The sequence below is a fragment of the Shewanella amazonensis SB2B genome, from assembly GCF_000015245.1.
Taxonomy (GTDB): Bacteria; Pseudomonadota; Gammaproteobacteria; order Enterobacterales; family Shewanellaceae; genus Shewanella; species Shewanella amazonensis.
Genome location: NC_008700.1, coordinates 175,344 through 222,500 on the forward strand (window position 1 = coordinate 175,344; position 47,157 = coordinate 222,500).

Genomic DNA, 47,157 nt, shown 5'->3' on the forward strand with positions numbered 1-47,157 from the left:
GCTCGCTGCCATTGTACGCCAAGTCACTGAACGTGGCGGCAGGTGGTGCCGAAGGCATTATCATCCAGAATCAATCGCCCTTTCTGGATAACTCCGTCACTCCCGATGTACCCCATGCTATCCCGGGGATCCACATCAGCTTTGCCAATGGTCAGAAACTCAACACCTGGCTGAGCACGGGCTCCGGACATTTCGGCACCATCACGGGTACAGAAATGGCATTGACCCCTGTCGAAAAAGAAACCATGGCGGGCTTCTCATCACGCGGTCCTTCTTACTTTGGCATCGATACCATGGTGGTGGACATCGCAGCGCCGGGTGTAGACATCTTTGCCCCGTCCTCTGACGATCAACCCTTTACCAAAAACCCAAGATCAGGCCTTTGGACTACCATGAGCGGTACCTCGATGGCCAGTCCCCATGTAGCGGGTGCTGCGACCCTGTTGCGTCAGTCACATCCAGACTGGTCGCCTATGCAGGTGCAGTCTGCGCTGATGATGACCGCCACCAATCAGCTGGAAAACGGTTCAATCATTAATCCTTACACCAGCTATCAGGAGTTATCCGGTTACCAGGATATGGGTGCCGGCCGCATGAACGTAAACATGGCCGACAAGGTCGATTTGACACTGCATGAGGACATGGAAGCCCTGGCGATGGCCAACCCAGGCAATGGCGGCGATGTGAAAAAGCTTAACACCGCCTACATGGTCGATACGGATTGCGGTGACAGCTGCAGCTTTATGCGTACCTTTACCGCCGAGCGAGATGGTCATTGGACGCTGAGCACCGAAGCCTTTTTGGATGGTTTCGACATCAAGGTGCAACCAGAGAGCTTCTCCCTCAAGGCCGGTGAGACTCAGTCCATCGTGGTGTCTGTGGTAAACAAGCAGACCACAAGTGCCGTGGACTTGGTGTCTTTGTCAGGCAATCAGGGCCAGGTGTTGGTGACCTCCTCCAACCCGGATGCCCCAGTGTTGGAATTGCCAGTATGGACCTGGGTAGGGGCCAAAGGTATTCCGAGCCATGTGATGGTGGATGCCCACCGTACATCAGGCCAAATGGAAGTGGGACCTTTCGATACGGCTGAGGTAAATGATCTCACGACCCGCAGTTATGGTCTGGTCAAAGCCGCTCAGCACAGTGCGCACATGTTTACCGACACCACGGGAGGCGATCCCTTTGATTTGGATGCCGAGGGTAAACTCAATAACCACATGACACTGACCAATGTGCCCGACAATTCGCAGGCCTTGTTCAGCCGTGTGGTGGGTGATGACCACTCGAGAGTGCTGGTGTTTATGGGTGAAGACAGCAACCAGAACGGCTTGCCGGATCCCGAAGAAATGCTGTGTATGTCCACCTCCTATACAGAGGCAAACTACTGCAGCATCCAGCAACCCAATGCCGGTACTTATTGGACTGTTTACATGAGTCTGGCCACTGTGGGTTATGGCAAGGAAGATTTGGGACGCGAAATTACCGTTGCCGAAGCCGTGGTGCCTGCCCTGGATAACGGTAACCTGACCGTATCCGGCGAAAGCAGCATTCCGGGCTATCGCAGCTACCCGCTGAATTTGAGCTACCGCATCCCAGAATTGCAGGTTGGCGATGTGTATTTTGGCGGCTTTGATCTGGGCAGTGACGGCAATAATCCCGGAAACCTGGGGTATGTGCCTGTCACGCTTATCCAGCGCGATGAAGATGTCAGCCTGACCGCCAGCCATACCCATGCCAAGCCTGGAGACCTGGTGGATTTTACACTTTCTGTCATAGCCAACAATGATGCAGCAGCCAAGGACTTTGTCTTCAATGCCAATTTCCCTGCTGGTCTGCAAATTGTTCCCGAATCGGTGAAGGCGTCACACGCGACACCGGGCACGCCGATGGTAGAAGACAACAGCCTCCATCTGGCCGGTGTACAGGAAAGCACCCGTGATGTGCAGCGTAACTACAAGATCACCTCCAATCAGGACGATCCACTCTGTAGTCTGACTGCGGCCAATTCACCTGAGCCCGGTTATCTGGACCTGCGTCAGCTGGGATGGAGAACACTCGAGGGACTCGAAGGTAACTACCGAAATAGCAAGGAATATCTGTTGTCTGATCTGATGGCGACCGACCAGAAGGTGACCTTCCCCTTCTTTGGCAACAAGTCGTACGACAGTATCAAGATAAGCCCTGCCGGTGTGATTTATTTTGGTGCGCGAAACCTGCCCTATGCCCACATGAAAATGCCTGACGGCTTCACTGGCTTGCCAGCACCGGAAGACATGATTGCGCCTCTGTGGATTGGTGATAACCAGGTTGCCCGATATGACGGCGGTTATGGTCAGTACGAGCTCAATGCCGGTGTTACGCCAACGTACACATACAGCCGTGAGTGGTTGGTACTGGAGTTTGACAATATCACCCGCTCCTCAGCGCCTGAGCAGCTGGCCGATTTTGAAATCTTCATGCGCATGCTGATTGACCATGAACCCGGTGAGTACGAGATGCTGATTGCCTACGACAATCTGAATCTCACCAGCGGTGATGGCAGTATCGGCTTCAAGAGCTTTGTCGGGCGTATGCTGGTGGATGGTGATATTCCCGTCGACATCTCCCACGGCGCAGGCTTCGCATTTAACGATCTCGATGAAAAGCTGAGCGACAAGCTGGTGCTCTGTCTGGACTATCAGGGGCCTGAGCAATCGAAGTTTGAAGTGAATTTCCAGGCCTATGTCAGCGAGCGGGCGGCCAACTCCGTGCAAAAAGTGGTGCTGGAAAATGGCATGGAAGGGGCAGATACCGAAAGCCTGTCAGTTGAGGTGGCGGTAAGCGGTAACCTGCAGATGGCACAGCTGCCGAACATGCAGGTGGATGAAAACAGCAGCATCAGCTTCGACGTGACCTATGCCGACAGCAATAAGGTGAGCAACGAAATCAGCCTGGTGGGTGACCACTTCAGCTATGAGCTGAGTGGCCACGGTTCTGGCGCTACTGTGACCCTGACGCCGGATGCAGATTTTCACGGTGAAACAGAAGTGACGGTCATGGTGCGTGATACTGCCAACATGGCTGATTCAGTAAGCAGCAGCTTCCTGCTCAGCGTGATGTCAGACGGTGTTGAAAAAGGCTGTACCGACAGTGGTGCAACCAACTTCGACCCGAATGCCAATCAGGATGACGGCAGCTGTAAGTTCCCACCCAAGCCCGAAGTTGAAGAAAAAACAGAGACTTCATCGGGTGGTGCCCTGGGTTGGTCCATGTTGTTCTTGGCACTCTTTGGCGCTCTGCGTCAGCAAAGACGGCGGGTAGCTGCTTAACCTGGCCATTAAGCCCGGCAACGCCGGGCTTAATTTTACCGTACGAATGTGGCAGAATCGCCAGCGAGGTAGTAATGTGCGAAAAATAAACATTCTCAAAAATCCATTCTGTCACGTTCGTATTGCCCACGGCATCAATATCTGCCGGGCAATACTCCTGGGTCTTGGCTTGCTGTTTTGTTCTGTTATTGATGCAGGAGAGCTGGCCGAAGACATCTATACCGAAGACGAAGGCTGGCACCTGGGCGTGGCCATAGGCTATGGCACTGTGACCAATCCTTTGTACAACAAGCGCAATATTCCCCTCTATCTGGTGCCCAAAGTTGAATATTTTAATGGCGATTTTGCCTGGACCAACACCCAGCTGAGTTGGACACCAATACAAAGCGCCTGGGGTAATCTCGCCCTTATCAGCCAATTCAATGAAGACGGGTTGTATTTTTTTGATAACAGGTACAATGCCGGGATGTTGCTGCCGCTGGCCAGGCCGCCCCAATCTCCCAATACCGGTGGTGTTGTGCCCGTCGATACCAGCGTCCGCCGGGGAGACATTTCGCAAATTGCCGACCGCAAGCTGTCTTACATGGCCGGTGCCAGCTGGACCCTGAATCTCGAAAGCTGGCATTTTTCCTTCCTGGCCGTTACAGATGTGACCGGCGTGCATGAGGGATTTGAGGCCTTTGGCCGCGGGGAATACCTGCTTCAGTGGGGTAGCCACCAGTTTGCGCTGGGGGGCGAACTGCAATACCAAAACGACCAACTGGTGGACTATTACTATGGCACCCGGTTACAGGATCGCATCAAGGGGTTCAGTCGCTACGAGACCGACTACAGCCTCAACAGCGCCCTCAAGCTGCGCTATCAATATCATTGGACAGACAGCCTAAGGTTGATAAGTGACTTTCGCTATCAGTGGCTTGGCAGCAGCATCAGCGATAGCCCTTTGGTGGAAGACAAGGCAGTAGTCTCTGCATTTATTGGCGTTGCCTGGGGCTTCTGAACATGCAGCACCGCAAAGTAGTCTCAGCTCTGTTACTTTGTGCAATAGCCACAGTCGCACCACCTGCATGGGCAATAGCACTGTTTGAGCTCACTCCAAGCCAATGTGCTGTTGACGAGGGCGATTGTAGCGTCAGGGTTACTCTGGCCTGGCAGGCCGAAGTGCAGCAAAGCGTCTGCATTGAGGTGCTTGGCGAGAGTGAGGCGCTTTACTGCGATCTTCCCGCCAGCCACACTGCCTGGTCACTGGATATCAGCAGTAGCAGCGATGTGGAGTTTCGCCTGCTCGGTCAGGATAACTTGCCCCTTGCCAGCGTCAGTCTCCGGGTGCTGCATATCCCTAAACGAAAACCCCGACAAAGAGCGGCCTGGAGCCTGTTTTGATGCAAGCCAAAATCCTCTACATCGAAGATGACCATAAACTTGCCGGGTTGGTAAAGAACTTTCTGCAGTCCCATGGTTTTGAGGTGACACACCTGCCGTCGGCCGAGGGGGCATTGGAGCAGCTCTACTACGGCAGTTTCGATTTGCTGCTCTTGGACATAGGCCTGCCAACGGAAGATGGCATCAGTCTGTGCCGACAAATCCGCGACCGTTTTACTGGGCAAATTCTGTTTATGACGGCGAGGCGATCTGCCGTGGATGAGGTGGAAGGCTTGATGGCAGGCGCCGATGATTACCTCACCAAGCCGGTGGCGCCTGAAATCCTGCTGGCGCGTATCCAAACCCGCTTAAAGCGCCGCGAGCCGCAAGAGATGGTAGAGGTTGATACTGCCAAACCCCAATCTGAGATGCACTTTGGTCGCCTTTGCATTCGTCTTGCGGCCCGGCAGGCGTTTTGGGATGAAGAATCACTGCGTCTGACCACAGCCGAGTTCGATATTCTGGCGCAGCTGGCCAAACACGCAGGTCAGATAGTCTGCCGTGAAGACCTGTTCAAGTACACCACAGGTGCACCCTACGATGGGCTCAATCGCACCATGGACAACAGGATCAGCCGCCTCAGACGCAAGCTGGGGGATAACATGGACGATCCCTTTAAAATCAAAACTATCTGGGGTAAGGGTTACCTGTTTGTCCCGGATATTTGGGGCTAGGCATGTTGAAGCTTTACAGTGGTCTGCTATTGGCAGTCGTGAGTTCGCTACTGTTGTTCTCGCGGATTTACGATATCAGCACCCAGCAGCCACACCTGCTCTATCCCCAGGAAGAGGCCTTTTTAAACCAGCTGTTTGCCCTGACCGAAGGCAGTATGGATTTGTCGCAGCTGCCGGTCGCCAGCCTGCCCCTGGAGCAGCTGGCCATTCCCGATGAGACCCGGGCTCTGCTGCTGCAGGGTGGCACAGCAGTGCTGCAGGATAAGGCGCAGGCGTTTTATTTTTACCGGCAGAACCCCGCCGACCCCAGCCAGGTGACCATTGTTGGTCCTATCGATTACCCTGAAAGCCCTCTTGACCGGCAACCCGTGCTCTGGCAACTGCTGCCCTATGCTTTGCTTGCATTGGCGCTACTGTTGATTTGCTGGCCACTGTATTTGGATATCAAGAAGTTGAAGGCATTTTGCGCCCAGGTCAGCCGGGTTGATTTTGGGGCCACTGCGTCCATCACCCGACTAACCATGTTGGGAGCCATCGGCAATACCATGGCAGACATGGCGCAAAAGCTCGCCTTTCACCGCAGTCAACAGCGGGACTTTATCAATGCCGTCTCCCATGATTTTCTGACTCCCCTGGCCAGAATGAAATTTACCCTGGTAATGGGGCGTAGCGCCCATAGTCAGGCAGTCTCTGATACTTTCGAGAGTCTCGATGAAGATTTGGCTGAGCTTGAGCAACTTATTGACGAGTTTTTAAGCCATGCCGAGTTGTCTCAGTATCGGCCGAGCGAGCAGCAACAAAGCTTCTCTGGCAGACAGCTGGTCGCCGACTGCTTTGCCAAGTTTGAACCGCTGGTGAGTGTGACTCTGGAAATAGCGGGAGAGGCCGATGTGATAGTGCAGGATAAGGCCGGATTTGAGCGCATCATGCAAAACCTCATCAGCAATGCCTCCCGCTATGCCAGTTCTCGGGTGAGGGTCAGCCTGAACTGGGATAAGGAGCTGGTGGTGCAGGTGGAAGATGACGGCCCTGGCTTCACCGAAAATACAGATTCGCTGCTTGCTGCCTTTTATCAGGACGAACTTTCTACGCATCGACTCTATCAGGGCGTGGGCCTGGGCTTGTCGACAGTCGCTCTGCTTTGCCGCCATCTGTCTGTTGAAGTGACCCTGGGACGCAGTCAGGCACTGGGTGGTGCCTGCGTTACCCTGAAATGCCCCTCAGCCCCCTGAATTCGAGCGCCTTGTACTTTACGTTGATTTTCATCGCGCCAGCATCAGGCCCTCATTCGTGACGAGCAAGGTGTGTTAATTAAGTTTTTGAATTTAGGTTGTTATTAAATGATTTCTAACCTTATTTTTATTGTGGCATATCATTGTTAAAACGGTTTCGAAAGATTTCAAAAGTGTTGAAAACTTTCGATTAAGCTGTTCTTATAGTCAGATGACTGAAAAGATGACCACAGTTACTGCTGTCCTTTGGCGTGTTTGCCAGGGTGCCATCAGCCACTGAAAGTCACAGAGCCGTTTGACGATAAGGATAATTATGGCAAGCCTCTCTCCCTCATTTTCTCCATGGCGCTCCCGTGCCAGACTAAGCCCCCTGGCGCTGGCCGTGGCCTTGGTCATTGCTCCCATCGGATTTACTGCCAACGCCGCCCCAGTGGGTAAGTTGGATACCCTCAGGCAGGAGGGTGCCAGCGTTGATATTCGCACCGATAGTGGCGCTTTGGTGCAAGTGAGCGTGCTTAAGCCTTCGCTTATCCGCATTCAGGCGGGAGCCAATGGCAAACTCACCGCTGAAGGCAGCAAGGCCGCAGCCATAGTTATCAAAGATGATTACCCGGCCGTGGCCTATACCCTCAGTGATGAAGGTGACTATCGGCTGCTGAAAACCGAGGCGCTGGCACTGCGCATTTATGAAGCGCCACTGCGCTTTGCCCTCTATCAGGCCGACAACCAAACGCTTATCACCGAAGAGTTGCAAAGCCTGGAGTTGGGTGAATCCAGCACGGTACAGACTCTCAGTACAGATGTCGACGAGCGCTTCTTCGGTGGCGGCCAGCAAAACGGCGCCTTCGAGTTCAAGGGCAAGAGCTTGGAAATCTCTTACTCTGGTGGCTGGGAAGAGGGCGACAGACCAAGCCCGGCGCCTTTCTATCTGTCGAGCAAGGGCTATGGTGTGCTGCGCAACACCTGGGCCAACGGCAGTTATGACTTCAGAAGCAGCGACGCTCTGCGTCTCGGCCACGATGAAGCCCGCTTCGATGCTTTCTTCTTTGCCCCCGGCAGTATTCAACAGGTGCTGGCTGACTACACAGAACTCACCGGCCGCGCCAGACTTATACCGCGCTGGGCCTTTGAATATGGCGATGCCGATTGCTACAACGACGGCGACAACGTCAAAAAGCCCGGCACAGTGCCCGATGGCTGGAGTGATGGTCCAACGGGTACCACGCCAGATGTGATTGATTCAGTAGCTAAAAAGTATCGCGAACACGATATGCCCGGCGGCTGGATTTTGCCCAACGACGGCTATGGCTGCGGCTATACCGACTTGCCGAAAGTGGTTGAAGGGCTCGCCAAATACGGTTTCAGAACCGGGCTTTGGACCGAAGATGGGGTAGATAAAATCGCCTGGGAAGTGGGCAAGGCGGGCACCCGCGCCCAAAAGCTCGATGTGGCCTGGACCGGTGAGGGCTATCAACATGCGCTGGATGCCAACAAGGCTGCTGCCGATGGCATTCTGGATAACTCAGACTCGCGTCCCTTCCTGTGGACCGTGATGGGCTGGGCAGGCATGCAGCGCTATGCGGTGACCTGGACCGGCGATCAGTCCGGCAGCTGGGATTACATCCGTTGGCATATCCCCACTTTGATTGGCTCTGGTCTGTCCGGCCAGGCCTATGCTACCGGCGATGTGGACGCAATTTTTGGTGGCAGCCCGGAAACCTTCACCCGCGACTTGCAGTGGAAGGCGTTTACACCGGTGCTGATGGGGATGTCCGGCTGGTCCAAGGCGGCGCGCAAACACCCCTGGTGGTTCGACGAGCCCTATCGCAGCATCAACCGCGACTATCTGAAGCTGAAAATGCGCCTCACCCCTTACATGTACACCACCGCCTTTGAAACGGAGCAAACCGGCGCCCCCATAGTTCGCGGGCTGATGTGGGATTACAACGATGATCCCAATGCCAACACAGAAGCGCACAAGTATCAGTTTTTGCTTGGCAAAGACATGCTGGTAGCACCCGTGTACCGCTCTCAGACGGCCAGCAAGGGTTGGCGTGAAGATGTGTACCTGCCCAAGGGCCAGTGGATTGATTACTGGGATGGCAGGGTGGTTGATGCCCCCGAAGGCGGTGCCAGCATCGACTATCAGGTGGACTTGAATACCATTCCGGTGTTTGTGCGCGCCGGTGCCATTATCCCCATGTACCCGGAAGCCCTGTATGACGGCCACAAGCCCAAGGATGTGCTGACCCTGGATATCTACCCCTACGGTGAGTCTGAATACCTGATGTACGAGGACGATGGCAACACCCGCCGCTATCAGCAGGGCGAGTTTGCCCGTCAGCTCTTTGCGGTGAAGGCGCACGAGGGCAAGGCTGGCGACATTGAAGTCAGCATTGGCGCTGCCGAGGGTAAGTTCGATGGCCAGGACGAAGAACGTGTCTACGAGCTGTGGCTGCATACCCGCACCAAGCCAGATTCTGTGCTGCTAAATGGTAAAAAACTGAAAGCCCTCAAGGATGAGGCAGCATTGGCCAAGGCCAAAAGTGGCTGGACCTATTCGGATACCAAGTACGGTACAGTGCTGGTGAAAGTCGCCAAGACTTCAGTGCGGGAGGCGCTGGAGATCAAGCTGGAAATTGATGACGCCAAGGTGCTGGCGGCTACCGCCGGTTATAGCGTGGCGCCCGAGCTTGGCAATGAAATTCCCGCCGACAGCCTGTTGGTACTGGGTCGTCCTGCCGAAGAATCCGGGCATCCGCTGGAAAATGCCTTCGATGGCAATCCGGATACCTGGTTCCGGACCAAGCGCGATCAGGCACAAAAAACGGGTGCCCACGAGTTTACCCTGGCACTGGGCGAGCGACGTTTTATTGCGGGTTTTGAGATTGCCCCCCGTAACGATAAGCACTGGGAGTATGGTCAGGTAGCCGACTATGAGGTGTATCTGGGCGAAAACAACGGTGAGTGGGGCGAGCCGGTGGCCAAGGGCAGGTTGGAGAAATCACAAACCATGCAGAAGGTTGAGTTTGCACCCAAGCCCGGCAGCTTGCTGCGTTTCAGGATACTCAGTACCCAGAATGAGCTTGGCAGCGACCCCATGGTGACCGCTGCCAAGGGGCAGGGTGGTGCCTTCAATGCGCTGCTGCCAAAGAGTGTCACGCCTATTACCATCAGCGAGTTCAAGGTGCTGACTGCGCCTGAGCCCAAAGCGCCTAAAACCCAGCTGTTTCTCGCTGAGATGACGCCGCAAAAGCTGGATAAATCCGCAGGCAGTCGTGTGGCCCTGAACAGTGCCATCGGCGGTAAACCCATGAGCATGAACGGCCTTAAGTTCAGCAAGGGGCTGGGGATGGCGGCAAACGGTCGGGTCGACTATCGCCTTGAAGGTAACTGGCAGCTGCTGCGGGCCGATCTCGGTATCGATGACAGCTGTAAAACCAAGGGCGGTTTGCACTTTAAGATCTTCGGTGACGGCAAGTTGATGTACGACTCTGGCCTGATTGAAGCGCCAGCTGTGGTGAAGCCCGAGCTGGACATACGCGGCGTTGAAATCTTGAGCCTGCAAACCGAAGGCACTGCCAAGGGCGTTTGTGGCAACTGGGCCAATGCCTCTGTGGTGGGCTGGCCCAAGGGCTGAACCCTGTCAGTGACATAAAGCAGACCCGGGATTTCCGGGTCTGCTTTTTTGCGGTGAACATTGGCGCGCATCGCCAACCGTAATTACAGCTGTTGATGACCCAAGTACACCTTCAACTGCCTGTGTCTGTCACTCAGGGCCTTTAACGTCAACAGACTAGTGCGGTTTTGTCGCTGATCCCGGGTGAAATCACCGGGTTCAACCCCCTGCTGCCATCCCCAGGTCGTATGGCAGGTATCGCCAACAATCAACACCGGCCCATTAAGGGTATTGAGCACATAGGCAGTGCTGCCTTCGGTATGCCCCGGGGTGGGCAATGCGAATACGCTGGCGTCACCAAATACATCTATCGCTTCGCCTTTATCGAAACCCCATTCATTCAATGGCGGCCTGCCAGACAAGAGGGCATCTGTTGCTGCCTGGGTCATGTGATTCTGAGGGTTCAGGCTCACATGTTCGTTGCGACCAACATAGAGGGGAATATCGGCGGCCAGATCGGGCAGGCCGCTGATATGATCCAGATGCAGGTGGGTCAGAAAGATACCGCTCAGGGGCTTGCCGCTTGATGCAATTTCACCGCTGCTTTGCAACAGTTGGATTTTCCCGAGGCCAAATGTCTGGAAGAGTTCAGCTTGTACGCCATGTTTTGCGGGCGACTCAAGTAAGCCCCGCGCCACCCCGGTATCGATAAAAAAGCGGCCATGCAGCGGGTGCGTAAACTCATACAGATAGACCTGAATAGGCTCATCAGCATCTTTTTTTCCGGCCGCCCTGGCGGCCGGAGCCTCAAGATTGAGCAAGCCCCTCAGAGGCACCTGCCAATTGGCGCTGGCATGGGCGCTGAAGTTCAGGGGACCGGTTTTGGCGAGGCTCTCTTCCATCAGGGCCAGACTCACGGGCTTACCCAGCAATGCAGCCTGACTGGCATGACTGGTTTGCGGCGCGTCGATTCCGGCCGTCACCAGCGGGCTTGCTGTCATCAGTCCCAGCAGTATTGCGGCAGTTAGGTATCGGGTATTCATATTCCATCCTTGCGGTGTTTTGGCTACTTTTATCTTGTGGTCATGTTTTCATGGATGGACAGTCGTCTCAATTGGCGAATATCGTATGTAGGTATTCGTTTTTGAATGGGTTTTGAAATGAGACAGGGTCTGAACTGGGAAGACATTCGTTTGTTTGTGGCGGTTGCCGAGCTTGGCAGCTTCAGCGCTGCGGCGCGGCAGTTGGGCTTGGGACAACCTACCCTGAGCAGGCGTATCGCAGAGCTTGAGGGGCAGTTGGGTGAGCCCTTGTTCATCCGCCGATCCCAGGGCTGTGATTTGGCGCCGGCGGGACTGCGGCTGTTACCTGCCGCTGCTCAAATGGCCCAATGGGCCCACGATGCTGAGGTGAGCCTGGCCAGACCCGAGGAGCGTATTGCGGGTAAGGTGCGTATTACTGCGCCGCCGGGACTTGCGCTGACTCTGCTGACTCAAGTTGCACAGGGGCTGAGGGCACGATTTCCGGCGTTGACCCTGGAAGCATTGTCGTCCACACATCTGCTCGATTTGTCCAGGGGGGAAGCAGACATTGCCCTTCGCACCCAGGAGGTGGCTGAGCCTGGGCTCATAACGGTTGGCAAGATACTGAGCAAACCCCAATTTTATGGCAGCCGGGAATATGCAGCGTCTCTGCCACCGGGGGCGACACTCTCGGATCTTGCACTTATCTGTTGGAGCGAGGATCAGGGGCATTTCAGGGTAAACCGTGAATTGCATCGCCTGCTGCCGGGGTTTAAGCCCGCCTTTGCCAGCGACGACTTCAATGTGCAGTTGGGTGCCTGTGTGCAGGGACTGGGCGCCATGGTGCTCTACGGTGCCCTGATGTCCCACCCAATGCTCAGCTCTCTGGTGCGCTTGCCGGTGTCCTTTGACAGTGAGTATCGCGGCGAAATCTTTATTCAGGTGCACAAGCGACTGTACGGATTACCGAGGATCATGGCGGTACTGGATGAACTCGATAGCTTTGGACGTGGTATCGCAGAGTATCAGGGGCCGGGCGAGGCGTGAGTTTGTGCTCGCAGGCGAGAATTGGCTTGATTCGGACATCGACTTGCGCTTTTTGTACCTCTGGGTATGATGTCGTCTGGGTCTGCAGTTCACCCAGACATCGCCGCGGCGTAAGCCGAGCTAAACCTGCCTTACACCTGAATCCGGTACCGTACATTCGCGTGCCCCGTTGGAAGTCGGCGATCACTGACACCCCAGGGCGGGCGCGCCTGTGTGAGGTACAGTCATGAAACAACCCATTCCGTTTGTGGCCGCCGACATCTCGGCATTGGCCAAGTCCCTTCGCAAGCAATTGATGGCCTGCGAGCAATTCCCGACCCATGTAGAAATGCTGAACCTGCTTGCCAAGGCCAGCGGGTATCAAAACTTTCAGCAGTTTAAGGCGCAGCAGGTGCCAGTGGGCGCGGATGCGTCAGGTGTTGACTCTTTGGCCGTGGATATTCCGGCCAAGCTGAAACCCTTTATGGACCAAGATTATGTGCTCAGGCAATGGCCCGGCCGTTTTGCGTTGCAGCAACAAAGTCTGTGGTTTTTCTGGTGCCGTTTCCGCTATGGGGTAGAGTACAGCGAGGCCGAGGTGAATGCCTTGCTCAAACCCTTTATCGGATTTGGGGATCATCCCCTTATCCGGCGGGAACTGGTCAACAAGGCCCTGCTGGGACGCACCGACGATGGTGGTCGTTATTGGCGCCAAAGCGCCATTCCACCTGCCGGATTTGAGCGCTTGGCCGAAGTCTGGTGAGGTAAGTTAAGCCCCGAAGTGTGTTCGGGGCTTTTTTGTTGCTGCGCCAGCAAGTAGCATGATTTTACAATCAATGATGCCGTTTCGGTGAGACAGGACGTTTCGGCAGTGCGCCGGCATGCTCAAGGAATAGAACTATGACACTCATGCAAAAGCTGTATTGGCTGATGGCCACTGTGGGCAATGGCCTGGCAATCTGGCTGTGTAGCCACCATCCCGGTCTGGGCTCGTGGCTGTTGCTGGCCTTTACCCTGGGCTACACCCTGATTGGCGCCTACGATCTATTCCTTTCCCGCCATAGCCTCAACAGACTCTATCCCGTGGTGGCCTATATCCGGTATGGGCTTGAGTCGTTTCGGGTAGAGATCCAGCAGTATTTCATTGCCAGCGACACCGAAGAAAAGCCCTTTAACCGCGAAGAGCGCTCTTTGGTGTATCAGCGTTCCAAGAGTGTGCGCGACACCATCGCCTTTGGTACTCAGCGCGATCTATTGGCTGATAACTACTTGAGTTTGTGGCATTCACTAAGTCCTTGCGAGGTAAAAGAAGACAGCAAACGGGTGCGCTTTGGTGGCGATGAATGTGTAAAGCCTTACAGTGCTTCACGGCTGAATATCTCGGCCATGAGCTTTGGGTCTCTCTCGTCCAACGCCATTCAGGCGCTGAATCTCGGGGCAAAAAAAGGCGGTTTTTATCATAACACCGGCGAGGGTGGGATAAGCGATCATCACCTCGAGCATGGTGGCGATCTGGTGTGGCAAATTGGCTCGGGCCTATTTGGTTGCCGAACTCACGAGGGGGCGTTCGACCCTGAGGCATTCCGCCGTCAGGCCTGCCTGCCCCAGGTGAAGATGATTGAAATCAAGCTGTCTCAGGGGGCAAAGCCCGGTCATGGCGGGGTTCTGCCCAAGGCCAAGATTACTGAGGAAATTGCCCGTATCCGTCTTATCCCCACCGACAGGGACTGCGTATCGCCTGCGGTGCATCCCATGTGTGCCACGCCCAAGGCGCTGCTCGGCTTTATCCGTGAGCTGCGGACATTATCCGGCGGTAAACCCGTTGGTTTTAAGCTGTGTATTGGCAATCCGGCGGAGTTTTTGGCCATCGGCAAGGCGATGTTGGAAACCGGTATTTACCCTGACTTTATTACGGTTGATGGCGCAGAAGGTGGCACGGGCGCCGCGCCGGTGGAGTTTACCAATCGCATGGGCATGGTATGTCTGGAGGGCGTTTACTTTGTTCACAATGCCTTGATTGGATTGGGGCTCAGAGACAAGGTGCGCATCATTGCCTCAGGCAAAACCGCTTCGGCCTTTGATTTGCTTTCAAAGCTTGCCCTGGGCGCCGATACCGTGAATGCGGCCCGCACCATGATGCTGGCGCTTGGATGCATTCAGTCCCGCCACTGCAACACCAACAATTGCCCCACGGGCATTGCCACCCAGGATCCGGTGCGTGGCAAGGCGGTGGACGTAGAGGTGAAAAGTGACCGGGTGAAAAATTTCCACCACAACACCCTGCATGCCTTTTATGAACTGCTGGGTGGCATGGGGCTCGACAGTCCCGCCAAGTTGTTGCCGCAAATGATAAAACGGCGTACCCCTTATGGTTTGCCGATGTCGGCCAGCAGTATGGTAAAGCAGCTTTCCCACGGTGAGCTTGCCGAAGGCAGAGCCACCGGCGTGTGGCAATCCTGGTGGCAGGGTGCCAGCAGTGACAGTTTCTTTGTTTATGACGACCTTATCCTAACGCCAATCGAGCTCAGGCAGGGGCATCCGGGATAGCTGTGATGATTCAGAAAACTAAAAAGCCGGGCAAGCCCGGCTTTTTGACGTCAGAAGCTGCGATAAACAGGGTACTTGAGGTATTCCTGGTCGTAATAATGGCTCTTTTCGTAGAACCAACGCAGGCGGGCGTTTGGATCGGCGGCAAAGTCCGGATCCTTGAGAGCATCGTCAAAAGCCTTTTTCAGCTCAGGATCTTCGGCCAACATCCGCGCCGCCATGGGTTCTACCGCATACTGCTCCATGTATTCGGTGCGGGTGAAGATGGGATTGAACAGGCCCCATTGCAGCAATGAGTCCGGGGACTGGGGTTCCAGCAGCAAAATGGCAAGGTCGCCCAGTGCCTGCTCTGTGCTGATTTTGATGGTGCCAACAGGTAATGTGGTTTCAACCTTGTTCAGGCTGACGTCGGCACTGACCCGCTGGCGGCCTTCATAGTCTTTGGCGCCAAATTGGGGGTTGCTGAAACTGTACTGACCCAGTGTCAGTTGCTGTGGTTGCTGCAGTCGCTCATAGCGGATACCGTGGGTTTCCAGCTTGGCTATGACTTCCTGCCATTGGGGCAACACATAATAGGCCTCGGGGCGGCTGACGCTGATATCGGGCACTGTATTGCCGATAACCGGCAGCTGTTCGTACAGCACGGGCTCGCCCGTCCAGCGCACCACATCGGCACCGGAAATGGGGCTTTTTTCCACCCGATAACCTATGCCTTTGAAGTCCCACCCCTTTGGCTGAAGTGCTTCTTTCCAGGTCAGGGTGACTTGCTCAGGGAAGGCAAAGCTGTCGGCCATGATGGCGGCCTTGAGCGCGGTTGCCTGCTCGCCCACCGTCTTCAGGGTTTGTTCCAGCATCACGTACGTGCCCAGTACCCTCTGTTTGAAGGGCTTGAGGCTGTGGTTTTCTATCAATATGGTCGGCAGGTGGCGGGCATCACCATAGCCATTGGAGTAGCGGGGCGATGCACTCCACAGCGACATGCCCCTGGTCATATCGCTGTTATCCAGGGCAAACACCAGAGGACCGGGAATATGACCTGCGCGGGTCAACGCCGATTCTATGTCCGGGCGATATTCACCGTCGAGCCAGGCAAACGCGGCCGGACTCAATCCCTGGCTCAGGTTGTAACCGAAGGTCACATCGTACTGGTAGTCTATGCCATCGGTGACGTGCACATCGATATAGAGGCTGGGGTTCCAGTCGTTGATGGCGGTCAGCATCAACTGCATCTCTTTGGTATCGGCCTTGGCGTAGTCACGGTTGAGGTTAAGGTTGCGCGCATTGGTGCGCCATCCCATGGTGACGGGGCCGCGCTGGTTTACCCGGTTATATTCGCTGGCGCGCTCGTGGGCATCCACACTGAAGATGGGCACAAACAACAGATTTACCTTGTCCAGCAGGGCACTCTTGCCCCCCATTTCGATATCCCGCAGCAGCATCATGCCCGCGTCTTTACCGTCGATTTCACCGGAATGGATGCCAGCCTGCACCAGCACACTGGGCTTGCCTTGTTTTTCCAGCTTGCCCGGGGTATCAGCCCCCTCTTTGCTGGCAACAATCATCCAGATGTCACGCCCCTGAGGGCTCTTGCCCAGACTCACCTTTGACAGATATTTGCTGCGTTTAACCAACTTGTCGAGCCAGGCCATGGTGGCTTCGTAGTCGGGACTCTTGAGGCCGCCACTCTGCTCAAAAGGAGTCGCCCATTTACTGTCGCGCGCCAGCATCAGGGCTTCACTGGCACCTTGCCAGGTTTCAATCGGGGGCAACACGGCATCGTTAACGAATTGATTGGCAACAACGGGGGCAGACCAAGCGGGCGCAGCGCTCAGCAAGGCAAAAGAAAGTAAGGTGAGGGACGATTTTATGGGGAAGAATGGCATGGACCAGGCCTATGATGGCAGTAAAAATCAAAGGCCTATCTTTTCGTAATTGGCTGGTCTTAGCAAGAGGCATTACAACCGTTTTTGCGTGAATAAACAGCAAATTCTGTTTAGGGGAACTGACAGGGGATTAAATGTAATTATGCGCTTTTTGTTGGTTGTGCCTGCTCTGGAATCCTGTTGACTGCTTAAGGAGGTGGTATGTCCCTACTCAGGCAAAGAAGCTTTGGAAGCGCTACAGCAAGGTTAAGGCGGTGAATGGGGTCAGCACGGGTATTTGAACGCGGGATCTGCATGTACGAAACGGAGCTCTGTTGCAGCAGCGCTGTTTAACCGGCACTGATTTGACAGTTAAAAATGGCTCCTGCGGGAGCCATTTTTTTGCTGGACCAGTGGCAAGGAGGCCTTTATTCATCCGTTTGGGTCACTGAAATTTTGCGAACGCCAGCGGCCTTTACTTTATCCATAACCCCCACCACTGTGCCATGCAGGGTTTCGCCGTCGGCCTGGATAAGTACGGCAGCCCCCGGGGTTTCGGCCAGTTTGCGCTCAATGTTGGCAGTGACCCTCTCCATGTCCACCTGGCGCCCCTCCATGGTTATCAGCCCGGTTTTACTGACGGTGATCAGCACGTTGTCCCCCTTGGCGCGGGACTTTTGCGCCGATTCAGGCTTGTCGTAGTCAATCCCCATGGGCTTGACGAATGAGGTGGTGACAATGAAAAAAATCAACATGATGAAAATGATATCCAGCATGGGGGTCATATCGACCTTGGCTTCCTCATGCTCGGCAGCGTATTTTTTAAATGCCATATCAATTCCCCCTATTGCGCGGTCACTTTTACTGCACAGCTGGAGCAGTTATTGCTATCGGTTTGCGTGGAAAAGAAGCTGATAATTTATACATCGCATTGTCCTAATGGAATGTCCATCGCTTTTCACTCATATCAGTGAGTGAATGCTAAATCAGTGACGAGGCTCACTTTTATGGGGGATTTGTGCGCGGACAAAAGGGCTGGCAGAGGGTTGGATTCAGTCAGCGCCAGTCTGAATTGTGTCGCCGGGAACCAAGGCTAGGGTATGCCCCTGTCCTTGGTATTCCAGCCATAGCACACAGGATGGATTAACCCTTACTTGCGTGAAGGCTCAAACGCCGCGTAGCGGGGGAGCTCGGCATCAGGGTCGTCCCAGTTGGCCTTTGAGGTAATAAAATTATGGGATAGGGGGCGCTCGATAATGTCGGAGTCGAGGGAGCCGATTCGCAGGCGATAACGGCCCGGGTATTTGGCGTTGGCGCTGTAAATCGGCGAGGCGCAAACCTGACAAAAATATTTCCGCTTGCCCGGCTCGCTTTCGTAGAAGGTCAGCTTATTGTCAGCATCACTGAGGTGCAGATCGCTTGCTGCGATAAAACCGTTGGTGGCATAAGCGCTGCCGGTGGATTTGCGGCACAGGGAACAGTGACAATGAATAATGTCGCTGATGGCCCCGTTAAGGGTGTAATGGATAGCGCCGCACAAACAACTCCCTTTGTACATAAGGTCCTCTGCAATCTGATAAGTATGAGCCAGGGTGGCTCATTATCTTAACCTTGTATCAGGATTGCCTAAAGCAGATAAACCGTCGGATGGCTTGCGCTGGCGTGTTCATGGAAGATGTCGTCCAAGTAGGTGGTCAATTCTTCGGGTTCCAATGCGGCGGGGAGGATGACGTCATAAACCGGGCCCGTGCCGGACAGCAAAAATAAACGCCATTCTCCATTGTCACGGTGTGATGATATGGGTTTACCAAATACATCAAAGAGTGCGGGGTATTTGAGCGTAAATCACAGGATTTGCCTGTTGCGGACAATAAAAAACGGCCCCCGCAGGAGCCGTTTTAATGCTTTTTACATCAAGATGCTATCAGGCCTTGGGGCCGGCGTTCTTGATGGAGTCAGGTACCTGATACTTGGCAAAGTTGGCCTGGAACTCTTCAGCCAGCTTCTGCGCGTATTCCTGGTACTTGGCCTTGTCGGCCCAGGTGTTTACCGGATTCAGCAGGGCTGTTTCAACACCTGGAACGGCCACAGGCACTTCCAGATTCAGCTTCTCCAGGTGAACGGTTTCAACACTGGCCAGTTCGCCGCTGACGATGGCATCAACGATGGCACGGGTGGTTGGGATGTCGAAACGCTTACCCACGCCATAAGGACCGCCGGTCCAGCCGGTGTTCACCAGATAAACCTGGCTGCCGAATTCTTCGATACGCTTCATCAGCAGTTCGGCGTAAACACCGGCTGGGCGTGGGAAGAATGGGGCACCGAAACAGGTAGAGAAGGTTGACTGGATGGCGGCGGTTGAGCCCATCTCAGTAGAACCTACTTTGGCGGTATAGCCAGACAGGAAGTGGTATGCGGCCTGTTCCTTGGTCAGCTTGGACACTGGAGGCAGCACACCGGATACGTCACAGGTCAGGAACACCACGGCGCGTGGCTCACCGCCACGGTTTTCTTCCTGGCGCTGGGCAATGTGTTCCAGTGGGTAGGCGGCGCGGGTGTTTTCGGTCAGGCTGGCGTTTTTGTAATCAGGTACGCGCTTGTCGTCCAGTACCACGTTTTCCAGCACAGTGCCGAAACGGATGGCATCCCAAATTACCGGCTCATTCTTCTGGCTCAGGTCGATACACTTGGCGTAGCAGCCGCCTTCGATATTGAACACGCTGCCGGGTGCCCAGCCGTGCTCGTCGTCACCGATGAGGAAACGCTTGGGATCGGCGGACAGGGTGGTCTTACCGGTACCGGACAGGCCGAAGAACAGGGTGGTGTCGCCGTCTTTGCCTACGTTGGCGGAGCAGTGCATTGGCAGCACGCCCTTGGCAGGCAGCAGGAAGTTCTGCACGGAGAACATGGATTTTTTCATCTCACCGGCGTACTTGAGACCGGCGAGCAGCACTTTGCGCTCGGCAAAGTTGATGATAACTGTGGCTTCTGAGGCTGTGCCATCGCGTTCTGGCTCACACACGAAGCCAGGGGCGTTCATGATTTGCCAGGTGGGCTTGCCGGCCTGATTGAAGTGTTCAGGGATAATAAACAGGTTGCGGGCAAACAGCTGATGCCACGCATATTCGGTGGTCACTGTCACTGGCAGGTAGTGCTCTGGATCGGCACCGACTTCCAGATCGGACACGAACACTTCTTTGTCGGCCAGGTAAGCGGCTACGCGATCCCACAGGGCATTGAAGGCCTCTGGAGCGAAGGGCTTGTTGACGTTGCCCCATTCGATATCGGCTTCAGAACCGGCTTCTTTGACGATGAAGCGGTCATTGGGAGAACGGCCTGTACGGGCTCCGGTTTTGGCAACCAGGGCGCCATTGGCGGTTAATTCTCCTTCACCTCTTCTCAGCGCCAGTTCTACCAGCTCGGCCGTTGAGGGATTACGGTGTACGCGGTTAATTCCTTCCGCCATAGGTAAGGTCTCCAAATATCAAGAGGTTTTATTTTATGGGTACCGATCTGTGTTGCCGGTTTGTGGTGCGCCTTGATTTATCGGGTCGGGCGCCCGCGGCGATTGTAACTTAAGCGGCCTTGAATGTGTGAGCCGGATCTGAAAAAACGTCAAAAAAAACGGACGCCCCCGGGCGTCCGTTATCAGTCGGTGATCTGGCTCACTGTTTGGTGGCCTGTTCATCTGACAGGGGCACATTGGCATAGAGGGCTTCTATGTCGATGGCATCAAATCGGTAGAAGGTATTACAGTATTCACAGCCCAATTCCACCTGACCCTGCTCCGCCAGTAAGGACAGGATTTCTTCCTTGTCTATGCTGCGGATGGCACTGGCGCTGCGCTCGCGGGAACAGGTGCACTTGAAGCTGATGTCGATGGGGTCAAACAGACGTACCTGCTCTTCGTGGTAGAGACGATGCAGCACTTCTTCGGCTGGCAGTTCCAGCAACTCTTCCTGCTTGATGGTGGCCGTGAGGGTTGTCAGGTGTTCGTACTCGGCGTTGTGATCGTCTTCGCTTGGCAATACCTGCAGGAAGATACCAGCGGCGCGTTCGCCATCGGCGAACAGCCAAATGCCTGTTGGCAGCTGCTCGGATTGCAGGAAGTACTCCTGAATGCATTCGGCCAGAGTGGGTTTGTCCAGCGCGACTACGCCCTGGTAACGCTCGCCGTCGTCCGGTGTCAGTGTGATAACGATATAGCCGTCACCGAACAGGTCCTTCAGGCTGGCGTCATCGGCCAGAGTGCCTTCCCAACGCGCCACACCGCGCAGTTGCTGGTGATTATTGCCATTGATCACGGCCAGTGACACAGGACCATTGCCCTGCACCTGCACGGCGATATCGCCACTGAACTTGAGGGTGGCCGTCAGCAGTGAGGTTGCGGCCATCAGTTCGCCAAGGAAGCGGCGCAGCACGGCGGGATACTCATGGGCATTCACCACGGATTGGTAAGCATCGGCCAGTTGCACCAGTTCGCCGCGCACGTCGGCATTTTCAAACAAATAGCGGTATAAAGTGTCTTTGTTCATCACGTTAATCTTCATGCGCCAGGCGCTGGGTTAATAATCGCCGGACTTGGCCCTCAGCAACTCACGGCGCTGTTTCTTATCAGGCTTGGTGTCCGGTGACGGATTGTTCAATATATTCAGGCGTCGAGCCTCGGCATTGGCGGACCGTTTTTGTATGCTCTGCGCCGTTTCTTCATACAGGGTTTGCGCCAGAGTGGCATTTTGTCGCTGTTCCGACAATTTTTTAATGACCACCTCTTTTTCGTCATATCCCTGACGTATCTTAAGCACAGCACCCACTTCCGCATTCTTGCTGGATTTGGTGCGGGCCCCGTTGTAATGTACTTTACCGCCGTTAATCATTTCCTTGGCCAGTGCTCGGGTCTTGTAAAAACGAGCGGCCCAGAGCCATTTATCGAGGCGGACGGATTGCAGTATTGGATTCCCGGATTCCATAAATGCCTCCACTTTTGCAAACATTTGCTACATATAGATAGTGGCCGGATCACGTTGTGCAGGTTCATGCGCTTGATCCCTACGCAGAATTGCCATTTTAGCGGCCTGCCTCACACCCTTTTTGGGCGCGCAAAGTTAGCATAAATGGCGAAAAATCGCCACAGCCTGCGCTGTTATGGGGTTGTTGCCATCAAGTGGCTGAGTTAGCATGTTGCAGGTTTTCCTAAATTATTCTAATCAGAACAGAGACCTGTAAGAGGGTCCATAAATTATGGATTTATTGGATAAAGTTATCGCCCGGGCAGGAAGCATCCCGCACAAGCCTCTGAGTCGGCTGGTCTTTTGGCTGGCTTTCGCGGCTTGTTGCTATCTGGCAGCTCAGATCAGCTGGCGCTTGGTACCTGCCCAGACTGAATCAGCGGCCTGGCGTCCCAATCCCCCTTCCTCCGGTACCAACGGCAACAGCGGTATCGATGTCGATGGTCTTAAGTCTCTGTCTCTCTTTGGTAAAGCTGACACCAGTAAACCCAAAGAGCAGCCGGTGCAGGAGGTGATTACCGATGCACCCAAAACCTCGTTGTCGATTGTGCTGACCGGTATCGTGGCCTCCACCGCCGAACAAAAAGGCTTGGCTATCATCGAGTCGGGTGGCAGTCAGGAAACTTACGAGCTGGGTGAAAAAATCAAGGGCACTTCGGCTTCACTCAAGGAAGTGTATGCAGACCGGGTGATTATCACCAACGCGGGACGCTACGAAACCCTGATGCTGGACGGTGTGCCATACACCAGCGGCGCCAGTACACCCACGATAAACAACACTCGCCAGCGCGGCTTTGAAGATGAGGTACGCCGCATCGACAAGCGCCGTGATGAAGATGTCGCGGCAGAGCTTTCATCCTCACGGGACGAACTGCTCGCCGACCCAAGCAAGATAACCGATTACATTTCGATTTCGCCGGTTACCCAGGGCGAAGAGCTGGTGGGTTACCGCTTGCAGCCCGGTAAAGATCCCGGACTCTTTTCCCAGGCAGGTCTCAAACCAGGAGATCTGGCCAAATCCATTAACGGCTATGATTTGACTGTCAGCACCCAGGCTCTGGAGCTGATGGGCCAGCTGACTGAACTGACCGAAATCTCCGTCATGGTAGAAAGGGAAGGTCAGCTGATTGAAATCATGTTCAGTTTGCCGCAATAAGCGAAGTTTTAGGGGACAATAATTAGATGAACAATCAAGGATTCCGACGCAAACTGATCGCCAGCCTGGTCGCTGGTACAGTGCTCCTTTCGCCTGCGATTGCCTGGTCTGCTTCCAACGAGCAGCTGGCGCCAAGTTTCAAAAATGCCGAAATTCAGGAATTTATTAATACTGTTGGTAAACGACTGAACAAGACCATCATTGTCGATCCGACCATCCGCGGCAAAATCAACGTCAGAAGTTACGATAACCTCACCGAGGACCAATACTTCCAGTTTTTCCTGAACGTGCTCCAGGTGTATGGCTATGCTGTGGTGGAAATGGAAAATGGCGTCCTTAAGGTCATTAAAGACAAGGATGCCAAGACCTCCAACATCCGTGTAGCAGATGACAGTGCCCCGGGCTTGGGAGATGAATTGGTCACCCGCATCGTGCCCCTGTACAACTCCGAAGCCAAGCAGCTGGCACCGCTTTTGCGTCAGCTTAACGACAACGCCGGTGGCGGTAACGTGGTTAACTACGACCCGTCCAACGTACTGATGCTCACCGGCCGTGCTGCCGTGGTGAACAAGTTGGTGGAAATCGTTAAACGTGTAGATAAACAGGGCGATACCGAAGTTCTGGTCGTGCCTTTGCAGCACGCCTCCGCTTCTGAAATGGTGCGGATTATCGATACCCTCTACCGCGCTTCCGCCAACCAGGCACAGCTGCCCGGTCAGGCCCCCAAGGTGGTGGCTGATGAGCGTATTAACGCCGTGGTGATCAGTGGCGATGAAAAGAGTCGCCAGCGTGTAGTGGAATTGGTGAAACGTCTGGACGCCGAGCAGGCCAGCACAGGCAACACCAAGGTGCGTTACCTGCGTTATGCCAAGGCCGAAGATTTGGTTGAAGTGCTGACCGGCTTTGCCCAAAAACTGGAAGAAAGCAAAGACAACGGCGCACAGCAAGCTTCGGGCAAGCGTCGCAGCCAAATCAATATCATGGCGCACACAGACACCAATGCTCTGGTCATCAGCGCCGAGCCTGACCAGATGCGTACCCTAGAAAGCGTCATCAATCAGCTCGATATCCGCCGTGCTCAGGTGCTGGTGGAAGCCATCATTGTGGAAGTGGCAGAAGGTGACGATGTGGGCTTTGGTGTGCAGTGGGCCACTGAGTCCGGTGGCGGCACCCAATTCAATAATCTGGGCCCTACCATTGGTGAAATTGGCGCCGGTATCTGGCAGGCCCGGGGCGAAGAAGCCTCCGAAGTGACCACCATTGACGGCAACGGTAACCCAATCGTTTCCAAGAACCCTGAAAAACGTGGTGATATCACCTTGCTGGCACAGGCGCTGGGCAAGGTGAATGGCATGGCGTGGGGTGTGGCCATGGGCGACTTTGGTGCCCTGATTCAGGCCGTGTCCTCCGATACCAACTCAAACGTGCTGGCTACGCCTTCCATCACCACTCTGGATAACCAGGAAGCTGCCTTTATCGTGGGTGATGAGGTGCCGGTACTGACAGGGGCGCAAAACTCCAGCAACGGTAACTCCAACCCCTTCCAGACGGTTGAACGTAAGGAAGTGGGTGTGAAGCTGAAAGTGACGCCACAAATCAACGAAGGCAATGCAGTGAAGCTGGCCATTGAGCAGGAAGTGTCTGGTATCAATGGCAAGACGGGCGTAGACGTGACCTTCGCTACCCGCCGTTTGACCACCACAGTTATGGCTGACTCCGGCCAAATCGTGGTGCTGGGTGGGTTGATCAACGAAGAGGTGCAGGAGAGCGTGCAGAAGGTGCCTATCCTGGGCGATATTCCGCTGCTTGGCCATCTGTTCAAGTCGTCTTCCAGCGGTAAGAAAAAGAAAAACCTGATGGTGTTTATCAAACCCACCATCATTCGTGATGGCATTACCATGGAAGGCATCGCCGGTCGCAAATACAACTATTTCCGTGCCCTGCAGCTCGAGCAACAGGAACGTGGCGTTAATCTGATGCCCAATACCAGTGTGCCCGTGCTTGAAGAGTGGGATCAGTCGCAGCATCTGCCACCGGAAGTGAATGACATCCTTGACCGCTACAAAGAAGGCAAGGGGTTGGACACCGACATGCGTGAAAAGGACGCCGCACTGAATTACATCAACGAGAACAAGTAACGGGCGGCCTATGAGTGACATCAATCAGGGCGAAGTGCTGGAACGCCTGTCCGATGAACTTGGCGTAGAGGCCGAGACCCAGGTAGACGAGGCGTTTCGCTCCAATAGCCGCGAGCGACTGCCCTTTGCCTTTGCCCACCGTTTTGGCTTGGTGCTCGCCAAAGACGAACAGGGTGTGCTGGGGCTGTATTACACAGACAAAACACCGCTGGCCGCCTTGTTGGAAGTGCGCCGCTACGCCGGTGAAGCCGTGCCATTGCAACGACTGGAAGCTTCGGCCTTCGAGGCCAGACTGACCCAGGCGTATCAGGCCAATTCTTCTGAAGCGCAGCAGCTGATGGAAGATATTGGCAATGAGATGGACCTCTTCACCCTGGCCGAAGAGCTGCCTCAGACCGAAGATCTGCTGGAAGGCGACGATGATGCGCCCATTATCCGGCTTATCAACGCGCTCCTGTCGGAAGCCATTAAAGAAGAGGCGTCGGACATCCACATCGAGACTTACGAGAAGCAGCTCGTGGTGCGTTTCCGGGTGGATGGGGTGCTCAAAGAAGTGCTCAAACCCAACCGTAAGCTTTCGTCACTGCTGGTCAGCCGTATCAAGGTAATGGCTCGTCTGGACATCGCAGAAAAACGCGTGCCACAGGATGGCCGTATCTCATTGCGTATCGGTGGCCGAGCCGTGGATGTGCGGGTGTCGACCATGCCATCGAGCCACGGTGAACGGGTGGTACTGCGTCTGCTCGATAAAAATGCCGGTAATCTGGATTTGGCTCAGCTTGGGATGACTGAAACCATTCGCGAGCAATTCGATGAGCTTATCCGCAAGCCCCACGGTATCCTGCTGGTGACTGGTCCTACAGGTTCGGGTAAGAGTACGACTCTCTACGCGGGCCTCACCGAAATCAATTCCCGTGACACCAACATTCTCACGGTGGAAGACCCCATCGAATATGAGCTCGAAGGTATAGGTCAAACCCAGGTCAACACCAAGGTCGACATGACTTTTGCCCGCGGCCTGCGTGCCATTTTGCGTCAGGACCCTGATGTGGTGATGATTGGGGAAATCCGGGACCTGGAAACGGCTCAAATCGCGGTGCAGGCGTCCCTTACGGGTCACCTGGTGATTTCTACTCTGCACACCAACACTGCATCCGGTGCTATTACTCGATTGCAGGATATGGGGGTTGAGCCCTTCCTGGTGTCGTCCAGTTTGCTCGGTGTATTGGCCCAGCGACTGGTACGGACCCTGTGCCCAAGCTGTAAGGCGCCCCATGTGCCCGATGAGCGAGAGCGTGAACTGCTGGGTATTGGCGGTGGTGATGCGGTTATCTACCGCGCCACCGGCTGTAAGGCCTGTGGCCATAATGGTTATCGCGGTCGTACCGGTATCCACGAGCTGCTGTTGGTGGATGACACTGTGCGTGAACTTATCCATGGTGGCAGGGGCGAGCTGGCGATTGAGAAATACATTCGTCAATCGGTTCCCAGCATTCGCCACGATGGTATGCAAAAGGTCCTGGCGGGCATTACCACCCTCGAAGAAGTACTGCGGGTGACCCGCGAGGAGTAAGGCATGCCGGCTTTTGAATACAAGGCGCTCGATGGCAAGGGCAAACAGCAAAAAGGGGTGATTGAGGCAGACAGTGCCCGTCATGCCCGCAGTCAGCTGCGCGATATGCGTCTGATGCCGCTGGAAATCGAACCTGTTGTCGAAAAGGAAACCAAGGCCAAATCCGTTGGCTTCAGCCCCTTCAAGCGGGGGATCAGTGTGGCCGAGCTGGCATTGATCACCCGTCAGATTGCCACCCTGGTGGCCTCTGGCTTACCGGTGGAAGAAGCCCTCAAGGCAGTGGGCCAGCAGTGTGAAAAAGACCGTCTCGCTTCCATGGTGATGGCGGTGCGCTCTCGGGTGGTGGAAGGCTATTCTCTTGCCGACTCCATGGCCGAATTCCCTCATATTTTTGATGATTTGTATCGCTCTATGGTGGCCTCGGGTGAAAAATCCGGTCATCTGGAAGTGGTGCTCAATCGTCTGGCCGATTACACCGAGCGGCGTCAGCAGCTCAAGTCCAAACTGACCCAAGCCATGATTTACCCTGTGATGCTGACCTTGGTGGCCATTGGCGTGGTCGCCGTGTTGCTTGCGGCCGTGGTACCCAAGGTGGTGTCTCAGTTTGAACATCTGGGGCAGGAGTTGCCTGCGACCACTAAGGCCCTGATGGCATCGTCAGCCTTTGTGCAGGACTATGGCTTGTTAATTATGGTCTTGGTCGTGGTCGCCTTTGTGGTGTTTCAGCGTTTGCTCGCCAACGACAACTTCAAGATGAAGTACCATCAGTTTCTGCTGCGTCTGCCGGTGGTTGGCCGGGTCAGTCGCAGCATCAACACGGCCCGCTTTGCCCGCACCCTGAGTATTCTCAGTGCCAGTGCCGTGCCGCTGCTGGATGGGATGCGTATCGCCGGAGAGGTGATGCAGAACTTAAGGGTGCGCGAAGCGGTCGAAGAAGCAACGGCCCGAGTGCGCGAGGGGACCAGCCTGGGGGCGGCCCTGACCAACACCAAGCTGTTTCCGCCCATGATGCTCTATATGATTGCCTCGGGCGAAAAGAGCGGTCAGCTCGAAAACATGCTCGAGCGTGCTGCGGATAATCAGGACAGGGAATTTGAGGCCAATGTGAATCTGGCGCTGGGGGTATTTCAACCGGCGCTGGTGATCAGCATGGCTGCGGTGGTGCTCTTTATCGTACTCGCCATCCTGCAACCTATTCTGGAAATGAACAATTTGATTGGTGGCTAAGTACCACCTCAGCGGTTTTTACAAGGAGAAAGCGTCAATGCAAAAGCGCAAGCAACAAGGTTTTACCCTGCTGGAAATCATGGTGGTTATCGTGATCTTGGGCCTTCTGGCCGCCATGGTGTTGCCAAACGTGTTGGGTAACAAAGAGTCTGCCGACATCAAGAAAGCGGTAGCCGATATCGTCGCTCTGGAAAATGCTCTGGACATGTACAAGCTGGATAACAGCGTCTACCCCACCACTGAGCAGGGGCTGGATGCTTTAGTACAAAAGCCAATCATGTCCCCTGAGCCGCGTAACTACCGTGACGGTGGCTATGTGAAGCGTCTGCCTCAGGATCCATGGCGCAGTGATTACATGCTGCTGAGCCCTGGTGAAAACGGCAAAATTGATATCTTCAGTGCCGGCCCAGATATGCAGCCAGGAACCGAGGATGATATCGGTAACTGGAACCTGCAAAAGTACCAATAATGCGGGTGTGATGTGAGACAACGCGGTTTTACCCTGATAGAAGTCTTGCTGGTGGTGCTACTGATGGGCATCGCCGCGGCTTCGATTACCCTGAGTTTGCCGGGCTCCGGGGTAAAACCTGTGCTGGATAAGGCTGCGAGTCAATTTCTCGTGGCCACTGATTTGATTCGGGATGAGGCCGTGCTCAGCGGCCAGTTTCTTGGGGTGGTTGTCGATGAGGATAACTACCAGTATGTGGTGTATCACGAAGGCAAGTGGCACAAGCTCGAGAATGACAGGTTACTGGCTGCCAAAGCCATGGAACCCGGTATTCGTATGAGCCTGGTGGTGGAAGGCTTACCGCTGGATCAGGAAGAGGAAGACGAATCCTGGTTTGATGAACCTTTTATCGATGAACCCACGGCCGAGCAAAAAGCCAAAAACCCCGAGCCGCAGATACTGGTATTCCCCAGCGGCGAGATGTCCGCCTTTGAATTGACCTTCCTTGGCAGAGACGATGTGGGCCAGGAAGTCGACGTGCTGATAAGCGGTGATGCTCTGGGTCGACTCAAGCTGGGGAGGGGTGACGATGAAACGCCTTAACTCGCAACCTCAGACTGGGAAGATGAAATCGCGGGGGATGACGCTGCTGGAAGTCATGATGGCACTGGTCATCTTTTCCATCGCTGCCATCTCGCTGACCAAGAGTATGAGTGAGATGATGGGCAATCTGCCCATTCTCGAAGAGCGTACCCTGGCACAATGGGTCGCTGACAATCAGATGGTGGATGCCAAACTGGAAAAAGGCTTCCCCTCCATTGGTAAAAAAGACGGCGAAGTGGAATTGGCTGGACGTACCTGGTACTGGCGCAAAGAAGTGGTAAAGACCACAGATGATAATTTTCGCATGATCCGCATTAAGGTCAGCGACGATGACAGATATTCACGGACTCTGGCCGAGATAAGCACTTATGTCTTTAAGAGAGAATAAGCCTCAGCGGGGTTTTACCCTGATTGAGATGCTGCTGGCCATTGCCATCTTTGCCTTGTTGGGGCTGGCGGCAAATGCGGTGCTGGGGACTGTGCTGAAAAATGATGAAGTGACTCAGGATTTCAGCAACCGATTGCGTTACCTGCAGCAGGGATTTGGTGCCATTGAGCGTGATTTGGGGCAAATGGTGGCCCGCACACCGAGACTGCTGGAAGGCGGCCGTGGCACAACAGTGCTTCAGTCGGGCAGCGATATGCTGGATAGCGAGAGTGAGGCCTTGTCCTTTTTTCGCATCGGTTGGCTCAATCCCGATGGCAAGTTGCCCAGAGGCAGTTTGCAGTCCGTGGCGTATGTGGTTATTGCGGGCAAGTTGGAGCGTTGGTACTACCCGTATCCGGAACCTGAGTTTGGGGCACAGCCGCTGAAAACCGTGCTCTTTGATAAGGTGTTGTCGGTGGAGTACGCCTTCTTTGTGGGTGATAAGTGGGAAAAGCGTATCGAGGCGACCACCCTGCCGGAGGCCATTGCCATGGAAGTCGAACTTGAGGGCATAGGCAAAATCCAGCGTAAGTTTTTGCTGCCCAAAGGCAGTATGCCCAAGTCAGATGATGACGAGGGTAAAGACAAGGGTGACGACAGTTCAGGTGACGGCACCGAAAATGGCAGTGGCAACAGCCCGGGTAACGGCTCCGGAGCAGGCAAGGGCAATCCCGATGAGTCAGAGGACGATAACGGTCCCCGTGGCAGGGAGGACATCTGATGCGTAAACAGCGTGGTGTCGCTCTCATCGTGGTTTTACTGATTATCGCCATCGTGGCTGTGATAGCCACCAACGTGACGGCACGTAACCAAATCAGTATGCGCCGCACCATGAATCTGGCCCAGTACGATCAGGGTTACTGGTACGCACTCTCTGCCGAGGAGTTGGCCCGCAAGGTGCTTAAACAGGACTTGGATGACAGCGAAGGCAAGGTGCATCTGCAGCAGTACTGGGCACTCGCCAACGTGGTGTTTCCGGTACAGGGCGGGGAAATCGCCGGCAAGATTTCTGATATGCGGGCCTGTTTTAATCTCAACGCCCTGTCAGTGGAATCAAAAGAGGTCGAAAACGGGCAACCCCAGTTGCCGCTGGCGGCCAAGCAGTTCAAAGCCTTGCTGGTGGCTTTGGGTGTGGATGATTTTGGCGCCGAGCGCCTGACCCATACCCTGAAAGATTATTTGGATGAAGACACTGTCACCAGCCCCTTTGGTGCAGAGGATGCGGAGTACGAGTCCAGGCCTGCGCCTTACCGCGCGGCCAATACTCTGATGAATCACAAGAGTGAACTCAGGGCCGTGATTGGATTTACCGAAGAGGTGTACCGCAATCTGTCACCTTATGTGTGTGCCATACCGGGCAATGACAGACAGTTGCTGAACATCAACACCCTCAAGGTAGAGCAGGCTGCACTTCTGGTGGGTATGCTGGACGGGCAGCTCAGTGTGGGTGAGGCCGAAAGCATTATCAATCAGCGGCCATCGGAAGGGTTCGACAATCTGGATGAGTTTTGGCAACTGACCAGCGTAAAACCGGACGATAAGCTCAAGTCCAGCATAGTGCTCGACAGCAAGTTCTTTCTGCTGGAGGCGGGCTCGAAATTGGATGACCGGATTTTCAGGCTCGACAGCGTGCTGGCCCGAACGAGTGGTAACCATATGGACACCCTGACACGCCAATACGGCGGCCAGCAATAGCGCATGGTGATACAGAATAACAATACAGCCTCCCCAAAGCGGGGGCCGGAGAATGACAGTGAGTGAAAGGCTATTTATCCGCCTGGGCACCAAGGCTCAGGACAGCTGTTCCTGGCTGATTTGGTCTGAGCAGGAGCAGGAGATTATCGCCTCGGGAGAATTACCGGGCGCCGAGTCTCTCGCCAGCCTGACGGAAAGGGCGGGCAACCGTCCGGTAGACATTCTGGTGCCTGCGTCCAGCATGACCCTGACAGAAATACATTTGCCTGAAAAAGGCCAGCGTCAGGCGCTCAAGGCTTTGCCATTCATGCTGGAAGAAAACATCGCCCAGGACGTGGATGATATGCATTTTGTGGTGGGGAGCCGCGATGGTGAGCGCCTGTCCGTGGCCGCTGTTGCCCACGAGCAGATGCAAACCTGGCTTGGCTGGCTGGCCGACGCTGGTCTGAAGGCGCGCAGGCTGGTACCTGACTGTCTGGCTCTGCCACTGGAAAGCTGTGAATGGGCGGCCATGTTGATGGGGCAGGAGCTCCTGGTGCGTACCGGTAAAGGCTCGGGCCTTAATCTGCCACAGGACTGGTTGCCGGTGGCCTTGCCCATGATGCTTGCCGATAAAGATACGGCGCCTTCAGTGGCCACTTACAACGACATGAATATCCCCGGCGCCGATGTCAAACCGCAAACCCTGGACCTGCCCATGCTGGTGCTGGCCCGTGGCGTATTGCAGGCGCCGATGAATCTGCTGACCGGCAGCTATAAACCAAAGCGTGAGCTCAGCAAACATCTGTTGCAGTGGAAGAGTGCCCTCATCGTCGTGGCGGTAGCGCTCTTGTTGTCGCTGGTGAACAAGGGACTGACCATCTACCAGGTTGGCACTCAGGCGGAGGTGCTCAAGGCCGAGAGTGAGGCAATCTACCGTCAGGTTGTGCCCGGTTCGAGTCGTATCGTTAACCTGCGTTCTCAGTTGGACAATGAAGTACGCAAGTTATCCGGTAGCGGCAGCGGTGCTGAATTTTTCAGCATGCTGCAACGTTTGAAAACGTCTTTTGCGGCCGTGCCTGAATTGAAACCCAACAGCCTGCGTTTTGACAGTGCCCGCAGTGAAATTCGCATGCAGGTGACCGCAAAGGACTATGCCCAAATAGAAAAATTCAAAGAACTGGTGGGCAAAGATTTTGAGCTGGAAGCCGGTGCCATGAACAGCAGTGACGAGGCAGTCACCAGCACCCTGACCTTGAGGAGTCGCTAAGATGGATAAGCTGAAAGCCTGGTGGGATGGCTTGGCAACCCGGGAGCAGCAACTGGTTGGAGCCGGTGGATTTATGCTCGTTATCGCCGTGTTTTATTTCGGCATCTGGAGCCCGATCTCGAATGCTGAAGAGGCGGCGCTGGGGCGGCTCAAAGCGCAGCAGCAAACCCTGAGCTATGTAAAAGACACTGCCAACCGCCTTGCCGGTTTACGCCAAAGTGGCAGTCGTCCGTCACTGACCGGCAGCATGACCAACGTGGTGAACCAAACCGCCAGCCGTTATGGGCTGACCATAACCCGCATGCAACCTCAGGGAAATAAAATCCAGCTATGGATGGATGATGTTCCCTTCGATGCCTTGCTCGGTTATCTGGGCGATCTGGTGCAGCAAAAAGGTCTGTCGCTGGAGTTGCTGGATGTGGGTGAAACCGATACCCCCGGAATGGTGAAAGTTCGTCGTATTCAATTGGCCCAATAAGGGCAAAAGGGTTTAGCGAGTGTTTAAAAAGATTGTCATTGGCATACTCCTGTATGTGGTATTTCTGATTGTGCTGCTGCCGGCCTCTCTGGTGGTGGCGCTTGCACCTCTGCCGCAGGGCATCAGCATTGGCGGTGTAACAGGTACCTTGTGGCAGGGTGAAGCGGCCACCGTTCAAATTAAAGACAGGCAACTTGAGCAGGTTAAATGGGATATACATGCCCTTAAGTTGCTCACAGGTGCCTTGGCAGCGGATGTGCAGATCGGTGGCAGGACTTCGGCGCTGCAGATGAAAGGCGAGCTTGGCTGGTCATTCTCTGGCGTTCATGTTGCCAATCTTAAGCTAGACACAGGGCACGGTTTTTTACTGGCTAACACCAGGCTGCCGTTTGGCGCGAAGGTGCAGGGCGATGTCAGCCTGATGTTAACCGAATATCGTCAGGGGCAGCCTTTATGCGACAGCCTTGCTGGCAAGGTATTTATTCAAAACGCCAATCTTACCAACCAATTTGGTGAGTATCCCCTGGGCAGCGTTGAGTTGAATCTCGCCTGCGATGCCGGACAGGTGCAGCTGCTCGCCATGGAAGATAAAAACCAGCTGGGTCTGACGGGGACTGTGCTGCTGGCTGACGCGGGTAAGCTGGTGGTGAAGGCTAAAATCCGTGAAACCGATTTTCAGACAGAAGATATGAAAAAGGCACTGGCGTTCCTTGGCCGCAAAGATGCCGAGGGTTACTACCCGCTGGTTTGGCAGGGCAAGGTGCCCGGGCTCTGATTGAGTCAGCAATAAAAAAGGCGCTTGTGGCGCCTTTTTTATTAATCAGAACTATCTCTGTCGGAGACAAAAGTGCCAGCATGGATAAACACTATGTACTTGGCCTTGCCTGGCTCTTTTTCGCTTTCCATCATGGCGTTGAAATCCACGTTCCTGAGTAACTGGGTCCTGGCTTGGCGCAGGCTCTCAACGTTGTTGTAGGCGATTGTGACTGCGCATAGCCTCGAATCGCAGACGATGGGCTCGACATTGATATCAGGGAACTGCTGATAGACAGTGTCCTGATTGCGTTCGAGTTGGTGTTGCACGCTCATGGATCGCTCGTTTTTATCGCCTTTACCCAACCACGTAACGAACACGTCAAAATTATTGGCACTGAGCAGGGCGCTGACCTCGTCAATATACACATGGCCGTTGTGATTCAGCAGGAGCGGACCGAAGTCTGTCACCCCACTGAGTTCACAGTGGCTTTCAGAATACGCGGCTTCACATACTCGAGCCTTGGCGGCAAGTTGCTGCTGATGATCGACTGTCGCGGTTGTCGTCCCTGCCTCGTTAGTTTCCGTTGAGTGTGAGAAGTCGTGGGGTGCTTTGATTGCTGCTGCAACTGTGTCCGTTTGCCCGCTTACTGAATGTAGGGGGGCCGTTGCGGCAGCAGATGCAGGCACGGGCGATACAAGGTCGTTAGCCGACTGGTCTTGGTCGTTCAGCAGAAGACCGATTGCGATGCCTGCAATCAAGACGAGAAGTAGTGGAAGGGCTTTTCTCATATTCACTTCATCTATTCATTGCGTCATATAGGGTGTCTCGTCTTGGCTAGAGTCTTTTTTATCAGTCACTTGAACTTACATGATTTGATTTGACCACTATGCCTCTGTTGGTTTTGAAGGCGATGTATCTGCGCTGCCCATCTACCGTTGCCGAGACGAAGATGTTTTTCAGGCCTGATTTGCGAAAGAGCAGGTCTTTCGCTTTGTCCCACTCAGAGTCAGACGAGTAGCGGACCGTGAGGGTACAGATGCTGTCGGAGCAGATCGGCTTATCCACATTAAGACTTGGCAGTATTTCAGTCATCTCGGCCAGGTTATTGTTGAGGGCTTCTTCAAATTGCGAAGCCTGCTCACCACGATTCGCATATCCAAGCCATTCACTGAACACCTCAAAGTTGTCGGCATCCAGCAAGATGCTGACTGCATCAACATTGACGCTGTCATTCTTATTGAGCAACAGTGCCCCAAAGTCGGTTGCCGTACTGAGTTCGCAGTAATCCTCGGTTACCTGTATTTCACACAGCTGTTCGCGTAAATCCATGGACTGCGTATAACCCTGGACTGACGAGGCTGGCTCGCCTTGTTGCACTCCTGCAATCTCGGAGGTGGGATCAACATCGGCTTCTGCGGCTTTGGGGTTTAACGAGGTTGAATCTAAGCTGGCATCTGGCGTTGGTGCAGGGTGTGCCGACGCCTCAGTTGTCGCCGTAATTACTTGGGCTGACCCGGTGGGTAAAGGCAGTGGGGGCTCTGATGTTGAATCTTGGGGGAACAGGATGGCTCCGGCTACCAAGCCGATTGCCAGTGCTGCAAGGCTTGCAATCAGGGTTTTCATTCGATGTCCTTATCGTTTTTTATGAAACCCCGAAGTTACAGCAAACTCTTGTTTTTCACAAACCGGGAGGTTGGGTTACTCGTTGAGCAGAAGCCGGTAATCATGGATGGCTGGGAAGTCATGGAACACTTTGTTGGGTTGTTGGCTGTCGGGATTGCTGATCCCAAGCTGAAACCCGACACCGGCATGCTTTGCTGCCAGCAGAATCGCCTCACTGTCGTCGATAAAGAGACAGCGCCTGGGGTTGAGTTCGAAGCGGGCAAATACCGCCTGCCAGAATAACGGTGACTCTTTAGGATGACCGGTCTGATGGCTCGAGAGCATCTCATCCAAACCTGAAGCCAGTTCGGTATGTTCGAGCTTCAGAGCGAGGCTGTTCGGGTGGGCATTGGTGAGCAAGATGCGGCGTTTTCCGGCATCGGCGAGAGCCGTCAAAAAGGGCATGCTGTCCTGCCTGAGCTGTATTCTGTCAACCAGGGTTCGGTGCAGCGCCATGATATCCAAACCGAGTTCCCGTTCCCAATAATCGAGGCAGTACCATTCCAGTGTGCCCGCCACCTTGTCGTATGCCGCTCTGACATGGGAGGTGGCGGCCTCGGCGCTGATGCCATGCATTCGGCTCAGCGTGCCGGGAACCAGTGACAACCAAAAGTGGTTATCAAAGTGCAGGTCCAGCAGGGTGCCATCCATGTCGAGCAGTACTGTGTCAATTTGGTCCCAGGGAAACATTGGAAAATTCCATTGGTAGATTAAAAATGGGGTAGTAAGATTGTACCCCATCATGATTTATGAAACTCAAGAGTCAGGGGCGAGCATGGGAGAGCGGCGCCAAAAGCCGGAAATACTGCACACTGAGGTGGTGGCGAAGAGCCGTTTATTTCAGATAGAGCAGGTACATCTGCGCTTTGCCAATCAGGTTGAACGCTACTATGAGCGCATGAAGGGCTCAAATCGTGGCGCTGTGATGGTTGTGCCCGTGCTGGGAGAGCAGCTCCTGCTGGCTCGGGAATATGCCGCTGGTACCGACAACTATGAGCTGGGCTTTCCCAAAGGATTGGTGGATCCCGGTGAATTACCCGCAGAGGCCGCCAATCGTGAGTTGCAGGAAGAAATTGGCTTTGGGGCCCATAAACTCACTCTGCTGAAGGAGCTGAGCCTGGCGCCGGGGTATTTTTCCAGCAAGATGCAGATTTTTCTGGCGGAAGATCTCTACGAGAGTCGCCTCGAAGGCGATGAGCCTGAACCTATAGAAGTGGTGCCATGGCCCTTGGTTGATTGGCAACAGCTTCTTGAACTTGATGATTTTTCAGAATCCCGCAGCGTCAGTGCTTTGTTTTTGGCGCAAAAGCATCTACACCTTAAATAGATAGTTCCGGGCCCCGTGAGGCAGTGCCCCCTTCTGGAGTGGTTATGAAGCCAGAACAATTGGTCGACGAGGCAATTGCCATTGCGACCCAGGCAGGAAACAAGATCCGGGAAATTTATCTGGCCGGTGATTTCGAACGGATCGTGAAATCCGATAATACCCCTGTCACTTCTGCCGATCTTGCCGCGAATCAAATCATTATGGATGGGCTGAGGCAACTGACGCCCCATATCCCCATTTTATCGGAAGAAGCCGCCGATATTCCCCTGTGTGAGCGCGTCGACTGGCCTTGTTATTGGCTTGTGGATCCCCTCGATGGTACAGGCGAATTTATTGCAGGCAGTGGTGATTTTTCAGTCATTATCGCGCTGGTTGAGCATAACCGCCCCGTTATGGGGGTGGTGTACGTGCCCATGACCGGAGTGTGTTATTACGCCGTGGCGGGCCTCGGTGCATACAAACGCAGTGGTGGTATGGAGGTCAGGATCACCAGTCGCCAGCTGCCCTCCGGTGTTGAACCCTCGCTGAGACTGGCCGTGAGCCGCCGTCAGGACCCCCAATCTGTATTGAAGCTATTTCATCAGCCCCGCCATTGTGAGTTGGTGGTGATGGGGGGCGCTGCGCTGAAAAGCTGTTTGGTGGCCGAAGGCCGTGCCGATTGTTATGTTCGGGTAGGTCCCACGGGAGAGTGGGACACAGGGGCTGCGCAGATCATCATCGAAGAGGCCGGAGGCCAATTGATGGACATAGAACTGCAACCCCTCAGTTATAACGAACGTGACACCTTTGAAAATCCCAATTTTGTGGTGGTAGGTTCGCCTAATCTCGATTGGGATAAAATTCTTGTTGGTGAATAATACTTTGCAAATTCAATCTCTCTCTGCTTCCGACTGGCAGGATGCCTATCATGTCGAGCGTACCTGCTTTGGTTCTCATGCCTACCCCGACTTTTTCTTTCGTCAGGCCGTGGATGCCTGGCCCGATGGCTTGATTGGTGCATTTATTGAGAAAGAACTGGTGGGTTACGCCTTATGCGTACCGGGTAAGGATACCAATGTTGGTTGGATCCTGTCTGTTGCCGTGCTCAATTCCCATCGGGGATGCGGTGTGGGTAAGGCGCTGATGAACCACTGCTTGTCCTTGGGTTTTACCAGTCTCAAGCTCACGGTTGCACCGGATAATCCAGCCAAGTACCTCTACCTTAAACTCGGATTTCAGCAACAGGCTTTGGAGCGGGACTATTTTGGCCCCGGTGAGGATAGATTACTGCTCGTTCGGTAATTGATGCTCACGGAACCCTTGCTTAATAAACAGTGTTTTTTATTATTGTGAACATTGTTTTTAATTCGTTCTACTGTTAGTTTGTCACTAACAATCAAGACGGCAAACAGGGTGAAGGATGGCAAGGCGCAAGGAACACAGCCATGAGCAAATCCGTGAGATGGCCATCAGTGAGGTAGAGCGCTGGTTGGAGACAGAGCCTCTGCAGGATCTCAGCCTTCGCAAAGTGGCTCAACACATCGGTTATGCCCCCAGTACTCTGGTGAAGGTATTCGGCAGTTACCCTTATTTGCTGCTCGCCGTTGCCAGACGTGCGCTCGAAGCCCTGGACACCACTTTTGCAGGACATTTGGGCGCCGCCCGAGACAATTCCTCATTCAATAATCTTCCTCTGGATGCGCTCAAGGCAAAAACGGCGCTTAATGCCATGGCGCAGAGCTATGGACAATTTGCGCTCAGTTCGCCGGGCCGTTTTTCATTGGTCTTCGAGCTTAAGCTGCCCGCAGAAGCAACACTGCCGTCGGATCACAGCGCCCTGATAGAATCCCTGCTGCAACGACCTGAAGCTTGTCTAAGCGCCATGTTTCCATCACTGGGAGCTGCCCAGCTCAAATATCAAACCCGTCTCCTGTGGGCGGCACTTCATGGTCTGGTGGCGCTGTCGTTGCAGGATAAGCTTTTTTTACTTGAACACTCTCTTGCTGAACTCCTGACGGTTCAGCTTGGAAGCCAATTGCATGCGATTTCTGTGCTGGATGCACAGCACACGGAGGTGAGGCCATGATATTCAGTCGCCGCTTTTTGCCCTATTTTTTGACCCAGTGCCTGGGTGCACTCAACGACAATATATACAAGAATGTCCTCTTGCTGCTGGTGGCTTACAGTCAGGTCGACAAGTTGCCCATGGATCCCAACTTGTTTGTAAATCTTGCGGCGGGCGTGTTTATCCTGCCGTTTTTCCTGTTTTCAGCCCATGCCGGCGGCATCGCCGATAACATGGATAAGGCGAAGCTGATCCGTCGGCTCAAACTGCTGGAGCTGGGCATTATGTCCTGTGCCGCGGTCGCCCTGGTTACCGAGCACTATCTTGCGATGCTCCTGCTGCTGTTTATGACCGGCAGTCAATCGGCCTATTTTGGCCCGGTTAAATACTCCCTGTTGCCACAGGCATTGAAAGAAGAAGAGTTGGTGAGCGGCAATGCCTGGGTCGAAATGGGCACCTTTTTATCCATTTTGGTGGGTACCCTGAGCGCTGGCTTGCTGGTTGCCAACGAGGGGGCAACCTGGCTTGCAGCCATCACAGTGGCAACCCTGTCGCTGGCGGGCTATCTCAGCAGCCGCGCCATTCCGGCTTTGCCTCCCCAGAATAAGGTGCACAAAGTAAAGTTTGCGCCCCTGTCAGGTACCTGGCGCAGTGTACAGCGGGTAAGGCGTACTCCCACCATATGGATGGCGATTCTGGCCATCAGTTGGTTTTGGTTTTTGGGGGCCACTTATCTCACCCAGTTCCCCAACTTCGCCCGTGAACATCTGCATGGCGATGCCACAGTCGTTTCTGTGCTGCTGGCACTCTTTTCCATCGGCATTGCCGTGGGCTCGTTTTTGTGTGAGCGCATTTCCTTTGGCCGGGTGGAGCTCGGCGTTTTGCCCTTTGGTGTGGCCGGTTTAACCCTGTTTGGGGTGGATATGTTATTTGCTCTGCCGGGATTTGCTGCACCTCAGTCACTTTATGGTGCGGTCGAGTTTGTGCAGCTGAGTGCCCACTGGCGACTGATGTTTGACCTCTTTATGGTGGGTATCAGTGGTGGTCTCTTTATCGTTCCCCTGTATGCCTTTATCCAAACCCGTGCCGCCAGTGGTGAATGTGCCCGCGCCATTGCGGCAAACAACATTGTCAATGCCTTCTTTATGGTGGTATCGGCACTGTTGTCTATGTTGCTGCTTGGCCCGGTTGGCCTTGGCATACTCGAACTCTTTTTACTGCTGGCACTGATGAATGCCGTGGTGGCCTTCTATGTTTATCGCCAGGTGCCGGAATTTGCACAGCGTTTTATCTCGTATTTGCTCAGTCACCTGATGTATCGGGTATCCATCAGCGGCAGGCAACATATTCCCAAAGAAGGCGCGGCGCTGATGGTGTGCAACCATGTCAGTTATGTCGATGCCTTATTGCTGCTGGGGGCTTCAACCCGGCCGGTCCGTTTTGTGATGGACAAGAGCATCAGCGAAATGCCGCTGCTAAAGTACCTGTTCCGTCATGCCGGGGTCATTCCAATCTGCTCGCCCAAACAATGTGAGGCTACCTATAACGCTGCCTTTGAGCGTATCGACGAGGCGCTGATGGATGGAGAGTTAGTGTGTATCTTTCCCGAAGGCAGACTGTCGCCAGATGGTGTATTGGGTGAGTTCAGACCCGGGGTAGAGAAGATTCTCTCCCGGCGGCCCGTGCCGGTCGTTCCCATGGCGCTCAAAGGCTTATGGGGCTCTTTCTTCAGCCATAAAGATGGTCATGCATTGACGACACGCCCCAAGCGTTTCTGGTCAAAGGTTGAGATTGAAATAGCACCGGCAGTGGATGGGGCTAGCTGCGACAGACACTCGTTGCAGGCTACTGTTTCTGAATTAATTGGTATGTAATTCTGTTATTTGGCAATATTTTATGCTGTGTATTGTCTCTGAGACTTTCTGCTGATTAAATGGCGGCGACGTTAACATAGGTGCTACTGGAGATTTACAAATGAAAGGGAAGTTACTGCTCAGTACCTGCTCGCTGTTGCTTGTTGCCTGCGGCGGTTCGGGTGATGCAGGGGGCGATCAGGGCTCGAACGGCAATAATGCCCACTTGGTTGGCGACTTTGTGCGCCAGGCAACCAAGTGTGATGCCCGTGCTGCAAATACCTCAGCCAAGGTCATACTGCATAGAAAAGATGGCTCTGTTATGTCGACACACCAGCCAAATGCTTCTGGTAGATTGGATATTGATTGGCCTGCAGATGCTGCTCATATCACCTTGGTCACCACTTCAAACGGTGAGTTGCGTTTGGACACTCAACTTGTGCGTAGTAGTGGCGATTTGGGCATTAATGCGGCTTATGATGACAGTTTGAACTTGCAATGCGAGTGTAAGACCCTCGATGTTAATGGCGCTGAGCTTGCGGCCGCATACCCCGACCATAAGATTCTGCTGCGTGGAGCCCGCCTGGATTCTGTGAATTCCACTGAATTTTGCAAAGTGCCTGGAAGTGAGTATGCCAGCGTGGATTTATGGCTGACACCAACTATTGCAAATGATAAGTCCTACGGCGCGCTGCTGGATGTGAATCAGAATAATGCTAGCTTAGTGTTAACAGCCGATTTGGTGTCAGATGCTGCCAATGAAGGTGTCGATGTGTCCTTTTACGATAACTATGATGGCATCTCCCGCGCTTACACTTATGGCTTAAATAAGGATGGCCGTCGTCACTTCATGCGTTCACCGGACATTCTTTCGGTATTCCCGGGCATATACAGCAACAACTACCTTCAGCTTTTTCACAGCAGGGATTTGGGTTCGACAGCAGAAGGCTCGCTCAGTTACCACGCCGGACGCAGGATTAAAGTGACAGAGCCGACCCAAGTTCAAACTGTCGATATTGCCGACAATGAACAGGCCATGCTGGCTTCGGTCAACGCCTTATTACAGGGGATCGCAAGTGGCTCAGCGGTTAACTACGATCTTGGCAACATAGGTACCAACCGTGCCGGGTTGATGGTATTTGTGAACGGTAATGGGATGTACTGGAGTATAAACGGACCTCTGAAAGGTACTTTCCCGGATTTGCAGTTGCCAGCGGAAATAGAAGCTCAACTGGAAACCGCTGATATACAGCAAATATCATTTCAGAGCTCTGGATACCGTCAGGCTGGTGGTATAAACGCACTGCGTGAACAACTGGCGACTGAAAGCCGCAGTGGTACGAAGTTGCGTCCCGCGTTTTTTGATAACTACGACTATGAAGATATTACGGTCTGGTTGAACTGAGCCCACTTGGCATCATTTAGATGAAAGCCCTCTTTCGAGGGCTTTTTGCTATTTGCCGAGACTACTCAGATACTCGTGCATTTCAGCGTGAGTTCCGGTAAAGCGCACCCGGGCGGCTTTTTTGCCCAGTTGATAGTGGTACATGGGGTCGTAATAACTTTCCAGCAGCAGTGATATCCAGTCCAGGTGGGCACTGGTATCCCTGCGGCTTTGCTCCGTGGCCAGTGCTTTGTTCATCAGCTCTGTCATTTCAGCATGCAGCTTACCGCCAAGGCGTTTGTAGATGCCCTTGAGGCTGCCGAGCAGATAGTCACGATAAGCGATAAAGCCCTGCTCTTCACCCAGACGTTCCACATAACCCGCGTGCATCTTGTGGACGTAATCGTCCAACAGGCGAGGCAGACGTTCTTCGAGCGTAGAAGTCAGCACCAATACCGGCGCCTGCTGCATCTTTTCGAAAAAGGTCTTGGGGATGGCATTGCGGCCAATGAGGAAGCTTTCATCTTCCAGTAGCAGTTTGGCTTGTTCGCGCTCCTGATGACGCAGCAGTTCGATGGCGAGCCGATTCTCAAAATCAATCTGACTGGGTTGCCCCTCGTGCTGGCGACCAAAGCTGGAGCCCCGATGGTTGGCGATGCCTTCCAGATCGACCGACTCACTGCGAAGGCGTACAAAGTCAGTTTTACCGCTGCCGGTAATGCCGCTGAGGATAAGCATTTCGCTTTTGCCTGGCGCAGTGTCAATCTCGTCAATCAAGAATTGGCGCATTGCTTTGTAGCCGCCTTCGATAAAGGGAATATCGAGTCCGACCTCTTTGAGCCAACTTTGAGTGATGCGCGATCTCAACCCGCCACGAAAGCAATACAGAAAACCATCTGGATGCTCGCTGAAAAAGGCTTTCCAGGCATCGACTCGGTTCGCTTTGACCTTACCGGCAACCAGCTGGTGGCCAAGCTCTATAGCTGCTTCCTGGCCATGCTCTTTGTAGCAGGTTCCCACCTTTTGCCGTTCGCTGTCGGTCATCAGAGGCAGATTCACCGCATTGGGAAAAGCGCCCTTGCTGAACTCGATGGGGGCGCGCACATCCATAATGGGATGACCTTTTAAGAAGATCTCCCGATATTGCTTGGCGGGGACGGTATTGGTACTCATGCCAAACCACCGGATTTGAGAAGCAGTCTACCCGGGCCCGCCTTCAGCTCGCCAATGCATACAGGCGTTATACCGTGGCTGCTGAGGAGCTCGCATAAGGCCGCTTCGGCCTCATCGCAGACTGCCACCAGAAGGCCGCCGCTGGTTTGTGGGTCACAAAGCAGCGCCTTTTCGCGCTCGCTGACGTTTGGCAGATGCTCGCCGTAGCTGTCAAAGTTTCTGTGGGTGCCGCCGGGTATACAGCCAAGGTCAAGATAATGCTCGGCGCGCTCCAGCAGTGGAACTGCCTCAAGGTTCAGTTCGGCATCCACAGTGGCGCCCTGACACATTTCCAGCAGGTGCCCCGCCAATCCAAAACCCGTTACATCTGTCATGGCACTGACGCCGGGCAGAGTTGCTATATCGGCGCCAATTTTATTGAGCGTGCACATAGCTTCGGGGGCTATGTGGGCATCGGCGTCTTCAAGCTTTTTCTGCTTTTGGGCCGTCGTGAGAATACCAATGCCGATGGGCTTGGTGAGGTACAGCTTGTCACCCGCCTTGGCAGTATTGTTTTGTTTCAGGCGCTCCAGCGGTAGCTGACCAGTCACGGCCAGACCGAAAATAGGCTCGGGCGCATCAATGCTGTGGCCACCGGCGAGCATGATTCCGGCATCCATACAGGCCTGACGGCCACCATCCACCACCTGTTGAGCCACTTCGGCGGGCAGCTTGTTCACAGGCCAACCCAGAATGGCAATCGCCATCATGGGGGTGCCGCCCATAGCGTAGATATCGCTGATGGCATTGGTGGCAGCGATACGGCCGAAGGTGAAGGGGTCGTCCACTATGGGCATGAAAAAGTCGGTGGTGCTGATGATGCCGGTGGTGTCATTCAGCTTGTAAACGGCTGCGTCATCGCGGCTGGCATTGCCAACCAATAGATTGGGGTCAACAAAGCTTGGCAGCTGCGATTCAAGGATGGTACCCAGTACCTTGGGCGATATTTTGCAGCCACAACCGGCTCCGTGGCTGTATTCGGTCAGTTTGATGGGCTGTGAAAGTTGCGATGACATACGGATTTGCCTGCCTGAAAGGAATGGCAACCATGATAGTCAGATACGGCCTCCATGCAAGGAGGCCGTGTTGATTCTTATAGCGGGATCAGCGACAGGCGGCTGTCACTGATGCCCAGTTTTGCTGCGCCAGACGCAGGCGGTTCTTCAGCTCCGCTACCTTGGGTGAGAGTTCTTTTACACAAAGCTCGGCACGACGGGCTTCCAGCAGTTCTTTTTTAGCTTCGTAGTAGGCCAGGAGCTGTTGCTTCAGACGCTCGTATTCCAGCTGCAGGGATTCCAGTAGCTCTTCGGCATCTTTATGGCCGGCAATGCGATGTTGGCTGCGCTTGAGCTGCATCTGCAGTTTGGCGCTTTCGATACGTTCCTGTGGCACTTTGCGTAAGTCACCGGCCAATCCACACCAGGACAAGCCCTTGATAAGCCACTTGGTTGGGTCGTAGTCCCACCAGTGGATACCATTGCGGTAGTCGTTTTCAAAGATATGGTGGAAGTTGTGGTAGCCCTCGCCATAGGTTAAAAACGCCAGCAGCGGATTGTCGCGGGCGGTGTTCTTGTCGGTATAAGGCTGCGAGCCCCAGATGTGCGCCAGTGAGTTGATAAAGAAAGTGCAGTGGTGAACCAGCACCAAACGCGCCAAACCTGCCAACAGTAACATCGACAGCACATCACCATGAAACCAGCCCAGCAGCGCCGGCAGACCCACATTCATCAAAATGGTCAATAGCAAATAATGTTTGTGTTGCCACATGACGATAGTATCGTTTTGAAGATCGCGTACGTTGTTGTAGTCGTGATATCTGTGGGCCTGATACTCCCTCAGCATCCAGCCGATATGGCTATACCAGAAACCCATGTTCGCTGAATAGGGGTCTTTGTCGTTGTTGTCGACATGCTTGTGGTGCACCCGGTGATCCGAAGACCAGTGCAAGGCGCTGTTTTGCAATGCCAGTGCACCACCGAGTGCATAAAAGAAGCGTACCACGGCATTGGCCTTGTACGCCTTGTGTGACCAAAGCCTGTGATAGCCCGCAGTAATAGAGAGGCCGCTGTAAAATACCAAGACCACAAAGGCGACCCATTCAACGGCGTCAAAGCCATGGGTGATAGCTCGCCACGGAACCAGGGTAATTGCACCGCCAAGGGTTAGAACGAACAGAGAGAGGTTCAGCCAAATGATGGGGGGTTTATTCATTATTGTTTCCATATATCGCTTTAAGCGTACAGCTGTAAGCTAATTTAGACGAGCTGATGACCAAGGTCAAGGAAGGCGGGGCTGTGTTTTAGGGGCAAAAGGGTTATTATCCCGTGAATCAGTAAGATGAACGGAATATCACATGGGAGTTAGAGCACAGCAGAAAGAGAAGACCCGTCGTGCCTTGGTGGACGCGGCCTTCAATCAGCTCAGTGCCGAGCGCAGTTTTTCCAGCTTGAGCCTGCGGGAAGTTGCCCGGGAGGCCAGCATTGCGCCCACTTCTTTCTACCGCCATTTCAAGGATATGAATGAGTTGGGGCTTACCATGGTGGATGAAGGCGGCCTGGCGCTGCGGCAGATGATGCGTAAAGGGCGTCAGCGTGCCGAAGCGGGTGGCAGTGTAATTCGCATTTCCGTCGATACCTTTATGGAAGTTCTCGACTCCAATCCCAACGTATTCCGTATCCTGCTGCACGAGCGTTCCGGTACTTCTGCGCCGTTCCGTGCCGCTGTGGCCAGAGAGATTGAACACTTTATTTCTGAGCTTGCCCATTACACCGAGGAAAAGGCCAAACGCAGCCCGGAACTGGCCAGAGCCCAGGCCGAATCCATGGTTACTCTGGTGTTTAACGCAGGTGCTGCGGCGCTGGATATGAAAAAGTCTGAGCGCAAGATCCTGGCTGACCAGCTGGTATTACAGCTGCGTATGGTGGCCAAAGGGGCTGAGTTTTTGCAGCAAAAGGTCGATGCAAAATAAAAAACGGAGCCTAAGGCTCCGTTTTTTATGTAATGATTGCCAGTATCAGCGGCGTTTAAGCATCACGCCGGCTTCTGTGTGATGGGTATAAGGGAACTGATCGAACAGCGCAAAGCGCACTACTTCGTGAGTTTCGCTAAGTACCTTGAGGTTATCATTCAGAGTATCGGGATTGCAGGAGATATAGAGAATGTTCTCGTAACCCTGAACCAGCTTAACGGTCTCATCATCCAGGCCCGCTCTGGGTGGATCCACAAAGATGGTGTTGCACTGGTAGCTTTGTAAATCAATGTCGCCAAGACGGTTGAAACGCTTTTCACCTTTCATGGCTTCGGTGAATTCTTCCGCTGACATACGGACGATATCGAGATTACTTACCTTATTGACTTGAATATTGTACTGAGCCGCTTCTACAGAGGGTTTGGCCAGTTCAGTCGCCAGTACCTTGCCAAAGTTTGGTGCCAAAGCGATGGAAAAGTTGCCGTTACCACAGTAAAGCTCCAGCAAGTCACCACTACTTTGTTTGGTGGCATCCAGCGCCCATTCCAACATCTTAACCGCCACACCTGCATTGGGCTGAGTAAAGCTGTTCTCTACCTGCTTATAGTGCAGGGTCTTACCATCCACATCGAGTGACTCAACTACAAAGTCGCGGTCGAGCACAAATTTTTGTTTGCGGGCACGGCCAATAATGTCGACTTTAAAGTGCTCGCCCAGACGCGCCTTGAGCGCACGGGCTTCAGTGAGCCATTGATCGTCCAACTGGCGGTGATACAAGAGACTGACCAGAATCTCGCCACTCAGGGTAGACAAGAAGTCTACCTGGAACAGCTTGTGGCGCAGGGCGCGATTGGGGCGAAGTTCGTCCAGCAGGGCAGGCATCATGCGGTTGATGAGTTCGCTGGCTGGCAAAAACTGATCGGTACGTACCTTTTCTTTTGCCACGTTGTCGAACATACAGTAGTAGAGGTCGTCGCCATCGTGCCACACCCGGAATTCACAGCGCATCCGATAATGGGCTGGGGCAGATGGGAATACTTCCAGAGCCGGTGGATTATAGTGGGCAAATGCCTCAGTCAGTGCCTGGCACTTTTGCTCAAGCTGCTGCTCGTACTGTTGAGGGTCCATGGCTTGTGCGTTCATTTGCAATCTCGTCCGGCTTAAAAAATGGCCGCAAATTTTACCCCAGCGAAACCGTATGTCCAGCTTTCTGGCTTTGCCCTTTATTTTAGGCT

The 47,157-nt window shown here is 54.1% G+C and carries 42 protein-coding genes and 1 pseudogene (1 of these 43 cut by a window edge); 28 read left to right on the forward strand and 15 right to left on the reverse strand.

Annotated features, from left to right (window positions below):
- The 6 genes from SAMA_RS19830 to SAMA_RS00795 form a co-directional block, all read left to right on the forward strand.
- A protein-coding gene (locus tag SAMA_RS19830) for a S8 family serine peptidase (RefSeq protein WP_011758274.1) crosses the window boundary here: on the forward strand, window positions 1-3,308 show its 3' portion. It extends 1,609 nt beyond the left edge of the window; only the last 3,308 of its 4,917 coding nucleotides appear in the window; its start codon lies off the left edge, out of view; it ends in the stop codon at window positions 3,306-3,308.
- A gap of 76 nt (window positions 3,309-3,384) precedes the next feature.
- Window positions 3,385-4,308 (forward strand): MipA/OmpV family protein, encoded by a 924-nt coding sequence (locus tag SAMA_RS00775; RefSeq protein WP_011758275.1) that lies wholly within the window; start codon window positions 3,385-3,387, stop codon window positions 4,306-4,308.
- Between the two features lie 2 nt (window positions 4,309-4,310).
- Window positions 4,311-4,691, forward strand: coding sequence for a DUF3019 domain-containing protein (locus tag SAMA_RS00780; protein WP_011758276.1), 381 nt, complete (start codon window positions 4,311-4,313; stop codon window positions 4,689-4,691).
- Window positions 4,691-5,404 (forward strand): response regulator transcription factor, encoded by a 714-nt coding sequence (locus SAMA_RS00785; protein ID WP_011758277.1) that lies wholly within the window; start codon window positions 4,691-4,693, stop codon window positions 5,402-5,404. Before SAMA_RS00780 ends, SAMA_RS00785 begins: the two co-directional genes overlap by 1 nt.
- Before the next feature lie 2 nt (window positions 5,405-5,406).
- Window positions 5,407-6,636, forward strand: a complete 1,230-nt coding sequence (locus SAMA_RS00790; RefSeq protein WP_011758278.1) for an ATP-binding protein — start codon at window positions 5,407-5,409, stop codon at window positions 6,634-6,636.
- 313 nt (window positions 6,637-6,949) lie between these two features.
- Window positions 6,950-10,276, forward strand: a complete 3,327-nt coding sequence (locus SAMA_RS00795; protein WP_011758279.1) for a TIM-barrel domain-containing protein — start codon at window positions 6,950-6,952, stop codon at window positions 10,274-10,276.
- Between the two features lie 83 nt (window positions 10,277-10,359).
- Here SAMA_RS00795 and SAMA_RS00800 read toward each other — a convergent pair whose 3' ends face one another.
- Window positions 10,360-11,298: an MBL fold metallo-hydrolase gene (locus tag SAMA_RS00800; RefSeq protein WP_011758280.1), complete on the reverse strand. Its 939-nt coding sequence runs from the start codon at window positions 11,296-11,298 to the stop codon at window positions 10,360-10,362.
- Window positions 11,299-11,415: 117 nt separating this feature from the next.
- Here SAMA_RS00800 and SAMA_RS00805 point away from each other — a divergent pair, with 117 nt between their 5' ends.
- The 3 genes from SAMA_RS00805 to SAMA_RS00815 all read left to right on the forward strand — a co-directional run bounded on the left by SAMA_RS00805 (window position 11,416) and on the right by SAMA_RS00815 (window position 14,850).
- The gene (locus SAMA_RS00805) at window positions 11,416-12,324 is read left to right on the forward strand and encodes a LysR family transcriptional regulator (RefSeq protein WP_011758281.1); all 909 of its coding nucleotides are present in this window, start codon (window positions 11,416-11,418) and stop codon (window positions 12,322-12,324) included.
- 226 nt (window positions 12,325-12,550) lie between these two features.
- Window positions 12,551-13,066 (forward strand): DUF2087 domain-containing protein, encoded by a 516-nt coding sequence (locus SAMA_RS00810; RefSeq protein WP_011758282.1) that lies wholly within the window; start codon window positions 12,551-12,553, stop codon window positions 13,064-13,066.
- 137 nt (window positions 13,067-13,203) lie between these two features.
- Window positions 13,204-14,850, forward strand: coding sequence for an FMN-binding glutamate synthase family protein (locus SAMA_RS00815; protein ID WP_011758283.1), 1,647 nt, complete (start codon window positions 13,204-13,206; stop codon window positions 14,848-14,850).
- Window positions 14,851-14,900: 50 nt separating this feature from the next.
- Here SAMA_RS00815 and SAMA_RS00820 read toward each other — a convergent pair whose 3' ends face one another.
- The 7 genes and pseudogenes from SAMA_RS00820 to hslR all read right to left on the reverse strand — a co-directional run bounded on the left by SAMA_RS00820 (window position 14,901) and on the right by hslR (window position 21,682).
- Window positions 14,901-16,733, reverse strand: a complete 1,833-nt coding sequence (locus SAMA_RS00820) for a M14 family metallopeptidase (protein ID WP_011758284.1) — start codon at window positions 16,731-16,733, stop codon at window positions 14,901-14,903.
- A 407-nt stretch (window positions 16,734-17,140) separates the two neighbouring features.
- A complete protein-coding gene (locus tag SAMA_RS00825) occupies window positions 17,141-17,545 on the reverse strand; it encodes an ExbD/TolR family protein (protein ID WP_011758285.1) in 405 nt (134 codons plus the stop codon).
- A 317-nt stretch (window positions 17,546-17,862) separates the two neighbouring features.
- Window positions 17,863-18,270: a GFA family protein gene (locus SAMA_RS00830; protein ID WP_011758286.1), complete on the reverse strand. Its 408-nt coding sequence runs from the start codon at window positions 18,268-18,270 to the stop codon at window positions 17,863-17,865.
- A 68-nt stretch (window positions 18,271-18,338) separates the two neighbouring features.
- Window positions 18,339-18,521 (reverse strand): annotated as a pseudogene (locus SAMA_RS19950) (DUF7661 family protein); the annotation flags it as partial.
- Window positions 18,522-18,636: 115 nt separating this feature from the next.
- Window positions 18,637-20,178 (reverse strand): phosphoenolpyruvate carboxykinase, encoded by a 1,542-nt coding sequence (locus tag SAMA_RS00835; RefSeq protein ID WP_011758287.1) that lies wholly within the window; start codon window positions 20,176-20,178, stop codon window positions 18,637-18,639.
- Between the two features lie 199 nt (window positions 20,179-20,377).
- On the reverse strand, window positions 20,378-21,247 hold the full coding sequence (gene hslO, locus SAMA_RS00840) for an Hsp33 family molecular chaperone HslO (protein WP_041409995.1): 870 nt from the start codon (window positions 21,245-21,247) through the stop codon (window positions 20,378-20,380).
- Window positions 21,248-21,277: 30 nt separating this feature from the next.
- Window positions 21,278-21,682, reverse strand: a complete 405-nt coding sequence (gene hslR / locus SAMA_RS00845) for a ribosome-associated heat shock protein Hsp15 (protein ID WP_011758289.1) — start codon at window positions 21,680-21,682, stop codon at window positions 21,278-21,280.
- Between the two features lie 271 nt (window positions 21,683-21,953).
- Here hslR and gspC point away from each other — a divergent pair, with 271 nt between their 5' ends.
- From gspC to SAMA_RS00905, 12 genes are read left to right on the forward strand one after another with little or no spacing between them, the layout of a single operon-like run.
- Window positions 21,954-22,877, forward strand: a complete 924-nt coding sequence (gene gspC / locus SAMA_RS00850) for a type II secretion system protein GspC (RefSeq protein WP_011758290.1) — start codon at window positions 21,954-21,956, stop codon at window positions 22,875-22,877.
- Window positions 22,878-22,903: 26 nt separating this feature from the next.
- A complete protein-coding gene (gene gspD, locus SAMA_RS00855; RefSeq protein WP_011758291.1) occupies window positions 22,904-25,015 on the forward strand; it encodes a type II secretion system secretin GspD in 2,112 nt (703 codons plus the stop codon).
- Window positions 25,016-25,025: 10 nt separating this feature from the next.
- Entirely contained in the window at window positions 25,026-26,588 is a 1,563-nt protein-coding gene (gene gspE / locus SAMA_RS00860) for a type II secretion system ATPase GspE (RefSeq protein ID WP_011758292.1), read from the forward strand.
- A 3-nt stretch (window positions 26,589-26,591) separates the two neighbouring features.
- Window positions 26,592-27,815, forward strand: a complete 1,224-nt coding sequence (gspF, locus tag SAMA_RS00865; protein WP_011758293.1) for a type II secretion system inner membrane protein GspF — start codon at window positions 26,592-26,594, stop codon at window positions 27,813-27,815.
- Window positions 27,816-27,852: 37 nt separating this feature from the next.
- Window positions 27,853-28,284 (forward strand): type II secretion system major pseudopilin GspG, encoded by a 432-nt coding sequence (gene gspG, locus SAMA_RS00870; protein WP_011758294.1) that lies wholly within the window; start codon window positions 27,853-27,855, stop codon window positions 28,282-28,284.
- 12 nt (window positions 28,285-28,296) lie between these two features.
- Complete coding sequence (gspH, locus tag SAMA_RS00875) at window positions 28,297-28,866, forward strand: type II secretion system minor pseudopilin GspH (protein WP_011758295.1); 570 nt, start codon at window positions 28,297-28,299, stop codon at window positions 28,864-28,866.
- A gap of 22 nt (window positions 28,867-28,888) precedes the next feature.
- Entirely contained in the window at window positions 28,889-29,254 is a 366-nt protein-coding gene (gene gspI / locus SAMA_RS00880) for a type II secretion system minor pseudopilin GspI (RefSeq protein ID WP_011758296.1), read from the forward strand.
- The gene (gene gspJ, locus SAMA_RS00885; protein WP_011758297.1) at window positions 29,235-30,014 is read left to right on the forward strand and encodes a type II secretion system minor pseudopilin GspJ; all 780 of its coding nucleotides are present in this window, start codon (window positions 29,235-29,237) and stop codon (window positions 30,012-30,014) included. The genes gspI and gspJ overlap by 20 nt, the downstream gene beginning before the upstream one ends.
- Window positions 30,014-30,988 (forward strand): type II secretion system minor pseudopilin GspK, encoded by a 975-nt coding sequence (gene gspK / locus SAMA_RS00890; protein WP_011758298.1) that lies wholly within the window; start codon window positions 30,014-30,016, stop codon window positions 30,986-30,988. The genes gspJ and gspK overlap by 1 nt, the downstream gene beginning before the upstream one ends.
- Window positions 30,989-31,046: 58 nt before the next feature.
- A complete protein-coding gene (gene gspL / locus SAMA_RS00895) occupies window positions 31,047-32,237 on the forward strand; it encodes a type II secretion system protein GspL (RefSeq protein ID WP_041409597.1) in 1,191 nt (396 codons plus the stop codon).
- A gap of 1 nt (window position 32,238) precedes the next feature.
- A complete protein-coding gene (locus SAMA_RS00900; RefSeq protein ID WP_011758300.1) occupies window positions 32,239-32,715 on the forward strand; it encodes a type II secretion system protein M in 477 nt (158 codons plus the stop codon).
- A gap of 19 nt (window positions 32,716-32,734) precedes the next feature.
- Entirely contained in the window at window positions 32,735-33,490 is a 756-nt protein-coding gene (locus SAMA_RS00905; protein ID WP_011758301.1) for a type II secretion system protein N, read from the forward strand.
- 41 nt (window positions 33,491-33,531) lie between these two features.
- Here SAMA_RS00905 and SAMA_RS00910 read toward each other — a convergent pair whose 3' ends face one another.
- The 3 genes from SAMA_RS00910 to yrfG form a co-directional block, all read right to left on the reverse strand.
- Window positions 33,532-34,260 (reverse strand): hypothetical protein, encoded by a 729-nt coding sequence (locus SAMA_RS00910; RefSeq protein ID WP_011758302.1) that lies wholly within the window; start codon window positions 34,258-34,260, stop codon window positions 33,532-33,534.
- Between the two features lie 61 nt (window positions 34,261-34,321).
- Window positions 34,322-35,095, reverse strand: a complete 774-nt coding sequence (locus tag SAMA_RS00915) for a hypothetical protein (RefSeq protein WP_011758303.1) — start codon at window positions 35,093-35,095, stop codon at window positions 34,322-34,324.
- A 75-nt stretch (window positions 35,096-35,170) separates the two neighbouring features.
- Entirely contained in the window at window positions 35,171-35,824 is a 654-nt protein-coding gene (gene yrfG, locus SAMA_RS00920; RefSeq protein WP_041409601.1) for a GMP/IMP nucleotidase, read from the reverse strand.
- Window positions 35,825-35,909: 85 nt separating this feature from the next.
- Here yrfG and nudE point away from each other — a divergent pair, with 85 nt between their 5' ends.
- From nudE to SAMA_RS00950, 6 genes are all read left to right on the forward strand, one after another.
- Window positions 35,910-36,461 carry an ADP compounds hydrolase NudE gene (nudE, locus tag SAMA_RS00925; protein WP_011758305.1) on the forward strand — a complete coding sequence of 184 codons (552 nt, stop codon included), beginning with the start codon at window positions 35,910-35,912 and terminating at the stop codon, window positions 36,459-36,461.
- Window positions 36,462-36,505: 44 nt separating this feature from the next.
- Window positions 36,506-37,318, forward strand: a complete 813-nt coding sequence (gene cysQ / locus SAMA_RS00930; protein ID WP_011758306.1) for a 3'(2'),5'-bisphosphate nucleotidase CysQ — start codon at window positions 36,506-36,508, stop codon at window positions 37,316-37,318.
- A gap of 4 nt (window positions 37,319-37,322) precedes the next feature.
- Window positions 37,323-37,742, forward strand: coding sequence for a GNAT family N-acetyltransferase (locus SAMA_RS00935; protein WP_232280507.1), 420 nt, complete (start codon window positions 37,323-37,325; stop codon window positions 37,740-37,742).
- A 118-nt stretch (window positions 37,743-37,860) separates the two neighbouring features.
- The gene (locus tag SAMA_RS00940) at window positions 37,861-38,526 is read left to right on the forward strand and encodes a TetR/AcrR family transcriptional regulator (RefSeq protein WP_011758308.1); all 666 of its coding nucleotides are present in this window, start codon (window positions 37,861-37,863) and stop codon (window positions 38,524-38,526) included.
- Window positions 38,523-40,379: an MFS transporter gene (locus SAMA_RS00945; protein ID WP_011758309.1), complete on the forward strand. Its 1,857-nt coding sequence runs from the start codon at window positions 38,523-38,525 to the stop codon at window positions 40,377-40,379. The genes SAMA_RS00940 and SAMA_RS00945 overlap by 4 nt, the downstream gene beginning before the upstream one ends.
- A gap of 100 nt (window positions 40,380-40,479) precedes the next feature.
- On the forward strand, window positions 40,480-41,763 hold the full coding sequence (locus SAMA_RS00950) for a hypothetical protein (protein WP_011758310.1): 1,284 nt from the start codon (window positions 40,480-40,482) through the stop codon (window positions 41,761-41,763).
- Window positions 41,764-41,811: 48 nt separating this feature from the next.
- Here the strand turns inward: SAMA_RS00950 and mnmH are convergent, their stop codons facing one another.
- The 3 genes from mnmH to SAMA_RS00965 form a co-directional block, all read right to left on the reverse strand.
- A complete protein-coding gene (gene mnmH / locus SAMA_RS00955) occupies window positions 41,812-42,915 on the reverse strand; it encodes a tRNA 2-selenouridine(34) synthase MnmH (protein ID WP_011758311.1) in 1,104 nt (367 codons plus the stop codon).
- Window positions 42,912-43,970, reverse strand: a complete 1,059-nt coding sequence (selD, locus tag SAMA_RS00960) for a selenide, water dikinase SelD (RefSeq protein ID WP_011758312.1) — start codon at window positions 43,968-43,970, stop codon at window positions 42,912-42,914. Before selD ends, mnmH begins: the two co-directional genes overlap by 4 nt.
- Before the next feature lie 88 nt (window positions 43,971-44,058).
- Complete coding sequence (locus SAMA_RS00965; RefSeq protein ID WP_041409606.1) at window positions 44,059-45,165, reverse strand: acyl-CoA desaturase; 1,107 nt, start codon at window positions 45,163-45,165, stop codon at window positions 44,059-44,061.
- 142 nt (window positions 45,166-45,307) lie between these two features.
- On the opposite strand from SAMA_RS00965, the gene fabR reads away from it, so the two are divergent.
- Window positions 45,308-45,922: an HTH-type transcriptional repressor FabR gene (fabR, locus tag SAMA_RS00970; protein ID WP_011758314.1), complete on the forward strand. Its 615-nt coding sequence runs from the start codon at window positions 45,308-45,310 to the stop codon at window positions 45,920-45,922.
- A 45-nt stretch (window positions 45,923-45,967) separates the two neighbouring features.
- Here the strand turns inward: fabR and trmA are convergent, their stop codons facing one another.
- Window positions 45,968-47,065, reverse strand: coding sequence for a tRNA (uridine(54)-C5)-methyltransferase TrmA (gene trmA, locus SAMA_RS00975; RefSeq protein WP_011758315.1), 1,098 nt, complete (start codon window positions 47,063-47,065; stop codon window positions 45,968-45,970).
- Window positions 47,066-47,157 lie beyond the last annotated feature (92 nt).

What these genes read in the sequence shown, in the direction of transcription:
- SAMA_RS00900 (WP_011758300.1), top strand. Translation starts at nt 32,239, where the DNA reads ATGGATAAGCTGAAAGCCTGGTGGGATGGCTTGGCAACCCGGGAGCAG.
- SAMA_RS00810 (WP_011758282.1), top strand. Translation starts at nt 12,551, where the DNA reads ATGAAACAACCCATTCCGTTTGTGGCCGCCGACATCTCGGCATTGGCC.
- SAMA_RS00965 (WP_041409606.1), bottom strand. Translation starts at nt 45,165, where the DNA reads ATGAATAAACCCCCCATCATTTGGCTGAACCTCTCTCTGTTCGTTCTA.
- gspC (WP_011758290.1), top strand. Translation starts at nt 21,954, where the DNA reads ATGGATTTATTGGATAAAGTTATCGCCCGGGCAGGAAGCATCCCGCAC.
- SAMA_RS00785 (WP_011758277.1), top strand. Translation starts at nt 4,691, where the DNA reads ATGCAAGCCAAAATCCTCTACATCGAAGATGACCATAAACTTGCCGGG.
- gspE (WP_011758292.1), top strand. Translation starts at nt 25,026, where the DNA reads ATGAGTGACATCAATCAGGGCGAAGTGCTGGAACGCCTGTCCGATGAA.
- nudE (WP_011758305.1), top strand. Translation starts at nt 35,910, where the DNA reads ATGGGAGAGCGGCGCCAAAAGCCGGAAATACTGCACACTGAGGTGGTG.
- SAMA_RS00835 (WP_011758287.1), bottom strand. Translation starts at nt 20,178, where the DNA reads ATGGCGGAAGGAATTAACCGCGTACACCGTAATCCCTCAACGGCCGAG.
- gspJ (WP_011758297.1), top strand. Translation starts at nt 29,235, where the DNA reads ATGTCTTTAAGAGAGAATAAGCCTCAGCGGGGTTTTACCCTGATTGAG.
- SAMA_RS00950 (WP_011758310.1), top strand. Translation starts at nt 40,480, where the DNA reads ATGAAAGGGAAGTTACTGCTCAGTACCTGCTCGCTGTTGCTTGTTGCC.
- gspI (WP_011758296.1), top strand. Translation starts at nt 28,889, where the DNA reads ATGAAATCGCGGGGGATGACGCTGCTGGAAGTCATGATGGCACTGGTC.
- SAMA_RS00800 (WP_011758280.1), bottom strand. Translation starts at nt 11,298, where the DNA reads ATGAATACCCGATACCTAACTGCCGCAATACTGCTGGGACTGATGACA.
- yrfG (WP_041409601.1), bottom strand. Translation starts at nt 35,824, where the DNA reads ATGTTTCCCTGGGACCAAATTGACACAGTACTGCTCGACATGGATGGC.
- SAMA_RS00945 (WP_011758309.1), top strand. Translation starts at nt 38,523, where the DNA reads ATGATATTCAGTCGCCGCTTTTTGCCCTATTTTTTGACCCAGTGCCTG.
- SAMA_RS00830 (WP_011758286.1), bottom strand. Translation starts at nt 18,270, where the DNA reads ATGTACAAAGGGAGTTGTTTGTGCGGCGCTATCCATTACACCCTTAAC.
- SAMA_RS00910 (WP_011758302.1), bottom strand. Translation starts at nt 34,260, where the DNA reads ATGAGAAAAGCCCTTCCACTACTTCTCGTCTTGATTGCAGGCATCGCA.
- gspK (WP_011758298.1), top strand. Translation starts at nt 30,014, where the DNA reads ATGCGTAAACAGCGTGGTGTCGCTCTCATCGTGGTTTTACTGATTATC.
- SAMA_RS00825 (WP_011758285.1), bottom strand. Translation starts at nt 17,545, where the DNA reads ATGGCATTTAAAAAATACGCTGCCGAGCATGAGGAAGCCAAGGTCGAT.
- gspG (WP_011758294.1), top strand. Translation starts at nt 27,853, where the DNA reads ATGCAAAAGCGCAAGCAACAAGGTTTTACCCTGCTGGAAATCATGGTG.
- SAMA_RS00820 (WP_011758284.1), bottom strand. Translation starts at nt 16,733, where the DNA reads ATGCCATTCTTCCCCATAAAATCGTCCCTCACCTTACTTTCTTTTGCC.
- cysQ (WP_011758306.1), top strand. Translation starts at nt 36,506, where the DNA reads ATGAAGCCAGAACAATTGGTCGACGAGGCAATTGCCATTGCGACCCAG.
- SAMA_RS00805 (WP_011758281.1), top strand. Translation starts at nt 11,416, where the DNA reads ATGAGACAGGGTCTGAACTGGGAAGACATTCGTTTGTTTGTGGCGGTT.
- SAMA_RS00780 (WP_011758276.1), top strand. Translation starts at nt 4,311, where the DNA reads ATGCAGCACCGCAAAGTAGTCTCAGCTCTGTTACTTTGTGCAATAGCC.
- fabR (WP_011758314.1), top strand. Translation starts at nt 45,308, where the DNA reads ATGGGAGTTAGAGCACAGCAGAAAGAGAAGACCCGTCGTGCCTTGGTG.
- gspF (WP_011758293.1), top strand. Translation starts at nt 26,592, where the DNA reads ATGCCGGCTTTTGAATACAAGGCGCTCGATGGCAAGGGCAAACAGCAA.
- gspD (WP_011758291.1), top strand. Translation starts at nt 22,904, where the DNA reads ATGAACAATCAAGGATTCCGACGCAAACTGATCGCCAGCCTGGTCGCT.
- SAMA_RS00815 (WP_011758283.1), top strand. Translation starts at nt 13,204, where the DNA reads ATGACACTCATGCAAAAGCTGTATTGGCTGATGGCCACTGTGGGCAAT.
- SAMA_RS00940 (WP_011758308.1), top strand. Translation starts at nt 37,861, where the DNA reads ATGGCAAGGCGCAAGGAACACAGCCATGAGCAAATCCGTGAGATGGCC.
- hslR (WP_011758289.1), bottom strand. Translation starts at nt 21,682, where the DNA reads ATGGAATCCGGGAATCCAATACTGCAATCCGTCCGCCTCGATAAATGG.
- trmA (WP_011758315.1), bottom strand. Translation starts at nt 47,065, where the DNA reads ATGAACGCACAAGCCATGGACCCTCAACAGTACGAGCAGCAGCTTGAG.
- mnmH (WP_011758311.1), bottom strand. Translation starts at nt 42,915, where the DNA reads ATGAGTACCAATACCGTCCCCGCCAAGCAATATCGGGAGATCTTCTTA.
- SAMA_RS00790 (WP_011758278.1), top strand. Translation starts at nt 5,407, where the DNA reads ATGTTGAAGCTTTACAGTGGTCTGCTATTGGCAGTCGTGAGTTCGCTA.
- SAMA_RS00915 (WP_011758303.1), bottom strand. Translation starts at nt 35,095, where the DNA reads ATGAAAACCCTGATTGCAAGCCTTGCAGCACTGGCAATCGGCTTGGTA.
- hslO (WP_041409995.1), bottom strand. Translation starts at nt 21,247, where the DNA reads ATGAACAAAGACACTTTATACCGCTATTTGTTTGAAAATGCCGACGTG.
- selD (WP_011758312.1), bottom strand. Translation starts at nt 43,970, where the DNA reads ATGTCATCGCAACTTTCACAGCCCATCAAACTGACCGAATACAGCCAC.
- SAMA_RS00795 (WP_011758279.1), top strand. Translation starts at nt 6,950, where the DNA reads ATGGCAAGCCTCTCTCCCTCATTTTCTCCATGGCGCTCCCGTGCCAGA.